Below are 57,671 nucleotides of genomic sequence, written 5' to 3'. Positions count from 1 at the left end.
GGACATCAATACATACGCCGTGTATGGCATCGGCAAACGGCCCGAGACGTTGAACCTCAGCGGCACCAAGCCGCTGGAAATCACGCCGAAGGAAACCTTGAAGTCGGCGGAGATCGGTGTGAAGGCGCGCCTGCTCGACGGTCGCCTGATCGGAGATGCCTCGATGTTCCACTACGACTACGAGAACTTCCAGACGCTGGGCTACGTCAACGGCTTGATGTCCACTGTGAACGCCGGCAGTGCCGACGCCAATGGTTTCGAGACGCAGCTGTCGTGGAACGCCGTGCGCGGTCTGACCGTCTTCGGCAGCTATGGATATAACAAGGCACGTTTCCAATCTCAGGCCTACAAGGGCAACCGCTTCCGAAACAGCCCGGATCACAAGTTCGCGGTCGGCGCGAACTTCGAGTATGAGCTGCTGGGCGGCACGATGGCGCTCGCCCCCGTGTACAGCTGGCAATCGAAAATGTTCTTCTTCGACGATAACGATCGACTCGACCTGCAGCAGCGCACGCCGGCCGCCTATTCCGATCGCGTTGTCGACGAGTTCCAGGACGGTTTCGGCCTGCTGAACGCGCGCTTGTCTTATAAGCCGTTCGCGGGCCACTGGTCGGTGGCGGTGATTGGAGATAATCTCGCCGACGAGAAATACATCGTCGATGCCGGCAATACCGGCGACAGTTTCGGCATTCCCACGTTCATCGCCGGCACGCGTCGCACGTATCGCGCCGAGTTCTCCGTCAACTTCTAATCGGGTCGACTAATGAAACGTTCCATTGCTTCGCTCGTAAGCGCCCTGGTGCTGGCAACTTCGCTGGCGCAGGCGGCCGATCCGCACAGCTTCACCATCGCGGTGTTGCCGGATACGCAGAACTACATGGACTACACGCATCAGAAGGCGGAGAACTTCGCATTCGATGCGAGCGAGCTGTTCCTCGGCCAGATGAAGTTCGTTGCCGAGAATTTGCAGAGTCAGGGCGGCGACATCGCATTCGTGACATCGCTCGGCGACGTGTGGCAGCACCAGTCGTTGAAGATCGATCCGGAGCATGAAGCGCGCGGTTTCAAGGCGGTGCCGAATGCGGTGCTGGACGCGCATTTCGCGCCTACTCCGAAGGTACGCTCGGTCGAGATGCCGATGGCCAAGCGCGGTTTCGAGATGATTGCCGGCAAGGTGCCGTTCTCCGTAGTGCCGGGCAATCATGACTATGACGCGATGTGGACGCACTCGGTGCCGGAGGGCGGGGCGCGCTTCGATCCCAAGGACATGACCAAGCTCGGCATGCTTCATCCCGGCGGGCTCAACAATTTCCGTTCGGTGTTCGGCGATCAGACGCCGTTCTTCAAGGATCAGTCCTGGTACGTCGCTTCACACGATGGTGGGGCGGACAGTGCGCAGATCTTCACCGCCGGCGGTTATCGTTTCCTGCACATCGGTCTGCAATTCGATCCGCCGAACGCGTCGCTCGAATGGGCGGCGTCGGTGCTCAAACGTTACGCCGGTCTGCCGACGATCATTTCCACGCACGACTATATGGATAATGCCGGCCAACGCCTGCCCAATCCCATCATCGATGCGTCCGCCGCCGACCCGCAGGACAACAGCCCGCAGATGGTGTGGGACAAGTTGATCAGCCAGCACGACCAGATCTTCCTGGTGTTGTGCGGTCACGAGCATGGCCAGGCGTTCCGCACCGATAACAACAAGTTCGGTCATCCGGTGTATCAGGTGCTGGCCGACTACCAGGATCGCGGCCAGACTGCGAAAGACGCCGCCGTGAAGTCCGCTTATCCGGTCGGCATCGGCGACGGCTGGCTGCGGCTGATGACTTTCGAGCTGGGCGGCGCAAAGCCGGGCATCCAGGTGCGTACGTATTCGACGCATTATAAGAAGCACAGCACCGAGGCCGAGAGCTATGCGCAATGGTACAAGGCGCAGGAAAAACCCAAGCTGAGCGACGCCGAGTTCCTGCGCCAGGACGAGTTTCGTATCGAGCTGAGCGACTTCCAGGCGCGTTTCGGCAAGCCGGCGGCCGTGACAGCACGCTGACTTTCGAGCAGACTGGCGCCCACGAACGTGGCGCCAGTGCTAGTGATGTCCAGCCCTCGGTGCCTATCCAAACCGAGGCTGATCATGAAGTGCACGCACTGGCGGCAAGCGGCGCGCGGTCTTGTGCTGTTACTGGCGACTTGTCTGAGCCCTCTCGCGCATGCAGAGGGCGAGCGCATCGGCCTCGTGCTCGGCGGCGGCGGGGCACGAGGCGCAGCTCACATCGGCGTGTTGAAAGTGCTGGAGCGTGAGCGCATCCCGATTCACGCGATCACCGGCACCAGCGTCGGGTCCATTGTCGGCGGTTTGTATGCCGCCGGTTACTCGCCCGACGAGATCGAGCACGCCATCGGCTCCATCGACTGGATCGATATCTTCCACGACGACACCGCGCGCCGCGAACGGCCGATGCGCCAGAAGGAAACCGACATCGGCATCGTGGCCAACCTCGAGGTCGGCCTCGATAACGGCAACCTGCGATTCCCGACGACGCTGGTGCGTGGGCAGAAACTTGGGCTGTGGCTGCGCCGGATGTTTCTAGGTCGCGGCAAGGTCGAGAGCTTCGACGACCTGCCGATTCCGTTTCGCTGTGTGGCCACCGATATCGGCCAGGTGAAGCCGGTCGTGTTTCAGTCCGGCGATCTGGCGCTGGCGGTGCGGGCGAGCATGGCGGTGCCGGGCGCGTTCGCGCCGGTGAAGCACGAAGGGCGCGTGCTCGTGGATGGCGGCATCGTCAATAACATTCCCATCGATGTGGCTCGTGAGATGGGTGTCGACCGCGTGATCGTCGTCGATGTGGGGCAGCCGCTGGCGCCGGCGGAGTCGGTGCAGAGCGGCGTGCAGGTGCTGGTGCAGATGGTCAGCGGCATGATGCGCGATCGCACTCAGCAGAGTCTGAGCAAGATGAGCAGCCGCGACGTGCTGATCCGTCCGGACCTGGGCCCACTGACGAGCGCCAGTTTTCAAGAGGCCATCGAAGGCGTCGATGCGGGCGAAAAAGGGGCGCTCGCGGCGGTCGAGCAGTTGCGCGAGCTGTCCGTCTCCGAAGCCGAATATCAGGCCTGGCAGAGCAAGCAACGCGAGCCGTACTCGCCGCCGGAGCGGGTGGCGTTCGTCGATGTGGAGACGTCACAGAGCAAGACGTCGGAGTTCGTGCGCGACCGGCTCGACACGAAGTCGGGCCATCGGCTGGACCTGAAGAAGCTGGAGGACGACATCACCGGCACGTTCGGTCGCGGCACCTATGAATCCATCTCCTATCATCTGGATACCGACGCGCAGGGCAGGGAAGGTTTGCGGGTCGTGCCGGTGGATGCCGCCATCGGCCGCACCTTGTTTCGCGCCGGTCTGCAGATCGACGATGACTTCGCTGGCAACAGCGACTATCAATTGAATGTGGAAGGTCGGGTCACGGGATTGACCGAGAAGGGCGGCGAGTGGCGCACGTTGGTCGGCCTCGGGCGCGTGCTGTCGGTGGGGACCGATTTATATCTGCCATTCGCCGAGCGCGGCAACTGGTTCGTCTCGCCGTCGCTGGAGTACAGCGCACTCAATCAGCCGCTGGTCGAGGAAAGCAATACGGTCGCTCAATACCGCCTCACGACGTACGGTGGCGCTTTCAAAATCGGTCGGGACATCGGCGACCGATTGCAGCTGTCGACCTCTCTGGTCCGCAGTCGCGCACGCGCCGACTTGAAAGTGGGCTTACCCGAGTTTGGCGAGCTCAACTCCGAGGATGTCGGCGGCGTGGAGCTCGGCGTTCTTTGGGACAGCCTGGACAACGTGCGCTTCCCTCGTCACGGCATGCGCACCGAGATTGCCTATACGATGTTCGATACGTCGCTCGGCTCTGATGAGGACGGCGATCTGTTACGCGTGTCCTTCGACAAGGCCTATAGCTTCGGTCGCAATACGGTGATGATCGGTGGCCGCGCTTCGCTGTCGGGTGATGAGACAGGCGCTTTGCAGACGCTCTCGACGTTGGGCGGACTGACGTTTCTTTCGGGCTTGAGCGAGCGCGAATTGATCGGCACTCAGATGGTGTTCTTCCGGGGCATCTACTATCGACGCCTGACCCGGCAAAGCCTGCTCTTCGACTTGCCCGTATACCTGGCAGGCAGTCTGGAAGCCGGCAACGCGTGGCTCGACGAGCACGATGTGTCGACCGGCGATCTGATCAAAGCGGGCAGCATCTTCCTCGGGCTCGATTTGCCGATCGGTCCGCTGCAGCTCGGCTACGGCCGTACGTTCGATGGGCGAGATGCGGTGTATCTCAGCTTCGGCTCGCTGGTCCTACCCAACTATCGCTAAGATCCGCCCATGCAAGCTCATGAGATTTTCTGGCGCGGCTTCGCGGCGAGTTTTATCGCTGGCATGGGCACGGTGGTCGGCGCGGTCTGGGTGTTCTTCTTTCGACGCCCCTCGCCGAAGGCTCAAGATGCACTGTTGAGTGGCGCGGCGGGCGTCATGCTGGCGGCAACTTTCTTTTCGCTGTTACAGCCCGCGCTCGATCATGCCGAAGGGTACATTGCCTCCAAGCCGCTGGCTGTGTTGATTGTGATCTTCGGCCTGCTCGGCGGCGCAATCGGCTTGTACTGGATCCATTCGCGCGTGCCCCACGAGCACTTCGTGCTCGGCAAGGAAGGGCCGGATAGTCTGCGCATGCAGCGGTTGTGGCTGTTCATCATCGCCATCACTCTGCACAACTTCCCCGAAGGCATGGCGGTCGGCGTCGGTTTCGCCGGCGGCGATCTGGGCAAGGCGATGCCGCTCGCCGTTGGCATCGGTTTGCAGAATATCCCGGAAGGATTGGCGGTTGCCGCGGCCATGCTGGCCATCGACTATCCGAAGTCACAAGCCTTCCTGGTCGCGTCGCTGACCGGGCTGGTCGAGCCGCTCGGCGGTGCGCTCGGAGCCTCCGCAGTGTGGATTGCAGGGCCGATGATGCCCATCGTGCTCGGTATGGCGGCTGGCGCGATGCTGTTCATCATCAGCGATGAAATCATTCCCGAGACTCATCGCAACGGTTACGAAGACATCGCGACGTTCTCATTGCTCGGCGGGTTCGCGGTAATGATGTTCCTGGACGCGGTGTTCGCTTGAGCGTCAGTGATGGCCGAAGGGCGACGACGTGCCCGGCAGCCATGGGTCGTGCGTTTCCTTCTGGAACTTCGTCATTTCGGCGCGCATACGCTGCACGATTTCTTTATGAGCCGGGTCGTTCGCTAGATTCCGTACCTCGTTCGGATCTTTACTCAAGTCATACAGCTCCTCGGCGGGTCGATGCAGGAAGGCATCGAGCGAGCGCGATCCCAGTCCCAACGACGGCTTGGCTTCGATGGCGTGCCACGTTGCCGATGAGGCGATGTCGCCGGCGACGGGAAATGGCAACGGCGACGCCAGGTTCGCGATGTATTTGTATTGTCTGGTGCGTAGTGCGCGCATCGGGTAGTACTGGTTGATCTCGTGAAAGCCGTGTGACGCGAACACGCGATCCCAACCTGTGGGCTGGCTCTGCTCGAGAATAGCGAGCAACGATCGCCCTTGAAGCTTGTATTCCTTCGGCGCGGGCACGCCGGCCCAGTCGAGGATGGTCGGCGTGATATCGACCCAGCTCACCATGGCTTCGTTCTTCACGGCACGCTTGGTTTGTGTCGGTGAGGCGACGATCAGCGGCAAGTGGATGCCTTCGTCGTAAAGTGTCGTCTTCGCGCCAGGGAAGGGGCGGCCGTTGTCGCTCAGGAAGATGACGAGTGTGTCGGCGGCACGTCCCGATTTCTGCAACCCGTCGAGGAGCAGGCCGATGCCGCTGTCGAGACGGCTGATGGATTCGTAGTAGTCGGCCAGGTCTTTGCGGACTTCAGGGACATCGGGGAGATGCGCGGGCAGCGGGATTTTCTTCGGGTCGTATGTGACTTTCTTGATCGAAGGCCAGTCCTGCGTGTTGCCGAAATTCTCCGCCGCGCGATGCGGATCGCTGAAGCCGACGATCATCAGGAAGGGCTTGCCGGCGCTCGCTGAGATGAACTTGCGTGCTTCGTCCGCCATGAATGCGACGTCGCGAATGCCGGGTTTCTCTGGCGCCAATTCCGCATCGAACGGGAGCGCTGACTCGGGAAGGATGTGTTTCTTGCCGACCAGCGCCGTCGTGTAGCCGGCCGCTTTGAGCATCTGAGGCAGCGTGCGAACCCAGGGCAGGTAATGCTGGTTGTGAACGTCGTGCGCGAGCCCATACATGCCATTGCTGTGCGAGTACAGGCCGCTGTAGATCACAGATCGGCTTGGGCTACAGGAGGAAACAGTAGCGAACGCGTTCGTGAACAGCGTGCCGCGAGCAGCGAGGCCGTCGAGGATTGGCGTGCGCAGGACGGTGTTTCCGTAAGCGCCGAGGTCAAGGCCCTGGTCGTCGGAGATGATCAGCAGGACGCTGCGGGGCGCCGCGGTCCCAACTGCGCTGAAGAGCGCGAGCAACAGGAGAACCCATCGAGAGTGACGCACAGCTGGCCCGCCGAGTGACCTACGACGGGCCAAGCGTAACCGACGCGAATGGCCGCCAGAATAGGGCGCTTGCGTACGCCGGGCCGGGCTCATAGCTCCCTCGGGTCGGCATCCGCTCTCCCGCCATTCGAAGCGGGGCGATGGCTGAGTTACTTATCCAGGTCGATATGCATCGAGTAGACGAAGCGATCGGCGGGGTGATAGCTCGAGGAAATCTCGAACAGCCGGTCGTTGGCGCCCATGTAACACCGCAGGATGTGCAGGCAAGGCGTCTTGCGCGGAATGCCGAGCTCGGCCGCCACTTGATTACTGACCGCCACCGCTTTGATGTTCTGAGTCACGTGCGTCATCTTCACCCGCGCCAGCTTTTCGAGCTGAGCGAAGATCGCCAGGCCGTTCGGCTTGATCTTGTCGACGACGCTTTGGAAGTCGGGATGGATGTATGCGTCTGTCAGCGCGATCGGCTCCGGTTGGCCGGGGCGAGTACGCAGGCCGCGAAAATGAAACCAACGCTCCTCGGACGGCGCGCCGACATTCGCCGCGATCTCTTTCGGCAGTGTCGTTATGCCCATCGGTGTGAACGCCGATTTGGTATCACGGGCGTATTGCAGAATTTCGCGAACGCTAGACAGTTCATACAACGAGCCGCTACGAGCCGTTGCGGGCTGAATCGTAGTGCCCGAACCGCGCGTGCGCTCGATCAAGCCCTCCAGCTGCAGGGAACGCAACGCTTCGCGCACCGTGTAACGGCTGACACCGTAGCGCTTGCAAAGCACGTTTTCGGTAGGGAATTGATCGAGGTCGCGGTAATCACCGCGCAAAATGCCTTCGCGCAGCTCGGCCGCCATCTGCTGATATTTCGGCTTGCGAACCGCGCTACGCGTCGATCTCTTGATCTTTGCTGCCAAGCCAACGCCTCCATTCGGCGAACGTGGGTGGAGTGCCACCTGCAATGAATAGTAGCAAGCTTAGCGAAACCGAGCGCCTCGCGGAGCGACTTCTGCGGCGCCACCGATGGAGTGAGGTGGGCTGGCCAGCGCACCCGCGCAGTTCGAGCGCATGGTGCGCGGCCAGCATCTCGGCAAAGCTTTGGTCCGCATCGGGCCGGACCAAGCTTAGTCAGCGTTTCACTGCGCGGCTTGCTTGTTACAAGTCACCAGCTTGTTCCAGTCGGAGAAGTAACCGTCCGGGTTACGCTCCCACGCCCACACGTGCAGCTCGTAGAAGGCAGGCAGGCCGTAGCGATTGGGCTCGCCCACGTAGTGCATCAGGTGACCGTCGACGTTCGGCGCAGTGCCCGGATGTTTGCTGGCCCAGTCGGCGGCGATCACCAGAAACTCCACGCCCACCAGCCGCATCGCGCCGTTCGGCAGCGGCTCGTAGATCAACGCTTCCGGCTCGTCGCCATCCACCTGGCCGTCGCCGACCCGTGCTGGCAATACGAAGTGCACGCCCATCGCGCCGGCGGTCGGGCCGCTGACGCACGGGGTCGCCGCGACCCAGCCCTCGTTTTGCGCCGTGCTGATGTTCTTGAAATGCGCGGTGGCCCGTTTCACTTTCTCCACGAGCGGCGCCAGGCCCTTGCCGGTCATGGGACGGTCTGAATCGTCATTACCTTGATCGTGGGCCGCGACCAGCAGCGGCAGACTCAGGATGGCAGCGGCCAGCAAAGGACGTTGGAACGAATGCATGGGGGACTCCTATTTGTGGAGACACGACGATAGGGTCCCGGGGTGCCAGTCTTATAGGGCAGACCTGCCTATATTGCGTTGGGTGCGAAGCGAGGGTGCCTACCTGACTTTGGTCGGTTGTTTCGCGGCCCGAGGGTTGGTATCCCGAGGGTCGGTTTCATTTCAGTCCGCGTTGTTGAACTTGCCAGTCGGGGTTGATGCATAGCCTGCAGCGCTCGCCCACGAACATTCCTTTGCTGACGGAGTCGTCACCTAGCAATTGCCACTTGATCCACGCGACGGCGACTTCGCCGAACGGGCCGCCGTTGTCTTCGGAGTAGGTGCCGAAATGGCCAATTGACGGGCGCACGGCGTGGAAGACCGGGATTGAGGCGGGCAGGGTTTCGAAATCGCGCAGGCCGTTGGGATGGGCGACATCCTGTGGGCCGCCGGTGACGATGAGCGCGGAGCTGTGGAGCGCGTTGAAGATCGCGGCGTTGGGCTCGAGCAGGCCGCTGTTCCAGATGCCAATGGTTGTGACTCGTTTGTCGCTGGAGGCGCCATAGGTCATGAGGCCGCCGCAGGACATGCCCATGACCGCGACTTTGCTCATGTCGATGCGGTTGAAGAAGCGATTGCCTTGTTCTTGATTGCGAGCTTCGATCCAGTCGAGCGCGGCGATTTGCGGCGTACCGTCGAGTTTGAGCGAGCTTGGCGTCGGTCGAGGCAGCGGTTCACGACGCTGTTCGGATGGCGTGCGTTTCTCGGGAATCGGCGGGCCGTCCGCGATGATCACCACGCCATGCGAGGCGATCTCCGCAAGGAACTCAGCGAAGAGCAATCCGGATTTCTTACAGGCGCCGTTGGCCCAGGTCATCACCGGGTGTTTGATTGCGCCCAGCTTCGCCGGGCGGTAGATCGTGTGGGTTGTCAGCGAGGAGTCATGCTCAACGACGACGCCGTACTGACCGGACGGCGGCTTGCCGATCAAGTCAGCCTCGACGGTGTTAACGCTTGCCGCGGCGGTCGCGGAGAGGAGCAAGCACGACAGCAACAGATGTTGGATTTTCATGTTGCTCACCAAGCCTTCCGCACACTGACAGCAAACAACCTTCCGAGCGGGCTGGCCGTCTGCGGGTCATACCCGCCGCTGATATTCACGAACGGTGGATCCTCATCCGCAACGTTCTGCACATCCAGCGCGACTGTCAGCCCCTCTGACAACTGGTCGAGCTCATAACCAAAGTGCAGATCAATCGTCTTATACGCATCGATGCCCCGTGGCACAGCGACGCCAACCTGCTCATACGAGCTCACGTAATTAACAAACGCCACCGCGCTGAACACATTCCGGCGCCAACCCAATTCCGCGCGGCCGCGGAAGCGTTGGGGGAAGTTCAAGGTGTTGAGCACGTCGACCTGCGGGGCGCCGGGGGCTTGGGACGTCGTGAGTTTGGTGAAGTAGGAGCCGTTGAAGCCGGCGCTCAGTTGGCCGCCGGCTAAATCCCAGTCGTAATTGATTGCTGCATCGAGACCTTTCGCGATCGTCTCGCCCAAGTTCTGACGCCGCCCATCTTGAATGTAAGTGACAGTCGCCGGATTGATGGCGCTGTTGATAGGCAAGCCCGATCCAAGCAGCGCAGCCACTTGCTCAGCAGTTGGATTGAGAATGCGATACGGCGCATAGATCGAATTCGTCAGCAGCCCGGCCGTGCCGCGAAGGCCGACGATTTGATTTTCATAGTCGATGCTGAAATAAGTGAGCGACGCCCGCAGGTTGGGTAGCGCTTGCGGCGTGAGCTCCAAGCCCGCGGACCATGTCGTTGCCTCTTCGGGTTTCACATCTGGATTACCGCCGGCAATGCCGATGCCTTGGCAGGTTGTGGCGGGCGGGCGGTGCGTGCAGGGCAGAGTGTCACCATACAAACCGTAACCGCCGGAGCGGGGATCGTTTTCGGCGAGGCCGGGGGCGCGAAAGGAGGTGCCCCAGCTGCCGCGAAGAGTGAGGTCGGCGAACGGGCGCCAGGTCACGCCGATCTTTGGATTGAAGGTGTCGCCGAAATCGCTGTATTCCTCGTAGCGGCCGGCGAGCGACACGCCGAGTTCTTGTCCGCTCGCAGAGTTCTTCCCGCCGATAATGGGCACGTACGCCTCTGCAAACGCGGCGCTCACGTCGCGAGAAATATTGCTCGGGACGTACACAGGCGCGACAGTGGAGCCTTGTGTAAGAAGCCCGCCAAGGCCTTCGTCACGATACTCGGCGCCAACGGCCAGGCGCACATCGCCACCGGGCAACGACCACACAGGACCATCGGCTTGTACCGCGGCGACAGTCATGTCGGTGTCGCCTTGAATGATGAACATGCCATTGCGGATTGCGGCCACGGTTGCGGGATTGGAGATGCCGCCGCCACCGAAGGGATTGAAGGCCGTCGCAGGATTAGTGCTTGCAAGCGCGGCGTTGATGCCGCCCGTCGTGGTGTTCAGATTCTGAGTACGACGCACGAAGTCTTCGCTCTTGCCATGCGCGACGTAAGTTTCCGCCTGCCAGGTAGCGGAGAGATTGAAGCGAGCGCCCAAGATCGCTTGCCACGATTCGGCTTCACCGGGGTTTTCGGGAATGCCGCCGTCGTTGGCGAAGTCATATTGAACGGTGATCGGCCCCGTGCCGCCAGTCGGGTTGACGTAGTAAGGGTTCGCGCTCGTGACCGTGAGATTCGACACGACTTGTGAATCTTTCAGGGAGAACGAGCGTTGTGAGAAGTAACCTTCGGCGAACAACGTCACTGCGTCGCCGAGATCCTGAGTGACCGAGACGAATGCGCTGGTGCGTCTCAAGTCGGGAATGATGTCGCCGCGTTTCAGGTTGTCGCACAGATTTCGAGTGTTGGCAGTGAATGACGCGGGCGTCAGGCCGGTGCCGGTCGAGTTGGCAGGAATGGCATAGGGAACGCCGCCGACCAGAATGGTGCCGGGCGCGCACTGTTGCGAGCGCAGATCGTCGCCACCGAATGGCCGCAGATCCGACGTGTAGAAATGCCGATCCTTGCCCTGGAGCGCGCTGTGATACGTGTGCTCGATCGCCGCCATCGCATGGCCGGTGCTCCAGCCGAAGCCGCCGATCTGCGCGACCGACCAATCGTAGTAGTCATCGGCGATGCCGTAGCGCGCCGACGTTTCCGCGCCGTTGAAATCGCGCCTCGGTACCAGATTCACTACGCCGGTCACTGCGTCGGAGCCATAGATCGCAGAGCCGCCGTCCGCCACCACTTCGAGACGTTCGATGGCGATGGAGGGAATGACCGATGCGTCGGTGAATTGACCTTGCGTCCCGGCCGGCGGCATGCGGCGGCCGCCGAGCAGAAGTAACGTTGCGTTCGAGCCGATGCCGCGCAAGTTCACAGCGACACCGCGTGTCGCATTCGCGGCGCCGTTCTGCGCGCCGGACGCTGTTTCGGAGGCACCGAGGCCGACGATCTGCGGCAGCTTTCTGATCAGATCGCTCGTGGTGGGGGCGCCGGTTTCGACGATGACATCGCGATCCAGTGCAATGACCGCGGACCCGGTCGGTTCCACACCGCGAATGCGGCTGCCTGTGACGACGACTTCACTCAGGCTCTCAGCAGTCGGTGTCTCGCTTTGCGCGAACACTGCTGGAGTGCCGAGCGAAGCGGCGGTGAATGCCAGCCCGAGTGCGTGATGAAGTGCGCGACGCGATGAAGCGCCGCCAGCGTGGCTCGCCATAAAATCCCCCGAGGCATCGTTGTGTGTTCGTATCGAGCGCGCAAAGTAATAACACAGAATTTATTGGCGTCGTATCGCGAAAAAAATAATTTTGTGATTTTGTATTGACGCCACGGAGGCTGAAGAAAACAATCGTCGCCGCTTCAGGGGCTCTCGCTGTCGAGCCATATGAAGTGCTTATGAAGCCATCTCCATTTGCTTATGGAGCGGCGTAAGAAATGTTTGCTGGGGGACGGTATGAAAGAATCGGTCGCGGCGTTGCTGATCTCCCTGGTCACAGCGAGTGGTGTGCACGCGGCGGATCGATCCTGCACGGCCTTGCAGGCGTTGGCATTGAAGGATATGAAGCTCACGGCGACGTTCATCGAGCCGGCGCCCCATTGGAGTGTGGAGAACGACACGCTCACTCGCGGTTCCGTTTCTGTCAGCGAGCCGTTTTGTCGCGTGCAAGGACGCATCGAGACGGAAATCGAGTTCGAGGTGTGGTTGCCGCGGCCGTCACGCTGGAACGGCAAGCATTTGGGCGTCGGTAATGGCGGCTATGCGGGCTTCATCAACTACAGCTCGCTCGCGCACGGTCTCAAGCGCGGCTACGCGACAGCGTCGACGGACACCGGTCACAAAGGCGGGCCGATGGATGCTTCGTGGGCTCTCGGTCACCCGCAACGAATCGAAGACTACGGTGGACGCGCTCAGCATCTGACGTCGGCTGCGACCAAGCAGATTCTCAAGGCGTACTACACGCGGCCCGCGCGCCATTCGTATTTCATGGGATGTTCGAATGGCGGTCAGCAGGGGCTGACCGCGGCACAGAGATATCCGGACGACTACGACGGTATCGTCTCCGGCGCGCCGGGCACGAGCTTTCCAGATATGTCCACGTACGTGATGCTCAGCGGCCGCGCGAATCGCGGTGTCGATGCGGGTCGATTGACACAGTCAGACATGGAGTTCGCGGTCGCGCGCATGGTGGCCGCTTGCGACAAGAACGATGGTGTCGAGGACGCGCTCATTGAGCACCCGCCGTCCTGCAAGTTCGATTTTGCATCGCTGACTTGCCGCGGCGCCGAGCAGGGTCAGTGTTTGAGCAAGGATCAAGTGGAGACTCTGCGCGGATTGTTCTCGCCGTTGCGGGATGCGAAGGGCAAGGAGATTTATCCGCCTCCCGCCGTTGGCACGTTGCTGCCGGTGTCCGAGCTGGAACGGCGGGGCAAGCTCGGTGCCGACATGTATCGATACGCGGTGTTTCAGGATAAGGCCTGGGACCCGGCATCGTTCGTTCTCGAGCGCGATCTGCCCATTGCACGTGAACGGTTGAAGGCGCTGATCTCCGATGATGTCGATTTGAGTCCGTTCGCCAGGAGCGACGCGCGTTTGATTTTGTATCACGGCTGGGATGACTCTGGGCCGTCGCCTTACAACAGCATCAACTACTACGAAGCCGTCAAACGAACGGTCGGCGAGCAGAAGACGGACAGTTTCTTCCGCCTGTTCATGGTGCCAGGCATGTATCACTGCCGCGGCGGACCGGGTCCGAACAGTTTCGGCAACGCCGGCGATCCGCCCGTGCTCGATGCTCAGCACGACGTGTTGATGGCGCTGGAGCAGTGGGTGGAGCGGGGCGTCGCGCCGGAACGAATCATTGCGAGCAATGTGATCGCCGGCCGGGTGGAGCGCTCGCGACCGCTGTGTCCGTATCCGAAAGTGGCTCGCTACAAAGGCACGGGCAGTATCGACGAGGCTGGGAACTTTGCATGCGTAGCGCCATGAGCCATCCCGATGACGTGCTGATCTATGCTGTCGGTGACATTGGTCCCAGCCGGCCCGATCCGGATACGTTGTTCGACTACGTGCGGCCAACGTTGCAGAAGGCGGACGTGGCATTCATGCAGTTGGAGCTGCCGGTTTCCGAGCGCGGCACGCGTTTACCTCAGGTTCGCCATACGGACCGCAGTCCGAAAGCGGCGGCGCCGGCGTTGCGACGAGCGGGCTTCACCGTTGCGTCGATGGCCGGCAATCACTGCATGGATTGGGGCGCGGACGCGATGTTCGACACCGTTCATGCGTTACGAGAGAGCGGGCTCAGCGTGGTCGGTGTCGGTGCGAATATCGCCGAGGCTCGCCGGCCGGTTATTTGTGAGGTGAAAGGAAGGCGGGTCGCGTTTCTCGCATACAGCTCTATTTTGCCTATGGGATTTTGGGCGGAGGAGAATCGCGCGGGCTGCGCGCCGATGCGGGCGTGGACCCTCTACGAGCAGGTCGAACATGACCAGCCCGGGACGCCTGCTCGGGTCCACACGTTTCCCAATCGAGAGGATCTGCAGGCACTCACCGACGACATTCGGAAGATTCGCAAGGAGGTGGACTTCGTTGCCGTGTCGTTGCACTGGGGTATTCATTTCATTCCCGGCGTGATCGCCGATTACCAGCGCGATGTCGGCCGCGCGGCCATCGATGCTGGTGCCGATGTGATTCTTGGGCACCATGCGCACATCTTGAAAGGCGTCGACGTTTACAAGGGCAAACCGATTTTTTACAGCCTGTGTAATTTTGCGATGGACTTGCACATGGATGAGAAGCACGCGCGCAGCAAGGGCTTTCGCGAGATTCAGAAGTTGCATCCGGAGTGGGAGCCGAACTTCGGCATCACCTACAACTTCCCTCCGGATTCCCGGCACAGCGCGATCGTGAAGTGCGTACTCACGCAGGGCGCGCCGGCGCGCATCAGCTTGCTGCCGGTGTTCATCGGGCCGATGTCGCAGCCGGAGATTTTGACAGCCAGCGACTCGCGATTCGAAGAGGTTCGCGCTTATTTGGAGCGGCACACCGCCAGCCAGGGTTTGAACGCGCGATATGTTGTCGCGGGCAACGAATTATTGCTTGAGGCGGTCGAATGACAGCGCGCACAGCGGCTGCAGTTCTGGTCTGCTTCGGGCGAATGACATCGCGCACGGCAGCGACAGTTCTGCTCTGCTTCGGGCGGATGGCGTCGCGCATGGCAGCTGCAGTTCCGTTCTGCGTCGGGCGGAGGACATCGCGAACGGCAGCTGCAGTTTCGTTCTGCTTCGGGCGGAGGACATCGCGCACAGCAGCCGCAGTTCTGGTCTGCTTCGGGCGGACGACATCGCGAACGGCAGCTGTGGTTCCGTTCTGCGTCGGGCGGAGGACATCGCGAACGGCAGCTGGAGTTCTGTTCTGCGTCGGGCGGAGGACATCGCGAACGGCAGCTGGAGTTCTGTTCTGCGTCGGGCGGAGGACATCGCGAACGGCAGCTGCAGTTCCGTTCTGCGTCGGGCGGGGGACATCGCACATGGCAGCTGTAGTTCTGTTCCGCGTCGGTGGCGGACATCGCGCATGGCAGCTGTAGTTCTGTTCCGCGTCGGGTGGCGGACATCGCGCATGGCAGCTGCAGTTCCGTTCTACGTCGGGCGGAGGACGTCGCGAACGGCAGCTGCAGTTCTGTTCTGCTTCGGGCGGACGACATTGCGAACGGCAGCTGTGGTTCCCAGAGTTCGGCCCATCGTCGGCGCATTGTCATCGTTTGGGCGGGGGATGCTGTGCGTCCTGAGCGCGATGTTCGCGCTGGCGGGGCAGGCGCGTGCTGAGTTGGTGATGCTCGAGGTGAGATCCACCGAGAGGGCATTTGCTGGTCGCGAGTTTGGAGCGGTCGGGCCGTACGAGCTGATTCGCGCGGTGGCGCACTATCGAGTCGATCCGGCGGCGCGAGTTAACGCGGGGTTGGTGAATATTCAGAAGGCGCCGCGTGACGCGCAGGGGCGCGTGGCGTTCGATGCGGACGTGATGATTTTGAGGCCGGTCGATCTATCGAAGGGCAATGGCCGCATGGTGTACGAGATGGTCAATCGGGGCCGTCCGTTAAGTCTCGGGCTGTTGAATCGCGCAGCCGGGCGAGGCAACTTCAGCGCCGCGACCGACGCCGGAGACGGCTTCTTGATGAACGCGGGTTTCAGCGTCGTGATGAGCGGCTGGCAGGCGGAGTATCCAGTACTCGACGCGCCGCCGATGGCAGTGGCGCTGGGCAGTCGTTTGCCGCGTCCGCCAAACTCGACCGCGCTCAGTGCTCGCTTGCCGATCGCCGAGGGTGTCGTCGCGATGACGCGCGAACAGTTCTTCGATGTTGGCGCAGACAAGACGTTCATCGGTTATCTCTCCTATCCAGCCGCCGATGTGAACGAGAAGGGAACGCTGACGATGCGCGAGCGCGACGCGGACCCGGCCGTGTCGCCGTCGGCACTCTCGTGGCGATATCTCGATCCCTGGCGCATTGAAGTGACCAAACCCGCCGGCACCAGTGCTGGCGCCTTGTACGAATTCGTCTATCGCGCCAAGGAGCCGGTAGTGTACGGACTGGCATTGGCATCGATGCGGGATCTTGTCTCTTATCTAAGATATAGCGACGCAGAACAAAATCCGTTTCGCTCGAGCATCAAAAAGGTCATCGGGTTAGGCGCATCGCAGACCGGTCGCACGCTGAAAGAGCTGGTGTCCGAGTTCAACGAAGACGAGTCAGGTCGCATCGTGCTCGACGGTGCCAACGTCGTGATCTCCGGCGCCGGCCGGAACTCGGTGAACTCAGCGTTCGCGCGACCCGGGCTCAAGGACGCGCAGCACACGAGTTGGGGATTGCGTGGCGATGAGTTTCCTTTCAGCTATCCGGTGACGCGCGATGACTTGAGCGGTCGCACCGACGGCGTGATCCGCCGTTGCTCGGCCACAAGCACCTGTCCTCGCATCATTCATATCGATTCAGAGAACGAGCTGTGGCACGGCGGCACGCTCACGTATGTGGACACGAACGGTCGCGATCTCACGATGCCAGACAACGTGCGCGTGTTCGTCTTCGCTGGCACGGAGCACACGGCGACACCTCGGCCCGGCATGAGTCCGCCGTTCTGCGCAGCCCCGGCGCCGGCGATGATCGATTGGAGTGTCTTTGCCAGAGCACTGTTCACCGCGCTCGATCGCTGGGTGACGAACGACGAAGCGCCGCCAGCGAGTCGCTATCCGACCGTGGCGCGTGGCGAGCTCGTGACCAAGGAGGCTTACAAGTTTCCGAAGTTGGCTCAGGCCACGTACGTCGGCGCGTTCTCGGCGAAGCACTATTACGACTTCAGCCAAGAGCCACCGAAGCGCATGGGCTCTTATCCACTGCTGGTACCGCAGGCTAATGAAGATGGGTTGATGATAGGCGGCGTTCGTCATCCCTTCGTGAGCGTGCCGCTGGCGACCAACGCGGGTTGGAACGTCCGCAAGCCGGGCTTCGGCGAAGGCGACCTGTGCATGGCCACGGGCTCGAGCGTGCCATTCGCTACAACTCGTCAGGATCGGATATCACATCGAGATCCACGCCTTTCAGTCGAAGAGCGCTATGCGTCCCAGGACGCGTACGTGCAAGCGGTGAAACAAGCGGCGCAAGCGCTGGTGAAGGATCGCCTGCTATTGCCCGCGGATGCGGACGCCATCGTTGCCGAAGCGGGCGACCTGTACCAGAAGGCGCTCGCGCGTCGTTGAGGATCGAGGAGAGCGGCGGTGGACATTCAGAAGCGCGTCGAACGAAAGCTGATGCTGCACGTCGCGAGCATCGTGTTCCTGCTGTATTTCTTCTTTGCGATCGATCGCGGCAACATCGGCTTCGCAGCGCTGCAGATGAACGACGCGCTCGGCCTGAGCGCCGAAGTGTTCGGCTGGGGCTCGGGCCTGTTCACGCTGGCGTATCTGTTGTTTCAGGCACCTAATGCCGAACTGCTTCGGCGTCTGGGTGCCAGTCGCGGTTTCGCAATCATCGCGTGCGCATGGGGCGTCGTGTCGACGTCCACTGCGTTCGTGCCAGATCAGTTCTGGTTTCTGGTGAACCGCTTCGCGCTGGGCATGGCGGAGGCCGGCTTTCACGCCTTCATGATTTATTACATCAGTCGCATCTTTCCCAAGCGCGTGCGCGGTTACGCGGTGGGCGTGAGCTTCGTCGCCGTGCCGTGTTCGATGATCGTCGCGTCGCCGCTGTCGGGGGCATTGCTGGATGTCGATTGGGCCAACTTCCATGGCTGGCAGTCGCTGTTCATTCTCGAGGGCGTGCCATCGGTGCTGATGGGCGTGCTGTGCCTGAAGCTGATTCCGGATACGCCGGCGGACGCGAAGTTTCTCACTGACGAGGAGCGCACCTGGCTCGCCGATGAACTGAGCGAGGTCGCCGATCCATCGGAGCATTCCAGCGCTCTGCGGAACATTCGCGAGGCCGCATTCAATCCTATGGTCTGGGCACTGGGCTTCGTGCTGTTCACGATGGTGCTGGCCATCAATGTGATGACAATCTGGATGCCGCTGATGATTCGGCAGGTGTCGGGCGCCGGCAATCTCGCCGTTGGCGCGCTCAACAGTTTGCCTTGGATCGCTTTCAGCATCGGCTGTCTGATCGCGGGTCGCAGCTCGGACAAAGTGCAGGATCGAGCCACGCCGCTGCGAATCTCGGTCGCCATCGCCACCTTCGGATTCTTCTGCTCGGCGGCCTTGCAGGAGTCGAGCACGATGTTGGCGTTCGTGGCGTTTCTGCTGGCGTGTCTGGGGGCAGGCGGAGCGCAAGGTGTGTTCTGGGCATTGGCCATGCAATTGCTCGAAGGGCGGGCCGCAGCGGCAGCGTTCGCGATGATCACGGTCGTCGGTAGTGGCTCGGGCGTGGTCGCGCATCCATTGATCGGCAACTTGCATGATTCCACCGGTTCATTCGGCGGGTTGGTGTGGACGCTGGCGGGCTTCTACATCGCGGCACTCGCGACGCTGCATTGGATCTCGCGCGCGAAGACGCCGAACAATCCAAACGACGCGTCGAATAGCCTGCAGCCCGACACGGCCAAGTAACGATGACAGATTCAATTTCACAAGCGCTCGCTGACTTCGTAGCGAGCACGGGCTACGAACAGATTCCTCAGCGCACCCGCGAGATGGCGAAGCGATGTTTGCTCGACGGACTGGGCGTCTCACTCGCTGCGACCGGGCTCGCTCCCGTGTGTCGACCGTTCATCGAGTACGCCGTAGAGCAGGGCGGTCGTGCGGAGAGCACTGTATTCGCAAGCGGCACGAGAGTGCCCGCTGCGCTGGCAGCCTTCGCCAACGGCGCTTTGGCGCATGCATTGGATTTCGAAGACGCGCATGATCGCGCGCTCCTCCATCCAAACGCACCGACCATTCCCGCCGTGCTGGCGGTGTGCGAAGCCTTCGGCCCCATCGATGGCAGGGAGTTGATCGCAGCGCTGGCAATCGGTTGCGATGTCGCTTGCCGAATCGGGCTCGCGCTCAGAGTGCCGTTGGACGAATACGGTTGGTATCCGCCGCCGATCATCGCAGCGTTCGGAACCACAGCTGCCGTTGGCCGATTACTCAAGCTGAGCGCGTCGCAACTGGTCGACGCGTTTTCGCTCACGCTCTGCCAGGCCACTTGCAGTGCCGAGCTGAAATTCAGCCCGCACTCCGATATTCGCGCGGTTCGCGATGCGTTCCCGGCACAGACCGGTGTGACTTCGGCGTTGCTCGCGCGGAAGGGTGTGCGAGGTTTCAATCGCCCGCTCGAAGGGCGGGCCGGCTTCTTCGCTTTATATGCGCGCGGCGCTTACGAACCCGAGGTCGTCACGCAGTCATTGGGCGAGCGCTTCGAAATCGATGAGATCGCTTTCAAGCCGTGGCCGTCGTGTCGCGGCACGCATGTTTATATCGAAGCGGCGGCGCAGCTCGTACGGGAACACCGTATCGATCCCGTTGACATCGCCAGCGCACGCCTCGTCGGCAGTCGCCTCAATCTGATGCTGGCGGAGCCTGTGGATCAGAAGCGCCGGCCCGCAACGGCAATCGACGCAAAATTCAGCCTGCCATTCACGGTGGCGACGGCGATCCATCGAGGGACGGTGACGCTCGATGATTTCACGGCGAGCTCGTTGAGCGACCCCGCCGTACTCGATCTCGCCGGTCGGGTGCAATATGCGGCCGAGCCCTCGCGTCCTGCCTCTGGCCCGGATGTATTGCGTGGCTCGGTGGAACTCGAGCTGCGCGGCGGTAATCCAGTGAAGCTCGAAATCGATGAACCGTCCGGCAGCCCGGGCCGACCTGCATCGGACGCGGCGCTCATCGCCAAGTTCCGCGATTGTTGTCAACGGGCGCGATCGCATCCCAGCGCTGTCGCCATCGACGCCTGGGTCGAGCGAATCATGACATTGGAAACTTCCCTGGACGCGGGCGAGCTCGCGCGTTCCCTCTGAGGGGAGCCCACAACCGTATTTCTACCCATGTAGCGTCGTGCTGCTCGGCGATAGTGTCGACCGTCGGGGGACGGATAACCAAGAGCCGATGAGCGTACGCGACGGGCAACTCGAACAATCCCGTTCCGGATGGCTGTTTCCAGGCGCAGTTGCGCTGGCCATTCTGGGATTGGGAGCCGCCGTGACGGCAGCCTTCGCGCTATCCATGGAGCGGGCGGCCCGCGCCTTGACTCAAAGCACCCTGGAAGAGCGCGCTTCTCATAGCGAGCATGCCGTCGAAGATCGAATGATGGCTTGCGAAGCGGTGCTGCGCGCCGGCGCCGGTTTCATCGACAACGCCTGGCCGGTCGCCGAGGAACAATGGCGACGTTTCGTCGCGCCCTTGAATCTGGGCGAAGTGCTGGTCGGCGTGCAGGGTTATGGATTCACCGCGGTCGTCGACAAGTTGAGCCCGGCCCAGCTCGGCGCTTTGCCGGCCGGGTTGTGGAGCAATCCGGCGGGCCGGGAAGAGCATCCGCAGACCGCGATCATTTTCCTGGAGCCGCACGACCTGCGGAACAAACAAGCGCTCGGCTTCGACATGGCTAGCGAGACCGTGCGTCGTGCCGCCATGGAGCGGGCGCGCGATGAGCGGACGGCGGCGGTGTCCGGCAAAGTCACATTGGTGCAGGAGATCGATTCGAAGCCGCAGCCGGGCTTTCTGATGTATGTGCCGGTCTATCAGCGCGACTTGCCCACGGCCACGGTGCAAGAGCGTCGCGACGCGTTGATCGGTTACGTGTACAGCCCGTTTCGAGCGGGCGATTTCATGGAGCGCGTCTTCGAAGGCGACCCGCGCGACGTGGAGCTCGAGGTTTATGACGATGGGCAAGTGCGCCCCGGCGAGCTGCTGTATCGACGCGCCGGTAAAGATGCACACGTCGTCGAATCCGTGTTCATTCTTCGGCAGGTCGTCGTGGGCGGCCATGCCTGGACGCTGCGTCTCGCCGCCACGGCGTCGATGATCAAGAACAATCAGCTCGTGCCGGTGTGGGTCGTGTGGATGGTCGGCGCGTGCGGCTCGGTGTTGTTGAGCTGCCTGGCATTCGCAATGGCCCGCAGCCGGCACGTCCTCCGGGAGCGCGTGCTCGCCGATGAGCGGTTGCTCGAACAAGAGCGGGACGCGGCGACCATTCTGGAAAACTCGCTGGAAGTGTTCATCGTCATCGACGGGCAGGACCGCATTCTGGAATGGAACAAACAAGCGGTGCAGACCTTCGGCTGGACCAAGGACGAAGTGCTCGGACGCCAGCTCGCCGAAATCATCGTGCCCGAGAGCTTGCGCGAGGCGCACATCAACGCGATCAGGAACTTTCACATTCGCAAGCACACGGTGCTCGGCAAGCGCGTCGAGATGCCGGCAGTACGGCGCGATGGCACCGGCATCATTGTGGCCATCTCGATTGCTTCCACCTTGCGGCGGGGCCAGACCGTGTTCTTTGCATCGTTGCGCGATATCACCGCCCGGCGACAGCAAGAGGAGCAGGTCAAGCTGCTCACCGCCACGCTCGAACATCGTGTCGGCGAGCGCACGCAGGAGCTGGAAACAGCGAACCGGCGATTGGAAGCCGCGTATCGGGATCTCGAAGCGTTCACTCGCAGCGTGTCGCATGACTTGCGCGCCCCGCTGCGTGCGATCAAAGGGTATTCGTCGATGCTGGCGGAGGACCTTGGCAAGTCGATCACGCCGCAGGTTCAGCGCGACCTGGACGCGATTGCGGCCACGACCGGGCGCATGGACGCGATCATCGACAATCTGCTCAAGCTCGCGTCGGTCAGTCAGCGCGAACTGCAGACCCAGGAGCTGGAGCTCGGCGATCTGATGCGGCAAGTGGTGTCGGAGGTGAATCCGCAACCGCCGGCGGAAGTGCACATCGCCCTGCGGCCGTCCGAATGCGTGCGCGCCGATGCGGGCCTGTTGACGCTGGCATTGCGAAATTTAATTGCCAACGCGGTGAAGTTCTCGCAGACGCGCGCGACTCCGGAGATCTGGGTGGGCGCGACCGATGTGGAGGGCGGCGATCGTGCTTACTTCGTCCGCGACAACGGGGTTGGATTCGACCCCAAATATGCGCCTCGTCTGTTCGGCGCATTCCAGCGCCTGCACTCGGAGCGCGAATTCGAAGGAACGGGCCTGGGCCTCACCATCGTAAAGTCCGTGATCGAAAAGCACGGCGGACGAGTGTGGGCCGAGTCGCAGCCCGGCGCGGGGGCGACGTTCTATTTCATCTTGCCGGAGTGCCCGCCGGTCGCGGCCTGATCGCGCGGGTCGCGGAACTGGTAAAACAGCCAGGGTCGCCGCGGAGCACATATCGAACTATGATCGCGCCTACGAAGTTGGGAGGGCGGTCGCGGCGAAATGACGGTTGGTTCACGGCGAGGGCAGGCAACGGAATCCCTGCGGCAACTCACGGAAGCGGTCCGGACGGAATCCAGCGACGGTGCCAGGCTGGTCGCAAATATCGCGGACAATCCCATTTGCCGGGTCACGGTGGACACCGGCATTCCCTGCGTCGTGCTGGCCTGGGGCAGCTATGCCACCAGCGCGCAGCTACGTTTCGTGCACGAGTGCGCGCTCGATCTGCTGCGACGACATGCTTTACACAAGATCCTGGGCGACGACAGTGCGCTCGCGGTGATTCCGGTCGACGATCAAGGCTGGCTGCGCGAGGACTGGTTTCCCCGGGCGCTCGAGGCGGGCCTGAAGGCCGCCGCGAGCAAGTGTCCGAATGGATTTTTCGGTAAACAGTCCGTGGCGAATGTCATGTCCGGCGCGCCGGTCGGCATCACGGTGCGATCCTTCGAGCAGTTGGATGAGGCCAAAGCGTGGCTGCAGACCGTCAAGATTTGAGTCAGTTATCGCCCGCCTTGCTGACCAAGGCGATGCTTCGCGCCGTGGATCAGCTCAATCTCAAAGCGGAATTGCCGTCGCTGCTCCAGCTGCCTGCCGATGAAACGGCCCGGTTGCAGGCGGGCGAGCGCGTGCTCGATCCGCAGCGGCCAGAATGGCAGGGCGCACTTCAGCTCGTTGGCCTGTTCCGCACGATCGTCGAAGTGCTGGGATCGGTCGAGCGTGCGAAGGACTGGCTCGGCACATCGAACGAAACGCTGGGCGGTCGGCCCGTCGATCTGCTGGGCACACCGGGCGCCGAGCGCGTGCATCGCTATCTGAGCGCCGTGCGCAAACATGAGCTGCGCATGCCGCCTGCGAGCCGGCGCGAGCACTGAGATCTCTAGGGCATCGTGAAGCGATAGCCCACGCCGTAGATGGATTCGATCAACTCGTCGCCGGGATTGGCCAGTTGCAGCTTGCGACGCAGGTTCTTCACATGACTGTCGACGGTGCGATCGGTCACCACGCGATGATCCTCGTACAACGTATTTAACAGTTGCTGACGCGAGAACACGCGACCCGGCGAGGCTGACAAGGCCTTGAGCAAGCGAAATTCCACGGGTGTGAGATCCAGCAGCTGGCCGTTAAGTGTCGCTTTGAACTGGGCTTCGTCGATGCTCAGCCTGGAATCGACCTGCGCTTTCACCTGCTGCGGGCTTCTGCGAAGAATCGCTTTGACTCGTGCGACCACTTCGCGCGGGCTGAAGGGCTTGCAGATGTAGTCATCCGCGCCGAGCTCCAGTCCCAGCAGCCGATCGATCTCTTCGACGCGCGCCGTCACCATCACAATCGGAATATTGCTGAACGCGCGCACCTCTTTGCAGACCTCCAGGCCGTCGCGACCGGGCAGCATCAAATCCAGCAGCATCAGATCGAAATGCGAGGCCTTGAGGGCGGGCGCGACTTCGCGACCGTCGCCGACCATCTGCGCGTGATAACCGGCTGATGTGAGATAGTCCGCGAGCAGCTGCGCCAGCTTGGGCTCGTCCTCGACGATCAGAATTCGGGTTTGCGGGGCGCCGTCGCTCATATCACACCTTCAACGTCCGCAGGCGCGGCAGGCGGATGCTGACCAGCAATCCTCCCAGCGGCGCCGCGCTGGCCGTGATCGTACCGCCATGGGCCTGAACGATGTTGGCACAGATGGCCAGTCCCAGCCCCGCGCCGCCATGCGAGCGGTTTCGTGAAGCTTCCGCACGCACGAACCTTTCGAAGATGCGCGGCAGGATGTCGGCGGGAACGCCGGGCCCGGAGTCCTCAATCTCAATGAGCACATCGTCGTTTGTGTTCCGGCAACCGACTCGCACGGTGCCGTCGGCTTGCGTGTAACGCGCGCAGTTCTCGAGCAGGTTGGTGAACAACTGCTGCAGTCGGCCTTCGTCACCGTTCACTGCGATCTGCGAATCGATTTGTGTTTCCACTTTGAGCCCGCGCTCGGCCAGCCGTTGCTGGAAGACCCCGAGCGTGGCGTGGAGCACGTCGCCGATATCCACCTCGGCCATGCGATAGCTCAGCGCGCCGATATCGGAGAGCGACAGATCGTAAAGATCGCTGACCAGCTTGCTGAGGGTCGCCACTTCCGATTGCAACGACGCCAGGGTCTCGGGCGTCATGGTCCGCACGCCGTCTTCGATGGCTTCGAGCTCACCTTTCAACACGGACAGCGGTGTGCGCAATTCATGTGAGACGTCCGCCATGAACGAGCGACGCAATTGTTCGTTGTGTGCGAGCGCCTGGGCGAGGCGGTTGAAGTCTTCCGACAATCCACCGATCTCATCTTTCGACGCCACTGGAATACGCACGCTGTAGTCGCCGCTCGCGAGATTGTGTGTGGCCTTTGCGATTCGTGTGAGCGGTGTCACGAGCAAGCGCGATAACCACCATGCGGCCAGTGCCGCGAGCAGCACAGTGCCGAGACCAATCAGCCAGTTTTGTGTGAGCTGACGTTTTTGAAAGCGCACGTCGGCGGCGGCCGTGGCTTGCTGGAAAGGCACGAGCACCAGCCAGCCCACTGTCTTTCCATCGACTTCGATCGGTCGCCTCGGCGTATCGCGGGAGAACTCGCGATTGCCGATGACGATGTCCTTGTCCGCGTCCAGCAACGTCAACCGCAGCTGCGTGGCCGTGAAGTCGATTTCTGAGAATTGCGGCGGGCCGTCGCGACGGCCACGAGTGTCGAGCAGGCGGAACCAACCTCGGTTGTTGCGATGAAGAAAGTCCCAGCCGCCCTCGGATTTGTACGCCTCGGCCAATCGGGGAATGACTGATTCGACATAGGCGGTGCTCTGGTCGTTGAGATAGCCGATGAACCCGCGCGTGAAGCTGATGCGCGCGGACAGGCCCATAGCCGCCACGGCCGCGATGCTGATGGCAACCAGGACCAGGAACAGCTTGGTCGAAATACTCCATTTCATGGCTGCCATTAACGCCCGCCAGGCGCCCCGGGGGCAAGGCTCGGGCGTCGACTCCATAAAGTCTTCAATTTTCCTCCACGTTTGCTGGCCATGCTGATTCCCATGAACAAATTGTCTGGAACTGGCAGCACTGGCGGAGGCTCGAACATGCAACAAGCCCGAAAACTCAGCTCCTGGCAGAAACTGGGGCTGCCTGCGGCACTGGTCGCCGCGCTGGTGGCGGGGGCGTGTCATTACATCGGCGGCAACGACGACGCCGGCCTCAAGACGGTGACCGTGACCCGGGGCGACCTGCAAAAGAGCATCACCGCCGTGGGCTCGATCGAGCCCACGGATTATGTCGACGTCGGCACCCAGGTGGGCGGCCGCGTCATGAAAATCCATGTGGAGATCGGCGACCGGGTGACCAAGGGCGACCTGCTCGCCGAAATCGACCCGACTGTGTACGAGTCAACAGTCCGTAAAGATCGCGCCACGCTCGAGAATCTGAAGGCTCAGCTGGATCAGCAATTGGCCGAGTCCGTGCTCGCGGACACCGAGTTGAAGCGCAATCAGGAAATGCGGGCCGCCGATGCCATCAGCCAGACCACCGTGGATCAGGCTGACGCGCAGGCCAAGGTTGCCGCCGCGACCGTCGCGGCGACTCGCGCTCAGATCAAGGCCGCAGAAGCAACGCTTGCCGGTGATCTCGCGAATCTCGGCTACACGAAAATCTATGCGCCGCTCGACGGCACCGTCGCGTCTCAGACGACGCTCGAAGGTCAGACCGTGAATGCCTCGCAGTCCGCGCCGGTCATCGTGCAGGTCGCGAATATGGATGTGATGACTGTGTGGGCGCAGGTGGCCGAGGCCGATGTGAGTCGCATCGCTGTCGACATGCCTGCGACTTTCACGACGCTCGGCATGCCGGAGAAGAAGTGGCGCGGCAAGGTGCGGGCTGTGTATCCAACGCCGGTCGTCGAGAACGACGTGGTGCTCTACAACGTGCTCATCGACGTGGACAACCGTGAAGGGCAGCTGTTGCCGCAGATGACGGTGCAAGTGTTCTTCACATTGGGTGAAGCGAAGGATGTGCCGCTCGCGCCCATCAATGCTTTGCAGGCGCAGCGTGAAGCGGGTGTCGATGCCTACAAAGCTAAGGTGCTGACCGATAACGGCGTGGTCGAGCGCGATGTGAAGGTGGGTCTCACCAATCGTTCGATGGCACAGATCGTTTCCGGCCTGTTGCCCGGCGATCAGTTGGTCGTTGCCGCTGTGGTTCCGCCGGCGGGCGGCGCGGCGCAGGGTGGCCCCGGCCGACAGATGGGCCCGCGTCTCTAAGCCAGCCGCATGACACATCGGGAGAACACAATGAACGCCACTGCACCGTTGATCCGAGTCGTCGACGCGAGTCGCGTCTATGTCAGCGGCGATTCCGAGATCCGCGCGCTCGATCACGCGTCGCTGGAAATCCGACGCGGCGAGTTCGTGGCCATCATGGGCCAGTCGGGCTCCGGCAAGTCGACCTTGATGAATATCCTCGGCTGCTTGGACCGTCCCAGCGAAGGTCGTTACGAGGTGAATGGCGTCGACGTGGGCAGCTTGAATCCCGATGAGCTGGCGGCCTTGCGTCGTGACACGTTCGGTTTCGTGTTTCAGCGTTACAACTTGCTCGCAACGGTGACGGCGGCGGAGAACGTCGAGCTGCCGGCGATCTATGCCGGCATGGCGCAGGATGCACGCCGCCAGCGTGCGAAGAGCTTGCTGGCCAAGCTTGGGCTGGGTGAGCGCACGGATCATCGACCGAATCAGCTGTCCGGCGGTCAACAGCAGCGCGTCTCGATTGCACGCGCGCTCATGAATGACGCGGAAGTCATTCTCGCGGACGAACCGACTGGCGCGCTCGATAGTCGCAGCGGTGCGGAAGTCATGGCGCTTTTGAAGCAGCTGCACTCCGAAGGTCGCACGATCATTTTGATTACGCACGACGCGTCGGTTGCCGAGCATGCGGAACGCATCGTGCACATCAAGGATGGGCGGATCGTCGATGACTCGGGCGTGAAGCGGGCCGTCGCTGGTTCGAATCAACGCACTTCGCATGCAGCGCAAGCGAACTGGCTCGACGATCTGGAAGAGGCCGTGAAGATGGCCCTGCGCTCGCTTCGGGCCAACAAGTTTCGTAGCGCGTTGACGCTGCTCGGCGTAATGATCGGCGTCGCGGCCGTTGTGACCATGCTTGCCATCGGCAACGGCAGTAAAGAAGCCGTGATGAAACAAATCTCGGCGATGGGCAGCAACTTGTTGCTGGTGTTTCCGGGCGCGCCCGGTTCGCGTCCCTCGGGCGATATCGCTACGTTGGTGCCGGCGGATGCACAGGCGATTTCTGAGATGGGGAACGTCGTCGCTGTCTCGCCGGAGCGGAAGACGCGCGCCACGCTGCGCATGGGCTCGATCGACTATCAGAGCAATATCACGGGCGTGTGGCCGGCGTATCAGGTGACGCAGAACTGGCCGATGGCGAGCGGCACGTTCGTCACTGAAGACGATGTTCGTAGCTATGCCACGGTGATCGTGCTCGGCAAGACGGTCGCGAAGAATCTGTTTCCGAACGATGAAGATCCGGTGGGTCAGTTCGTGCTGGTCGGCAATACGCCGTTCGAAGTCATTGGGGTGCTGTCGACCAAGGGGGCGAACTCGTTTGGCTCCGATATGGACGACGCGGCGTTCGTGCCGCTGTCCACCGGCTTCAATCGGCTGTTTGGTCAGCAATACCTCGGCTCGGTCAATGTGAAATTGGCGTCGGATGAGAAGACTGCGGAGACGCAGGAGGAAATCCGTCAGTTGCTGATGTCCCGCCATCATCTCGAGGACTTCCAGATTCGCAGCACCAGCTCGTTCATGGCGGCGGCCGCGTCGACTCAGAACACGCTGACGTTGCTGCTCGGTTGTGTCGCGGCGATCTCGCTGATCGTCGGCGGTATCGGCGTGATGAACATCATGCTGGTCAGCGTGACGGAGCGGACGCGTGAGATTGGTGTGCGGATGGCGACGGGCGCTCGGGCCAGCAACATCCTGCTGCAATTCAATACGGAAGCGTTGGTGGTTTGCGGTATCGGTGGATTGATTGGTGTGGCGCTCGGATTTACGACGGGATTTATCGCCAGGGCATTGGGAACGAATGTGGCCTTCACGCCGACGCCTGCCTTGTTGGCGCTTGGGTCGGCATTGCTGACGGGTGTGCTGTTCGGATATCTGCCGGCGCGTAAGGCGGCTTACATGGACCCGGTGGTTGCGCTGGCCTCGGAGTAATGAACATGACTTACATGAAGCGAGTGGTGGCGGTTGCGGTGTTGGGCGTGCTGGCGGGCTGTAGCCTGACGCCGCAGTACGACCGGCCGAAGTCCGATCTGCCGGAGTCGTGGTCGGCGCAGAAGGTTGCCGCTACTAGTAACGCGCCTTCTGAATGGAACGATCTGTTCAAGGATGCGGAGCTGGAGCAGTTGATGGCTGAAGCGCTCGCTGCGAATCACGATCTCGCGGCGGCGACGATCCGCATCGAGCAGGCGAAGGCGACGGCGAAGATGGCGAGCAGTCGGTTGGTGCCGTATGCGTCGATGTCGGTTGGTGGCTCGCGCACGAAGGAGTTGAATGGCGCGCGGTCGCTGTCGTCGTCGGATGATTCGCAGCTGTCGGTGAGTTACGAGCTGGATCTCTGGGGCGGGAACCGGGCGAATGTGCAGGCTGCGGCGGCTCGGGTTGCGGCTCGTGAATTCGACATGCAGACGACGCGGTTGGTGTTGCAGGCGGACGTTGCTTCCTATTACTTCCAGACGCTGGCGTTGAAGGATCGGTTGACTATTGCGCAAAAGAATCTCGAGGCGGCGCGGTCGCTGATGTCGCTGGTCGAGGTTCGTTATAACAAGGGCGCGGCCAGTGGCTTGGATGTGGCTCAACAGCGCACGGCGTTGTTGAGTATTGAAGCTGAAGTGCCGGAGTTGCAGCAGAGTTTGACTGAGACGCAGAGTGCGCTGGCATTACTGCTTGGGCGCGTGCCGCAGGACTTCACTATTCGAACGGAAACGCTGGCTGATTTGCAGCCGCCGTCCATCGCGGCGAGGCAGCCAGGCGATCTGTTGCAGCGTCGACCGGATGTTCGCGCCGCCGAGGCGGACTTGGTTGCTGCCAATGCTGATGTTGGAGTTGCGCGGGCTGCGCTGTATCCGAGCATGGAGTTGAGTGCGACGGGTGTTGTGACGAACTGGATCACCGGCGGCTCATCCAGCGTCGCGGCGCTGGCTGCGTCGCTGTCGCAGGTTCTGTTCGATGGCGGTGAGTTGCGTGGGCAAGTACAGTTGGCCGATGCGTCCCGGCGCGAGTTGGTCGAGACTTATTTGCAAACGGTGCTGACGAGCGTCAAGGAAGTGAACGATAGTTTGAGTGCGGTCTCAACCGCTGAGCGTCGCACGTCGCTGCTCACGCAGACGGTTGAACAAGCGCAGCTGGCGCTGCGGCTTGCGACTACGCGGTATCAGGCGGGCTCCGATGATCTGCTGACGGTGCTGGAGAGTCAGACGTCGCAGCTCAATGCTGAAGACTCGCTGGTGCAGGCCAAGCTGGCTCGGGTGAATGCGTCCATCACCTTGTTCAAGGCGCTGGGTGGCGGGTGGGAGGCGATCTAGGATACTGCACCGATTTGTAAAGGATTACTCGTCTTGCCGCCAATCCTCACGGCCATGGCGAACGCGGATGATGAAGATGTCCTGGTCCGCATCGACTGTGTAGATGACGACGTGAGATTCGATCGGGTGAATGCGCACCGGAGGCCGGATTTCTGAGCGCTCACGAGCGGCTTCGGGTTCTCCGCCAGGAATTGGAACGTATTCCCCAGCAGGTCGTGATAGCGCTCTGCTTGCTGGAGGCCGAACTCCGCTACGCCCTATATAAATATGGCAATGATGTCTTCTTCGGCCTTGCGGCTTGGAGAGTAGCGTCTCACCGCGAAGGTTTGGTCGACGCGCGAGATTGGCGGCGGGCGGCTGCCTTCAGATCGATCGTCGGCCGACGCCGCTTTCGATACCTTCGGTCACCAGCGCCTGGATATGCGCGATCTTCGCCGCCCGTTCCTGATCCAACCGGATCAGGTGGCGCACATAATCACTAGCGTTGGCGTAGCGGCCCGAGTCCGCTTGCTGTTCGACCCACAGCTTCATGCTGTCGGGAATGGACACATTCATCGTGCTCATGGCGATACCTCTGAGGCTTACGGTCCTACCATTGGCAATCTTTGTCAATTCTCGGCCCAGCCCGACATCGAGGGTCGCTTCCGCGCTCCGCGGCTAACGCCCCGCGATCTTCGCCGCGATCTCCGCGACGTACTTGCCTTGATAACGCGCACCCTCTAACTCAACTTTCGATGGCTGCCGGCTACCATCCGTGCCCGCGATGGTCGATGCGCCGTACGGTGAATTGCCCATCACTTCACTCGTGCCCATCTGTCCCTGAAACGCATACGGCAGGCCGACGATGATGAAGCCCAGGTGCAATAGCACCGGATGAAAAGTCAGGATGGTGGACTCCTGTCCGCCGTGTTGAGTATTCGACGATGAGAACACCGACCCCACCTTGCCCACCAGCGCGCCTTTCATCCAGAGCGCTCCGGTCTGGTCGATGAAAGTTTTCATCTGCGCCGTCATGTTGCCGTAGCGGGTGCCCGTGCCGAAGATGATCGCGTCGTATTGGGGCAGCTCGTCGACGGTGGCGATCGGTGCCGGTTGGTCCAGCTTGAAGCCGGACTTGCGTGCCACATCTTCTGGCACAGTCTCGGGGACGCGTTTGACTGCCACCTGCGCGCCAGCGGAGCGAGCGCCTTCGGCGACTGCGTTCGCCATCTGTTCGATGTGACCATACGAGGAATAGTAGAGAACCAGAACTTTTGCCATGACACTCTCCGAGCGAGCCGACGCGAGACCCGTGGAACGCCAGGGCCGCGCTTAGGTTCCCAGTGTTGCCTGCCTCACGTATCGATTTCATGGATGCGCGTGCGCATCGTTGCGCCCCCTCCCATAGCGAAATGCAATCGCGCGAGCCTTGATCGGCTGTCGGTCGTTGCCTCTAATCCCGTCCTCGCTGCTGCCGTGAAGCGGGTGGAACGGTGGCACCAACCATAACAATCGGGTTCGCTGTGACCGACAAGCACGACGTGATCATCCTGGGCGGCGGATTGGCGGGTCTGACGCTGGCAATCCAGTTACGGCAACAGTTCGCAACGATGCGCATCCTGGTCATCGAGCGACGCAAGCACCCGGTGCCGGAGGCGGCGCATAAGGTCGGCGAGTCATCGGTGGAGATCGGCGCGCACTATTTCGATACGGTGCTGGGCCTCAAGGAGCATCTGGACAAACATCAGCTACGCAAGTTTGGCCTGCGCTTCTTCATCTACTCCTCCGTCCGCGAAGACATCGAAGGCGTCACCGAGATGGGCGCCAGTCGTTTCCTGCCCACGCCGAGTTATCAGCTGGACCGCGGCATCTTCGAGAACTATCTGACCGAGCACGGGCGCGCGTTGGGCATCGAGATCGTCGATGGCGCGGTGGTGAGACAGATCGATCTCGGCAAGGAGGGCGCCGAGCACTCAGTGCGTTTCGAGGTGGACAAGCAGAGCGTGCAGGCAACGGGGCGTTGGGTCGTGGACGCGTCGGGGCGCGCTGGATTGATCAAGCGTAAGCTCGGCCTCGCCGAAGACAACGCGCACGATGCCAACGCTGTGTGGTTTCGCATCGGTACCAAGATCGACATCGATGAGTGGTCCACCGATCGCCAGTGGCTCACCCGGTGCGATCCGCCGTTGCGTTGGCTATCCACCAATCATTTGATGGGCGAAGGCTACTGGGCGTGGTTGATTCCGCTCGCGTCGGGCTCGCACTCAGTCGGCATCGTCTGCGATGCCAGGATCCATCCGCTCGAGACCATGAATAGCTTCGAGAAGTCGATGGACTGGTTCCGCAAGCATCAGCCGCGGCTGGCGCGGGAACTTGAGGGCAAGCAGCACCTGCTGCAGGATTTCTGCTTCCTGCGCAATTTCTCGCACGGTTGCAAACAAGTGTTCTCAGGGGCCGATCGCTGGGCACTGACGGGCGAGGCCGGCGTGTTTCTCGATCCGTTCTATTCGCCGGGCAGCGACTTCATCGCCATGAGCAACAGCTATATCGCCGATCTCATCGCGCGCGATCGTGGCGGCGAGCACGTGGGCGGTCGTTCCAAGGTGTATCAGCAGCTGTACTTCTCGTTCTACGAAAGCACACTTGCGCTCTACACCGATCAGTATCGCATCATGGGCGATCCGCAAGTGATGCCGGTCAAGGTGATCTGGGACTACGCTTATTACTGGGGCATCTTGTGCCAGTTGTTCTTCCAGAACCGACTGACCGATCTGGCCAGCATCAGTGCGCTGTCAGTCGAGATGTCGCACAGCAAGGCGCTGAACTTCGCCATGCAGGATTTCATGCGCGAGTGGTCCAAGGTGAGTCGTAGGCGTGACGTGGCGGTGATGCTCGATCAGGCTCGGCTAGCGTGGTTCGCGGATTTGAACGGCAGCCTGCTCGACAGTATCGACGAGCTGACGTTCCGCAGGCGCATCCGGGAGAACACCGGCTTGCTCGATACGCTGGCGCGCGAGATTGTTGAACGCGCTCATGCGTCCTGCCCGGAAGTCGACGCGTCCGCGGTGCTGAAGCTGCTACCGGATGCGGACTCTGTTAGCGCGGGCCGCTTGCTGTTCGCGGAAGCGGCTTGACCAACTATGGCGGCGCTCCGTTACATCGAGCGCCGCCGGTCGTTGTGAGATACAGCTGTTAAGCGACCGCCTGGAAGTCCACCAGCGGCACGCCTTCCTTCACTTGATCGCCGGCATTGCAAAGATAGCTCACCAGCTTGCCCTTGCTCGGAGCAAACACAGTCAACTCCATCTTCATCGCTTCCATCACCAGCAACGGTGCGCCCTTGGCGACTTCGGCGCCGGGCTCGGAGAGCAGGGCGATGATCTTGCCGGGCATCGGAGCGGTCAGTCCGCCCTGAGTTTCTTCGGTCTCGCCCGCATGCACGAGCGGATCGACGTAGGTCAGTACGTGCTGCTGACCGCGAAGGAACACATGCATCTGCTCGCCGGATTTCACAACGGCCGTGTTGATGTGACGTTGATCGATCGTGATGCGCAGATCCGAATCCGATGTACGAACCACGCGTGCCGGCTCGTCGTCGATGAGATAACCCGTCGACGTGTATTGCACCGACACCGTCGCAGTCTGCTCGCCAGCGGAGAACTGCAACGTACGAGTCTGCGTGCCATTGATGCGCCAGCCATCCGCAATGCTCCACGGAGAGCTCGATTGCGCAGCCTGCTCACGCTCGGCAGCGAGCTGAGCCAGTGCGGCGACCTCGAAGATTTCTTTCGGAAGCTCGGTGGCGGCGGGCAGCAGCATGGCGCGCTCACGTTCGATCAGGCCAGTATCGACGCGGCCTTCGCGGAACGCGGGATGACCGACGAGGCGCGACAGGAAGTTCACGTTGTGACCGACACCAACGATGCGCGTCTCAGCCAGCGCGCCGAGCATGCGCTCGATGGCAGCTTCACGAGTGCGATCCCAAACGATCAGCTTGGCGATCATGGGATCGTAGTGAGGTGTGATCTCGTCCCCTTGTTCGACGCCGGTATCGAGCCGCACATGCGCGGAAGGCGCGGGTGTCTTGAAATACGCGAGCCGGCCAACCGAAGGCAGGAAGCCTTTCTCCGGCTCTTCGGCGTAGATGCGAACTTCGATCGAGTGCCCGTTCAGCGGCACTTGCTCTTGGGCCAGAGGCAGATCTTCGCCAGCGGCAACGCGCAGCTGCCATTCGACGAGATCGAGCCCCGTGATCATTTCAGTGACCGGATGCTCCACCTGCAGGCGCGTATTCATTTCCATGAAATAGAAATTGCCCTGCGAATCGGCGATGAACTCAACCGTGCCGGCGCCGACATAACCAACGGCGCGAGCAGCGTCGCAAGCCGCTTTGCCCATCGCTGCACGCTGTTCCGGCTTCACGCTGGGCGCGGGCGCTTCTTCGACGACCTTTTGATGTCGACGCTGCGCCGAGCAGTCGCGCTCGTTGAGGCTGATGGTGTGGCCCGCCTTGTCGGCGAACACCTGGATCTCGATGTGGCGCGGCTGCTGGAGATATTTTTCGATGAGGACGTTGTCATCGCCGAAGGACGTGCGGGCTTCGCGCTGACATGAAGCAAGCGCTGCGGGGAATTCACTGGTCGCGTTGACGACGCGCATGCCCTTGCCGCCGCCACCGGCGGATGCCTTGATCAGCACTGGATAGCCGATGCGATCGGCTTCACGCTGAAGCAACGCCGGATCTTGATCGGCGCCGTGATAGCCGGGGACCAGTGGCACCTTGGCCTGTTGCATGAGTGCCTTGGCGGCCGACTTCAAGCCCATGGCGCGGATACTCTTCACCGGCGGACCGATGAACACGATGCCATTCTCTTCGCACGCATGCGCGAAGCTCTCGTTCTCGGACAGGAAGCCGTAACCCGGATGCACGGCCTGTGCACCGGACTGTTTGCAAACTTCGATGATGCGATCGACGCGCAAATAGCTCTCACGCGACGCGGCCGGGCCAACACAGTAGGCCTCGTCAGCGAGGCGCACATGACGCGCGCCGGCGTCGGCTTCGGAATACACCGCGACGGTGCGAATGCCGAGCTTGCGACAAGTGGCGATGACCCGGCATGCGATTTCGCCGCGATTGGCGATCAGGATTTTTTTGAACATGTCTTTCTAATCCTTGCTTACATGCGGAACACGCCGAAGCGTGTGTCGCCGACCGGTGCGTTCGCCGCGGCCGCGAGGCCGAGCCCCAAGGTGCGCCGGGTCTGAGCCGGATCGATGATGCCGTCATCCCAGAGGCGCGCGGTGGCGTAGTAAGCACTGCCTTGCGTCTCGAACTGCGCTTTGGTCGGCGCCTTGAAGGCTTCTTCCTCGGCGGCGCTCCATTGCTTGCCTTGAGCTTCGAGCGCATCACGACGCACGGTCGCGAGCACGTTCGCGGCCTGCTCGCCGCCCATCACTGAGATCTTGGAGTTCGGCCAGGTCCACAAGAAGCGGGGCGAGTAGGCGCGACCACACATACCGTAGTTGCCAGCGCCGTAGGAACCGCCGATCAACACAGTGAACTTCGGCACTTGGGCCGTCGCGACCGCGGTCACCATCTTCGCGCCGTGGCGAGCGATGCCTTCGTTCTCATATTTACGGCCGACCATGAAGCCCGTGATGTTCTGCAAGAACACCAGCGGGATGCGGCGCTGACTGCACAGCTCGATGAAGTGCGCGGCCTTCTGCGCCGACTCGGAGAACAGCACGCCGTTGTTGGCGATGATGCCGACGGGGTAGCCGTACACGTGCGAGAAGCCCGTCACGAGCGTGTTGCCGAAACGAGCCTTGAATTCGTCGAAGCGCGAGCCGTCGACGATGCGGGCGATGACTTCGCGCACGTCGAAGGGCTTGCGAGTATCGGCCGGGATGACGCCGTACAGTTCCTCGGGGTCGTACAGCGGATCTTCCACCGCTTGCGGCTGAAACAAGGTTTCGCGAGGGCCGAGGTTGCCGACGATGCGGCGAACGATGGCCAGCGCGTGATGATCGTTCTCAGCGAGATGGTCCGCGACGCCAGAGATACGCGTGTGCACGTCGCCGCCGCCGAGATCTTCAGCGCTGACGACTTCACCGGTCGCGGCCTTCACCAGCGGCGGGCCGCCGAGGAAGATCGTGCCTTGATTGCGAACGATCACGGCTTCGTCGCTCATCGCGGGCACGTACGCGCCGCCAGCGGTGCACGAGCCCATCACGCATGCGATCTGCGGAATGCCGAGCGCCGACATGTTTGCTTGATTGAAGAAGATGCGGCCGAAATGTTCCTTGTCCGGAAACACTTCGTCCTGCATGGGCAGGAACGCGCCGCCGGAGTCCACCAGATACACGCAGGGCAGGCGGTTCTCGCGGGCGATCTCCTGGGCGCGCAAATGTTTCTTGATGGTGATGGGGTAGTAGGTGCCGCCTTTGACGGTCGCATCGTTGCCGACGATGACGCACTCACGACCGTTGATCCGACCGACGCCGGCGACAGCGCCCGAGCTCGCGACTTCACCGCCATACATTCCGAAGGCGGCGAGGGCGGAGAACTCGAGAAATGGCGTGCCGGGATCGAGCAGCAGATCGATACGATCGCGCACCAGCAGCTTGCCGCGCGAAGTATGTTTTTGCCGGGCGCTTTCGGAGCCGCCCAATGCGGCGGTGGCAGTCCGACCCCGTAACTCATCGACGAGCGCGCGGAGGGCGGCGCTGTTGGCGCGGTATTCGTCGCTGCCGGTTCGCAGCTTGGAAGTAATGACGTTCATGAAACCCCTGTTAGCCGCGGATCCGCTCGGCCCGACGGCATTGTAGGAGGGGCAGGCCAAGAAGTGAATGGCGATTCACAAAAAAAACTGGGATTCACTTCATGCTAGGATCAGGGCATGAGCTACAAGCGATCCTTCCTGATGGAGGAGCGGCTGGCCGATAACCGCCAGCGCATCCTCAAGGCGGCGCGGGCCCTGGTCGCCGAGGGCGGGTTCAATCACGCCTCGATTGCGGCCGTGGCCGCCAATGCCGGGTTGTCCGCCGGGGCCATCTATCGTTACTTTCCCTCCAAGTCGGCGCTATTCGTCGAAGTGCTGACCAGCGCGATCGATCACGAGATTGCGATCCTGCAGGAGATCGTAAAGGGTGAAGGCGATGTGACCGCACGGCTGCGGGCCTGCGTGGAATCGTTTGCGAATCGCGCGCTGGAAGGGCCGTATCTGGCCTATGCGTTCATCGCCGAGCCGGCCGAACAGGAGGTCGATGAGGCGCGGTTGCTGGGTCGTATCCGCTTCGGGGAAGTGTTCAAGTCGCTGCTGATCGAGGGCATCGATAAAGGCGAATTCCCGGCGCAATCCATCGATATCGGCGCGGCTTGTATCGTCGGCGCGTTCACTGAAGCATTGATCCGGCCGATCACGCCTCGAAGCAAGCGGGATGCGCGCACGGAACTGGTCGAGGGCATCGTGGCGTTCTGTTTACGAGCCGTCGGTGCAAAGATTTCCTAATTCGATGCGTCAGTTCACTCATATTCTCTCGATTCGCACGACCCGGCGCGGTCTGGTGGATGTCACGCGCGAGGTTCGTAGCTGGGTGGCTGCTCAACAGGTCGCCACCGGCTTGCTCACGATCTTTTGTAAGCACACGTCGGCGTCGTTGTTGATCCAGGAGAATGCGGCCCCGGAGGTGCGCAGCGATCTGGAAGCTTTTTTCGAGCAGATCGCGCCTGAAGATCCGGGCCGTTAGGAGCACGACGACGAAGGTCCCGACGACATGCCGGCCCATCTGCGCACGGCATTGACCCAAGTGCAATTGTCCATCCCCGTGCTCGACGGCGAGCCGGTGCTCGGCACCTGGCAGGCCATCTACCTGTTCGAGCACCGCCAGCGGCCCCATCAGCGCGAACTCGTCCTGCATTTGTTGGCCGATTGAGGGTTGTCCGTTTCGCGACGAAAGGTGTCGAACTTGTTAGGGACGCCGCGACACGGACTCCTTACACTGTGAGCCGACCCGCCCTCCTGTTGGAGCATCCGTTTGAACTCTTCGGCCGAGGCTCGCGATCCTGCCAGTTGGCGGGACGAGACCGCTTTCCCCATCATTATTGCCATCAGTTTCTGCCATCTGTTGAACGACACGATGCAGTCGCTGCTGCAAGGCTCCTATCCCGCGCTCAAGGCGAGCCATCACCTGACGTTCGCGGAGCTGGGCTGGATTTCGCTGGCGTATCAGCTGACCGCGTCGATGCTTCAACCCGTCGTCGGTTACGTCGCCGACCGTCGGCCCATGCCGTTTTCGTTGCCGATGGGCACGTTGTTCACGGCGTTGGGCCTGTTGGTGATCTCACTGGCCGGTAATTTCGAGTGGCTGCTGGCCGGCGCGGCGATGCTTGGCATGGGCTCTTCGGTGTTTCATCCGGAAGCGTCGCGCGTGGCGCGGATGGCGGCGGGCGGTCGGCATTCGCTCGCGCAATCGTTGTTTCAATTGGGCGGCAACGCGGGTCAAGCGATCGGTCCGTTGCTGGCGGCGCTGGTCGTCGTGCAGTGGGGGCAGTCGGGCCTGGGAGCGTTCGCGCTGCTGACGCTGGTGTCGACGGCCATCCTTTGGAACGTGGGCGTCTGGTACAAACATCATGGCTTGCCCCGCTTGAAGCGAGCGCACAGCACGCGCCGGCAGGAATCGGCGATTCCGCGCAAGACGGTCGTGCGAGGCATGACCATCCTGCTGCTGCTGATCTTTTCCAAGTACGCCTACATGGCGAGCCTGACCAACTACTACACGTTCTATCTGATCGAGCGCTTCAACATGAGCGTGGTCGAGGCGCAGGTGCATCTGTTCCTGTTCCTGGGCTCGATCGCCGTCGGCACGCTGCTCGGCGGCTATTTCGGCGATCGTTTCAGTCGCAGGGCGATGATCCAGTTCTCCGTGCTGGGCGCGTTGCCGTTTACGCTCCTGTTGCCGTTCGTGAGTCTGGCGTGGACCGAAGCGCTCACAGTGGTCATCGGGCTCACAATTGCGTCCGCGTTCCCCGCGATCGTCGTGTATGCGCAGGAACTGATGCCGACCCGTGTCGGCATGGTCTCGGGACTGATGTTCGGCTTCTCGTTCGGCATCGGCGGATTGGCCGCCGCGTCGTTCGGACACCTGGCGGACGTCTACGGAATTGCGTTTGTTTATAAGCTCGGCGCGTTCCTGCCGGTGCTCGGTGCGCTGGCGATCTGGCTGCCTGATCTGAAGCGGATCAAAGCCGCCGCGTAGCGATGAGCACGGGCATCGAAGGTTCGGCGTTAGCGCTGGTTCGAAAGCTGGAAGAGAGCCCCGAGGCGATCGTCGCGTTCTCGCGTGACTATCCCGCCGGCTATTTGATCGCGCGTCATCAGCATGACCGCGCGCAGCTCATCCATGCGTCGTCGGGCATCATGCGCGTCGATACGCCAAACGGCATCTGGGTCGTGCCGCCGATGCGTGCGATCTGGGTGCCGCCGCAAGTGCCTCACGAAATCCGTGCGAACAGCGCGGTGAAGATGCGCACGTTGTTCCTGCGGCCCGATGCGAGATCGGGCTTGCCGGCGGAGTGCTGTGTCATCGAAGTCACATCGCTGCTTCGTGAGCTGATCTTGCGCATGGTGGCGCTCGCTGAAGCCGAGCCGCGCGTGGCGCCTTCGGTTCATCTGACCGAGCTGATCCTCAGCGAGATTCGTGAGATCGGCACCTTGCCGTTGCACATCCCGATGCCGGCAGATACTCGCGTACGGCGTATTTGCCAGGCGATTCTGCAGGATCCGTCGGATTGCAGGACCAGCGCGGAGTGGGGCGAGACCGTGGGCGCGAGCTCACGCACGCTCGAGCGTTTGTTTCACAAAGAGACGGGGATTACGTTTGGGTCGTGGCGTCGACAAGCGCGCTTGCTTGCGGCGATGACTCAGCTTGCGGCCGGTCGCCCGGTTGCGAATGTGGCGGGCGATCTTGGCTATGACAGCCCGAGCGCGTTCACTGCGATGTTCAAGCGGGTGTTGGGCCACCCGCCGAGTCAGTTCTGTCCGTCACTCACGCAACGTGAGTTGCCCACAGGTCGTTGAGGTAGCCGAAGCTCCAGTTCTCGGGCGGCTCGCGCGCCACGATCTTGTCGGTGACGTGCGATTCCATCAGATCCACCAGCTTGGGCTCGAACGGCATGCCCGACTTGGTGGAGAAGAACAGTTTCACTTTCGGGGCGGTGAGCTTGGCGGGATTCTGCTCCACGACCACGCCCAGCTTGCCGGACGCCATGCGCACCAGCGAGCCGACCGGGTAGATACCGATGGTCTTGATGAATGTTTGCAACACCATCGAATCGAAGTGACCTTCCCACGAGGCCATGCGCGCGACCGACTCGGCCGGATCCCAGCCTGATTTGTAGGGCCGGTCTGAAGTGACGGCGTCGTAAACGTCGCAGACTGCGCTCATGCGCGCGATCAAAGAGATTTTGTCGGCCGTCAGTGCGTCGGGATAGCCCTTGCCGTCGATGCGCTCGTGATGATGGCGCGCCACATCGAGCACGCGCTCGTTGCTGACGCCGCTTTCCAGCAGCATCTCGTGTCCGCGCACCGGATGCGATTTGATGATGGTGAATTCGTCGTCGGTGAGCTTGCCTGGCTTGTTGATGATGTCCTGAGGCATCACTGCCTTGCCCAGGTCGTGCAGCAGTCCGGCCATGCCAGCATCGCGCAACGTCGGCTCATCGAGGCCGAGTTGTTTGCCGAGCGAAACCATCAACGCGCACACCGATACGGAGTGCATGTAGGTGTATTCGTCCGCGGTCTTCAACCGACACAGGCTGATCAGCGCGTGCGAGTTGCTATCGACGGAGTCGACGATGTCATTGACCAGCGGCGCGCACTCGCTCGTGTTGACGGCGTTGCCCATGCGCGCTTCAGCGAATAAAGAATTGACCGCCTGCTTGGAGCGCTTCAACACATTGGCTGCGTTGTGCAGCTCATCGCCCATTGATCGGCGAACTTTGGGTTTCGACGCTGGCGGCGGCGTCGGCACGATTTCGATGACCGGAGTCTCGGTCTTGGGTCGTGCGACGTCCAGGCCCTTGGATGTATCGATCCAGCATTCCTTCAGGCCCGACGCTTTCAGCCGGGCATGCGACTCCGCATCCACCAGGAAGCGGGTCTTCCAGAAGGAGTGTTGTAGCCACGGTCCCTCGACCGAAGCCACGAACATCCCGGTTCGAACTTCAGATATGGCGATTTTTTTCAGCATGGCGTTCGACTGGCAGCCAACGGGCCGCGCGTAATCCGTCGTCTGTTGACCTGCATCGGCAGGCGCGGACCAAAAATTACGGTGACCCCGTAGTGGATTATGAGAGGTCCGTCGCAAAGCGGATGCGGGGCAGGGGGAGGGAAAGCGCGGCGCGCGGCGGCATTCAGGGGTTTCCCTCACGACGCGGTGCGGCTGAGTACCATCTCACTCGTTATGGAAATTCGTTCTTGGCGGCGGAGCAGAAATCCATGCGTGTCCTCATCACCGGAGCTTCCGGATCCGGTACTTCCACGCTGGCCCGTGCGCTGGCGGCTGAGCTTGGGACGAGGGCGTTCGATCTGGATGATTATTTCTGGGTGCCGACGTCGCCGCCGTTCAAGGTCAAGCGCGATGCGGAGGAAAGATTGTCGATGCTGGTCCGCGACCTCGAGCAGGTGAAGATCGCGTTGATCTCCGGCTCGATCGTCACGTGGGGCCGAGAGTTGGCGGATTCCATGTCGATCATTGTTTTCTTGACCGTGCCCACCGAGATTCGGGTCGAACGGCTGCGTCGGCGTGAGCAAGAGCAGTTGGGCTACATCGATCCGGCGTTCATCGAGTGGGCCGCGCAATACGATGAGGGTCGCTTGCCGGGGCGCAATCGACAGAAGCACGAGCAGTGGCTGGCGGAGCGGAATGTTCCGATCGTTCGTATCGATGGCGAAGTTTCATTGGAGCACTCGCGGTCGGTCGTGCTGGCCGCGATGAAACAGCTGGCGTGAACGCAGCTTGACTCTCATCGCTCGCAGCAGGTAACGTCGCGCTCGCTAGGGGAGTCCCTATAGGGGCTGAGAGGTCATTGGCGCTCATGCGCGATATGGCGACCCTTACACCTGATCCAGGTCATGCTGGCGTAGGAAAGTCGTAAGCGCGGAGCGATAGTGTCTTTGATGACGTCGCACGCGCGCGTGCTACTCACGGCGGTTCTGGATCTCCAACTGGAGAATCAGATGAATGCCAAATCGGTCCCCGTCAGCACGGCCGCGCTGCCTTCCTCCCGAAAAGTCTACGAATCCGGCATCTTATATCCGCACATCAAGGTGCCGATGCGGGCCATTCAGCTGCATCCGTCGGCCAACGAGCCCGATGTGTGGGTCTACGATTCCTCCGGTCCGTACACCGATCCGCGAGCAAACATTCAAATCGAACGGGGTCTGACACGCATTCGCGAGCCGTGGATTCTGGCTCGTCAGGATGTTGAGCGTCAGGAAACTCAGCAGCAAGCGATCAACCAGTCGCCGTTGCGCGCGAAATCGAACGCGGGCGTAACTCAGCTCGCCTACGCACGTGCCGGAATCATCACGCCCGAGATGGAATTCGTGGCGATTCGCGAGAATGTCGGCCGCGCCAAGCTCAAAGCAGCGAATGGCCGGGATGGCAATTCATGGGGCGCCAACGTGCCCGAGTACGTGACACCCGAGTTTGTCCGCGCGGAGATCGCGGCGGGTCGCGCGATCATCCCGGCGAACATCAATCATCCCGAGTCCGAGCCGATGATCATCGGCCGCAACTTCCTGGTGAAGATCAACGCCAACATCGGCAATTCCGCGGTGAGCTCGAGCATGGCGGAAGAGGTCGACAAGATGGTGTGGGCCATTCGCTGGGGCGCGGACACCGTCATGGATCTGTCCACGGGCAAGAACATTCACAACATCCGCGAATGGATTCTGCGCAACTCGCCTGTGCCCATCGGCACCGTGCCCATCTATCAAGCGCTGGAGAAAGTGGATGGCGTCGCCGAAGCGCTCACATGGGAGATTTTCCGCGACACGCTCATCGAACAAGCGGAGCAGGGCGTCGATTACTTCACGATTCATGCGGGCGTGCGGCTCGCTTACATCCCGCTGACGGCGAATCGGGTCACCGGCATCGTGTCCCGGGGTGGCTCCATCATGGCGAAGTGGTGTCTCGCGCATCATCGCGAGAGTTTCCTGTACGAGCACTTCGAGGAAATCTGCGAGATCTGCCGCGCCTACGATGTGAGTTTCTCGCTCGGCGACGGCTTGCGTCCGGGCTCCATCGCGGACGCAAACGATGCCGCGCAGTTCGCGGAGCTCAGAACGCTCGGCGAGCTGACTCGCATCGCCTGGAGGCACGATTGCCAGGTGATGATCGAAGGGCCGGGCCACGTGCCGATGCATAAGATCAAAGAGAACATGGACGAGCAGCTGAAGCACTGCGCCGAAGCGCCGTTCTACACGCTCGGGCCGCTGACCACGGACATTGCGCCTGGCTACGATCACATCACGTCGGCGATCGGTGCGGCCATGATTGGCTGGTTCGGCACGGCGATGCTGTGCTACGTGACGCCTAAGGAACATTTGGGCCTGCCCAATCGCGACGACGTCAAAACCGGCGTCATTACGTACAAGATCGCGGCGCATGCGGCGGATCTCGCCAAAGGCCATCCCGGTGCACGAGATCGTGACGATGCGATTTCACGGGCGCGCTTCGACTTCCGTTGGGAGGATCAATTCAACCTTTCGCTCGATCCAGACACGGCCTGCGCATTCCACGACGAGACCATGCCGCGCGAGGCGCACAAGCTTGCGCACTTCTGCTCGATGTGCGGCCCGAAGTTCTGCTCCATGCGTATCTCGCACGAGGTGCAAGCGGCGGCGCGTGAATCGGGCATGAGCGAAATGGCGCTGAAGTTTCGAGAGCAGGGCGAAATCTACATTCGTTCAGAGCTGGGCTGAGCAACGTGCGTGTGTCGATCGTTGGGGCCGGCGTGGCGGGCATGACTTGCGCGGTCGAGTTCGCCGAGCGTGGCATTCCTACCGAAGTATTCGAGCAGGCAGCCAACTTCGGCCCGCACAGCTGCTCGTGGTACGCCGGCGGCATGCTTGCGCCCTGGTGCGAGTGTGATCATTCCGCCGATCTGGTCGCAACGTTCGGCGAGCAGAGTGTCGAATGGTGGAAGCAGCGAGTGCCGACCCTGGTACAACAGGGAAGCCTCGTGGTTGCGCACGGCCGCCACTTCTCTGAACTGGTCGCATTGAGTCGTCGGACGAGTCGTTATGAATGGCTGGATGCGGGCGGCATCAGCGAGTTGGAGCCGTCGCTCGCGAATCGCTTTCCGAAAGGCTTGTTCTTCAAAGACGAGGCGCACATCGACCCGCGTGAGGCGCTGCGGTGCCTGGCCGATCGATTTATCTCTCACGGCGGGCGAATTCACTTCGGCGTGACCAGCACCGCCCGGTCTGACGGCGATCATCTGGTCGTGGATTGCACCGGCCGGGCCGCGAGGGAGGCTCTACCGGAGCTTCGCGGGGTCAAAGGGGAAATGCTGGTGCTGCGGTCGAGGGAGATCTCGCTCAATCGCCCGGTGCGATTGCTCGACCCCCGCGTTCCGGCCTACATCGTGCCGCGTCCGAACGGCGTGTTCATGGTAGGTGCCACCATGATCGAGAGCGATGAGCTGAGCCGAGTGACTGCGCGCTCCGTGCTGGAGTTGCTGAGTGCGGCGTGTTCGTTACATCCGGCGTTCGCGGAAGCGGAGATTTTGGAGATGGGCTCGCAGGTGCGGCCCGCGTTTCCGGACAACATGCCGCGCATCGCCTGGCGCAGCGATCGTATTTATATCAACGGATTTTTCCGGCATGGATTTTTGCTCGCGCCAGCTTTCGCGCAAATGGCAGCGGACGCCGTGTTGACCGGCGAACCTTGTGCTCAGGTGGCGTATGAAAATCACGCTTAACGGAGTCGAGCGAGAGATCGCGGAGAGCCGCCTGGACCAGGCGCTCCAGGAGCTGGGCTATCGCGATGGCACGATTGCGACCGCTGTGAACGGACTGTTCATTCCCAAGACCCAGCGCCTGGAGATCGTTCTGAGCGAAGGCGATCGCGTCGAGGTCGTGGCGCCGATGCAAGGAGGATGACGTGCGCGTATACGACACGCTGCTGACATCCAGGCTGCTGCTCGGAACATCGAGATATCCCTCGCCGGCCGTGTTGACCGAGGCCGTCAAGGCGTCGGGCACTGAAGTCGTGACTGTTTCTCTGCGGCGCGAGTCGAGTGGCGAACGTTCCGGGCAGGGCTTCTTTTCGATCATTCGGTCGCTTGGCGTGCGTGTGTTGCCGAACACGGCGGGCTGTCATTCGGTGAAAGAAGCGGTCACGACGGCGCACATGGCGCGCGAAGTGTTCGACACGAGCTGGATCAAGCTCGAAGTCATCGGCGATCGCGCGACATTGCAGCCTGAAGTGTTCGGCTTGGTGGAGGCGGCGAAGATTCTGTGCGACGACGGCTTCCAGGTCTTTCCTTATACAACCGAAGATCTAGTAGTTGCGGACAAGCTGCTGGATGCGGGCTGTCGGGTGTTGATGCCGTGGGGCGCGCCGATCGGATCGGGGCAGGGCTTGAACAACGTGCTCGGTCTGCGAGCGATGCGGGCTCGATTTCCAGAGGTGCCGTTGATTGTGGATGCTGGCATCGGCGTGCCGTCGCACGCGGCGCGAGCTTTGGAATTGGGCATGGATGCTGTGCTGATCAACACGGCGGTGGCACGCGCGGGCGATCCTGTTGGAATGGCTCGAGCGTTTGCCGATGCCGTCAAGGCGGGGCATGCGGCCTTTGTCGCGCAGCCCATGATGCCGAGTGACGTTGCGATTCCATCGACGCCCGAGATTGGGTTGGCGCATCTGATATGAAACTCGATCCGTTTTATTTGATCGTCGACGATGTGGCCTGGCTGCGCAGGTTGCTGCCGGTGGGTGTGAAGCTGGTCCAGTTGCGCGTCAAAGATCGACCGGATGAAGAGATTCGCGAGCAGGTCGTCACTGCGAAAGCGCTGTGCGCTCGGGCGGGCGCATGTTTGATCGTTAATGACTATTGGCGGATGGCGCTCGATGAAGGCTGCGATTTCGTGCACCTCGGGCAGTCGGATCTGGATGAGGCGGATGTGCCGGCGTTGAAAAGGGCGGGCGTGCGGATTGGTATCAGCACGCATAGTCATGAGGAGCTGGAGCGGGCGCTGACATTCGGTCCTGACTACGTGGCGCTCGGGCCGATCTATCCGACGACGTTGAAGGTGATGCCTTGGGCGCCGCAGGGCCTGGCGCGCATTTCGGAATGGAAGGCGCGAGTTGCACCGATCCCGTTGGTGGCTATTGGCGGGCTGACGATTGAGCGCCTGCCTGGCGTGTTCAACGCTGGCGCCGATAGCGCAGCCGTTGTGTCGGATGTGCTTCGGCATGCGACGCCCGAGCTCAGAGCGCGCGAATGGATCGACGCATCGCGTGAGGCGAGGCCAGCGGCTCTGCCGCCGGTCAGATAGCGCATGTCAGGCGCGGCGCATGTCCTGGTCATCGGCGGCACCGACTCGAGCGGCGGCGCGGGCTTGGTGCGAGACATTCAAGTCATCACCGAACTCGGCGCTCGCGCATCATGCGTCGTCACTGCAGTCACGGCGCAATCGAATAGCGAGGTCGTGACATCACACGTCCTGGCACCCGAGTTAGTGAGGCAGCAGTTGCGTGCCGCGCTCCGCTCAAACGACGTTCGTGCCATCAAGATCGGCATGCTCGGCACCGGCGCGATTGTGCAAGCAGTGCTCGACGAACTGCCTGATCGAAGCCGCATCCCGATCATTGTCGATCCCGTCCTGTGCTCGTCGTCCGGCGCGCCCTTGCTCAATCCAGAAGGCCTGCATCTGTTGCGAGATCACCTCTTGTCTCGATGCACGCTGGTGACGCCAAACTTGATCGAGGCCAGCGCGCTGCTCGGCGAGCCCATTGCAAAGGATGACGCCAGGCAGTCATCGCAGGCAGAGGCGCTGCTTCGCTTCTGCTCGACAGGAGTTCTTCTCAAAGGTGGGCACGGGACTAAGGGCAATTCCGTGGACATACTCGCGACGCGAGCCGGGCCGCCGGTCTCCTTCAGAGCCAAGCGCCTCGACGTCACGATGCGGGGCACGGGCTGCGCGCTAAGTTCGGCCATCGCGGCTTCGATGGCGTCGGGCGTGCCGATGGAAGTCGCGTGTCAGCAGGCCAAGACCTACGTCTATGACAAGCTGCGGGCCCTGAGGCCATCTGGCTGAAGCAATACATCGGCTATAGTTCGCCGATGACTGCTCCTTCCTTCGACGCACCGGCGGGCCGGATCATCGGCTGGCGCGATGGGCGAGTGATTCGTGCGACGGGCCTCCGTTACGCGCGAGCCCTGCGTTTTCAGCCGCCGACGCCGGAGCCTGCAGCGTCGACCGACCTCCCTGCCACCGAGTGGTCCCCTGCTTGTGCCCAGGCCGATCATCCCTTCGGCATGGGGCTGATGAAATCGTCGGTGCGAACGCTCGCGTCGACGGAAGATTGTCTGCGGTTGTCGGTCACCGCGCCGGATGACATTGCACCGGTCGATAAGCGACCCGTGATGGTGTGGATTCATGGCGGGTCCTATGTGTTCGGCGCGGGCGACGCGGCGATCTACGATGCACGCGCGTTGGTGGAAGAGCAGGGCGTCATCGTTGTTTCGGTGACCTATCGGTTGGGGTTGCTCGGATTCCTCGGCGGCGCCGGTGGGCGAGCCGCGAATCTGGGATTGCTCGACATCATCGAAGCGCTGCGTTGGGTGAAGAAAAACATCGCGGCGTTCGGTGGCGACGCGGACAACATCACGCTGTTCGGTCAGTCGGCGGGCGGCGATGCGATCGCGCACTTGATGATTGCGGAAGGCGCGCAGGATCTGTTCCGGCGGGCCATCATTCAAAGCGCACCGCTCGGCATCAGTCTGGGTCGTCGCAAGATGAGCGAAGCGATGATGAAAATCGCCGCTCGCGTGACTCACGATGCGCCTACCGAAGAGGTCATCGGTGCGCAGGCTTCCGTTGTGTCCGCCTCGCAAGGATTCGGGTGGCCGGCCGCCATGCCATTCGGCACTCAATACGGACATCATCCCTTGCCGCCCGAGGAGGACGTGGACTCAGCGTGGTCGCGATGTGCGAGTCGCTTCGATGTGCTGATCGGCTCGGCGGCCGAAGAAGGTTCCTTCTTCATCCCCATCATGGAGCCTCTGCGTAAACTTTCAGCGCTGCCGTTGCTCGGCGACATGGTCCGTCACGTTGTTGTCAGAACGATCACGCGCAAGGTCTACGCCGTGGCGGCCGATCGTTTCGCGAGTCGTCACGCGCGAGCGGGCGGCCGCGCCTATACCTATAAGATTCATTGGGGATCGAAGACGAACCGGCTGGGCGCAACCCACGCCATCGATCTGCCGCTGCTGTTCGGCGACGAGTCGACCTGGCGGGACGCCGATCTGGTCGCCGGTCTGAGCTGGGCTGACGTGCATACCAGCGCCCAAAAAGTCAGAGCGCTATGGTCGACGTTTGCGCGGACCGGTCGCCTGGAGCCGGGCCTGATCGAGCCGGCGCTGGTGAGTTACCGCCGGGCGTAGGCACACCTCAAATCTATCGCCGCGGGCACGAATCCAATACTCGCTCGCCGCGGTCCGATGCAAGAATCGGCGAATGAACCGAAGACAACTGACGATGGGTATCGCGGCGGCGATCCTTTCCATCCAGATGGGCCTGCCTGCCACGGCCGCAGCCGACGTTGCGAAAAAGGGCGTCATGCTGATGAATCGCATCGGACCGAGCTCGTCCGAGCTCTACGTCGCCAACGCTGACGGCACCGGCGAGCGCAAGCTGCTCCAGAGCTCGGTGTTCGACTATCACCCCTCGTATTCCGCGGACGGCCAGTGGATCGTCTTCACTTCCGAGCGCGGCGGGCTCGGCCAGGCGGACATCTATCGCGTGCGTGCCGACGGTACGGGCATCGAGCAGTTGACCGAAGATCCTGCCGTCGATGATCAAGCAACGCTGTCGCCCGACGGCTCACGGGTCGCTTTCATGTCGACGCGCGGCAGTCTGAAAGCAAACATCTGGACGCTCGATATCAAATCGGGCCAGCTTCGTAATCTCACTGCGACGGCCCGGACCGCGCAGGATTCGGGCAAGCCGGATGGTTTCTTCCGGCCTGCGTGGTCGCCCGATGGCAAGTGGATCGCGTTCTCGTCGGATCGCGGCACCGAGTGGCGCGGTCACGATGCGCCTCATGGGTGGGAGCACACTCAAGAGTTGAGCATTTACTTGATCGGCGCAGATGGCAAAGGCCTGCGCAAGCTCGCAACCAAGCCCGGCTATTGCCTCGGCTCGCCGAAATGGTCCCCCGATAGCAAGCGCGTGGTGTTCTATGAAACGACCACCGAGGAAACCTGGGGCGCGCGTCGGCCGGAAGGGATCGCGAAGGTGTCGTCGCAGATCGTGTCGGTCGATATCAAGACGGGCGAGCGCATCGAGCACACTTCGGGCCCGGGCTTCAAAGTCGCGCCGCAGTTCGTGAATGGCAAGGACGTCGCTTATCACATCAAGGGCGGTCCGCTGGAAGGCCTGTACAACTCGTCGGGCTCGGCCACGGTGAAAGCGCAGCTGCGCTCGCCGGTGTGGTCGGCGAATGGCTCGCAGATTGTTTATGAGAAGGTGGACTTCAAGCCGCGTGCGCAGAACCTGCCGCTCTACAGCTGGGATCCGGAATGGGACTATCAGTACACCGATGTGTTCCCGGCGCTGTCCAGCGACGGCAAGCTGGTGTACAGCGAGAAACATCGCAACTCGTCGATTGTGATCAGCGATCCGGACGGCTCCAATCGCAAGGTCGTGTATGAGGTTGCGACCAGCGGCCTGGATTCGACCCAAGCTTCGCGCGGCCTGGCCGGTGCATTTCAGCCGGCGTGGTCGCCGGATGGGCAGTGGATCGTGTTCGGTCTCGGGCAGTGGTTCCAGGAGCGTCGTCATGGCACGGCGAAGATCATGCGCGTTCGTCGCGATGGCACGGGTCTCGAAGAGTTGACCGACGGCACGGTTCACTCCGGCTTTCCGAGTTACTCCGCCGATGGCAAGCAGGTCGTGTTCCGCGTGTACAGCGAGAAGGAAAAGGGCCTGCGCATTCTCGATCTGGAGTCTCGCAAGGTTCGCGTGTTGACAAATGAGCCCGACAATCTGCCGGGCTGGTCGCCGGACGGCAGTGCCATTGTGTTTACGCGTCGCGTCGACGCGGTGAACTTCGATGTCTTCACCATTCGCCCGGATGGTACGGAGCTGAAGCGGTTGACCACGTCCGGAGCGAACGATGGGCACGCGGTGTGGACGGCGGATGGCAAGCAGATCCTTTGGAACACCGGCGAATATGGCTTCCGGGACGAAGCCTCGCTGTACGACCGGACCTTCCAACCGTACGGCCAGAATTGGGCGATGAATGCGGACGGCACCGGCAAGCGCATGCTCACCGATAGCCCGTGGGAGGACTCGATGCCGCTGTACATCCCCGCCAAATTCCTGCGGTGAAAAGAAAGCATGTAACAACTATTCGGCGATGAGCCAAAACTGGGGGGCCAAGATGAAGACGTCGATGGCGATGCTGGCGGGCACGATGCTCGTGACCGCGCTGGTGCAGGCACAGGAAACATCGATTCCAGAGGGCGGTCTGGAGGAAGTGATCGTCACCGCGCAGAAGCGCGAAGAGAACGCACAGGATGTGCCCATTGCCATTACCGCGCTCAGCGCGGATGACCTCGCCACCGCGGGGACCGCGAGCACGATGGATCTGAAGGCGGTCGTTCCGTCGCTCAACATCACGACCGGTGTCGCTGGCTTCGGCATGCCTCGTCTGCGAGGCATCGGTGCTTCGGGCCAGGGCCCAGGCATCGAGAACCCGGTGGCGGTGTATATCGACGATGTTTACTACGGCGCGACTTTCGGCAACATCCAATCTTTGTTCGACACTGCGCAGGTCGTCGTTTCCAAGGGGCCGCAGGGCACGCTGTACGGCCGGAACACCACCGGCGGTCTGATCCAGATCCGCACACGCGATCCCGAATTCGATCTGGCCGGCAAAGCACAGATCGGCTATGGCAATTACGACACCGCCAACGGCGGTTTCTTCCTGACCGGCGGCTTGAGCGATTCGGTTGCGATGAGCGTCTCGGCTCAATATGACAATCGCGACGAGGGTTACGGCGTCAATCGGTTCACCGGCAACGAGGTGATGACGTCGGAGAGCTGGGCGGGGCGCGTCAAGCTGCTGTGGAAGATCGGCGAGAACACCGATCTGCGCGTCTCGGTCGATACCAACGGTCGCGACGGCGCCGATCCGAGCTTCCGCAATTTCGAGCTCAACGCGCTGGGGCAGAACGTCAACACGCTCATCCGGGATGCGGGCGGCGATCCTGACTACGATATCTACAGCGACGTCGATCCCGAGCTGCGCGCTCGTCAGACTGGCGGCAGTGTGATCTTCGAACATGAGTTCGATGCCTTCACCTTCAAGAGCGTCACGGCCTATCGCGACACCAGCCTGAGCACCTATTTCGATCCCGACGGCACGACCCAGGCCCGGCTCCGCATCTTCAACGACAACTACGATGAGCAGTTCACCCAGGAGATCGATCTGATCTCCGCCGGCGACGGTGCGTTGAAATGGACTGTCGGCGCCTTTTATATGTGGAACTCGGCGGGGCAGGAGCCGGGCCGAACCACGGGCCTGACGACGTTCGGCGGCAATGGCTATAGCGACACCATGACCGATGTCGAGCTCAACTCGATCTCCGGCTTCGCCGAAGGGACGTATGCGCTGACCGATGCAACCAACGTGACGGCGGGCATTCGCTACACCAACGACAAGCGCGAGTTCGAGGCGAAGACGGTCACGTACAACGGCAACCTCAACGTCACGACCGTCAGCCCGACGATCCAGGACGAGCGCACGTTCAGCGATCCGAGCTGGAAGCTGTCCATCGACCATCGTTTCTCGCCTGAGTTGATGGTCTATGCAAGCTACAACCGCGGTTTCCGCAGCGGCACGTTCGTGCCTCAAGCGACGCCGGTCATCGCGCTCGAGCCCGAGCAGATCGATGGCTATGAGCTGGGATTCAAATCCGATCTGTTCGATCAACACCTGCGCTTGAACGTCGCCGGCTATTACTACGACCAGACCAACGTGCAGGTCCAGCAGGTCATTGCCGGCGTGAACAACGTTTACAACGCCGATGGCGCGGAGATTTACGGTGCCGATGCGGACTTCATTCTGCAGGTCAGCGATGGTTTCCGTTTGTTCGGCGGCGTCGGCTGGACGGATGCCACTTACACCGATTTCACCAATGCCATCATTTCGGTTCCGTACCCGCTGCCGGCGGGGTTCGTGATTCCCGCGGGGCAGACCTGTCTCGGCACGTTTGGCAGCCCGTTCACTCAACTCGGCGGCAACTGCCTGATCCGCGGCGAGGGCTCGGGCAACAAGCTGCAAAACACGCCGGAGATGACCGGCAGCTTCGGCGGTAGCCTGGAGATTCCAACCGGCATCGGCACGTTTACCTTGGCCGCGAACTACTATTACAACGACGGCTTCGTCGCCACCGCCGACGAACGCGTCGTCCAGGACAGCTACAGCCTCGTCGACGCATCCATCACGTGGCGCGACACCGGCGAACGGATGTATGTCCGATTGTGGGGAAACAATCTCACCGAGGAGTACTACCGGACGCAGCTCAGCGCGACCAATTCGGGCGACAACGGCACACCCGGCGCGCCGCGGACCTATGGGTTAACGTTGGGCGTGGAGTTCTGATCGTCATTGTGCGGGCGGCGATGGGCTGCCCGCATTAATCGGGACCAGGTGTCGGATTTCGCAGGGCTGGTCCGTCCTTGGGGCGACAGGTAGGCTCAACTCGATCCACCGAAGGAGACCCGACGATGGCCAAGAATGTAATTTGTATTTGGTATGACAACGCAGCGGAGCAAGCCGCTGAGTTCTACGCCCGGACTTTTCCGGACAGCAAGGTGACCGCGGTCCATCGGGCGCCCGGCGATTTTCCGGGCGGCAAGGAAGGGCAGATCCTGACGGTCGAGTTCACGGTGGTGGGCGTCCCCTGCGTCGGGCTGAATGGCGGCCCGATCTTCAAGCAGAGCGAAGCGTTTTCGTTTCAGATTCTCACCGAGGACCAGGCGGAGACCGATCGCTATTGGAATGCCATCGTCGGCAACGGCGGCGCCGAGAGCGCCTGCGGGTGGTGCAAGGACAAGTGGGGCCTGAACTGGCAGATCACTCCTCGCATTCTGATCCAAGCGACCACCGATCCAGACCGCGAGGCCGCGAAGCGCGCGTTCGCAGCGATGATGGAGATGAGAAAGATCGACATCGCTACCATCGAAGCCGCCTGGCGGGGAAAGTCTCGCTAGCCTGAAAGCTCGCGGGCGCCGGGGCGATCCGCCCCGGCGAAGCGTTTCCGCAGAAACGTCGAATGCAAATTCCGGGCATGGACCTCAGGCCGGGCCGGCGGTGCCGTGTAGACTTGGGCGCTCCCTCGTCAACAAGGAACGTCCGGAATGGACCGGCCCAAGGGCTCCGTCGAGCTCGCGCGTATCCATCGTGTCCCGGTGTATCTCCACTGGTCATTTCCGGTCGGGGCGCTCTTCCCGATAGGCTTGGCCAGGTTCGATCCCGTTCCGTCGATCTATCTCCTCGTGGGTTATGTGCTGCTGGTCTTGTGGCACGAGCTGGGTCATCTCGTCGCCGCTCGTCTGGTCAAACACCAGGTGGTCTCGATCGAGATCTCCGGGACCGGCGGGCTTTGCAGGACCGAGCTGCCGAGAGATACCCGATCGGCCGTCTTCATCTACTCGGGAGGGTTGATTGCCCAGCTGATTCTGTTGCTGATCGCGGTGCCGGGATTCTGGCTCCTGGACGAGCTGAATTCCGAAGCGTTCAGTTATTTTCTGATTGTGGCCGTCGTCATGAATGCCGCGATGTTCATTCTCAATGTGATTCCCGGCAGAGGGATCAACGGGCCGACGGATGGCTTCGTGCTATGGGCGATACTCAAGTACTACGTGAAGCGGATGCGAAGAGAGTGACGCGAGGAACAGGCGATGAGCCACGGAGCCGCCGATGACCAGGACTTCCCGGCGATCTTTCATCGCACATACCGCGGGCGTTGCCGCCGCCCTCGCCGTGCCGGCGTCGAGCTTCGCGAGTCGCGAGACCGCGTGGGTCGATGCGAGCGGCGAGATAAAGCTATGGATCGACGAGGCGCGAGAACAGATTCGTGCGGCGATGATCAAGGAGCGCATCCCAGGCGCTGCGATCTGCCTGGTCAACGATCGTCGACCCGTGTGGATCGAAGCGTTCGGAACGATCGACGACAAATCCAGGCGGCCCGTCGATCTGGACACGATCTTCAGCATTCAATCCACGTCCAAGAACATGACCACCACCGCGATCATGCTAGCGGTGCAGCGGGGCCTGCTCGACCTCGATAAGCCCATTGTCGCTTACCTGCCCGAATTCACCGTGAACAGCCGCTTCGATAAGCAGCCGCAAGCGAAGATGACATTGCGACATCTGCTGTCGCACCGTGCCGGCTTCACTCATGAGGCACCCATCGGGAATGACGACGACCTGAGTTTTCCCAGCTTCGAAGCGCATGTGCAAAGTATCTCCGACACCTGGCTGCGGTTCCCCATGGGCGATCGGTTTCGCTATTCGAATCTCGGGGTCGACCTGGCGGGATTCATCCTGCAGACGGCGATGAGAAAGCCGTTCGCCGCGTGCTTGAAGGAGCTGCTGTTCGATCCATTGAACATGCGTAGTACCACCGCGGAGACGAGTGACTACATGAAGCGAGCCAATCGGGCGCTCGGTCATGTGGACGGTCATGAAACTCGCCCACGAGCGTTGCCATTCATCCCGGCGGGTGGGATCTATGCGAGTGCGCGGGACATGGTGGCCTATCTGAAGTTTCACATCGACAAAGGTCGAAGCGGAGGGCAAGCGCTCTTGCAGGAACCGCTCTGGAACGAGATGCACAGCTTCCCGTTTGGCGGTGCGTATAGCCTCGGAGTGGCGGGATGGAAGCTGCGATTCGGCGCAACGAATCTGCCGACATTTCATCACAACGGTGGCGGGTGTGGATTCGGATCCGTGTTTCGCTTCTACCCCGAACAGGGTGTCGGGCTGGCGGTGTTGTTCAATCGCGGCGTGGGTCTCGCCTATGGTTGGGGTGGGGCGCTCGTCGACAAGATCCTCACTCGTATGTATGGGGCGCCACAGCCCAGTGTCCGGATCGAAGATTTCCCCGCGGCTGTAGTCTCGACCGAGACGCTCGGCAAATATGTCGGCAACTGGATAGGCCGCGAAACCTCCGGCGACTTCAGAATCAAAGAAGGCGGCCTGTTTCTCAAGCTGGGCCGTGAAGAGCCTCGTACCAGAGTGCTCTCATCTTCAGAGATCGCCATGTCTGCCGGGCCCAACGGCAACGCGACCCACATGACTTACTTTCCAGCGACAGAGGGAAGTACCGCGCACATCGAAACGGCATTCAGCTTTACGCATCTGGACTATAACGATGGGCCCAACGATGCGCCGGGGCCGAACAAGGCGGAGTGGCGCGCCTACGAAGGCAAATACTGGCTGCATTTCTGGGGCAAGCCCGCTTACGAGGTAATCGCCCATCGGCAGAACGGATATCTGTATTTGAACGGCGTGCGTCTGGTGGACGAGTTGCAACCGGGTTTGTTTTTCAGCTCGGATGGCGAGGCCGTCGATTTCAGGAGCGATCGACCCACCTGGCGTAGTGTGCCGCTGAGGCGCGCCTGACGTCGGCCGCCCAGCTCGTGCCGGGGCCGAGTAAATCTGCAATGGCTGCCCTCGATCGAGTGTTTGCGTGATGGGTCGCCGCCATAACAGCGGCGTTATGCACATATCAGGCAATTGTCATTGCCTCTATCCCCTGAGGCTCGCACCCTAGTTCTCGCCCGAGTTGCGAGAACCAGCCGGGTGTTGCGCTCAAAAAAACAAGCGTCGCAGCCATGGCTGAATGACAGGGGGATCGATGAGCATCGAACGAAAAGGTTTCAGAGACCGGCAGAATGTTTGTGCCAGTGCCCTGGCCGCCATTTGTGTCACTGCGTTCTGGCAACCCGCCTCGGCGCAGAGTACCGCGCCGCCGGCGCCCGAATCGAACGGCGAAGTTGCAACTCCCGCGCCAACGGACGCTGCGCTCACCACCGTCACCGTCACGGCTACCCGAATTACCCGAGATGGCTATTCCGCGCCAACGCCGCTGACGGTCTTCGGCGAAGAAGATCTCACGCGTGCGGGCCAGATCAATGCGTTCCAAGCGGCCAATCAGCTGCCGTCGCTCGCGGGCAGCAATTCAACGTCCACGTTCGGCACCACGCAGAGCACGGGTACCGGCGGACTCAGCACGTTGAACCTGCGAGGCCTGGGCACTAATCGCACATTGACCCTGCTCGACAATCAGCGCGTGGTCGGCGCGTTGAACATCGGTGTCACAGACGCCGGCGCGTTTCCGCAGGCTTTGGTGAAGAGAGTCGAGATCGTGACCGGCGGCGCCTCGGCATCGTGGGGCTCCGATGCGGTGGCGGGTGTCGTCAACTACGTACTCGATCATGAGTTCACCGGCGTGAAGGGCACCGTCAGCGGCGGTGTCACCACCTATGGCGACGACGAGCAATATCTGGTTTCGTTGACGGCGGGCACCAAGTTCGCCGACGGCCGTGGACACTTCATCATCAGCGGCGAATATCAGAACAACGACGGTATTCCGCGCGGTATCGGCGACCGCGATTGGTACGACGGCACTCGCATTCTCCAGCGCACCATCGCCGGGACGCCGGCGGGTGAGCCCCAGTACATCGTTGCGCCCAACACGGTCGACATGCGGCTGGCACCCGGCGGCTTGATTACGGCGGGTCCGTTGATGGGCACGGCCTTTGGGCCCGGTGGCGTGCCGTACACGTTCCAATATGGCTCGTTGATCGCGAGCCCGAACATGTCGGGCGGCGATCAGAGCGGCGACGTCGGTAACAACTCCAATCTGGATTCGACCCTCGAGCGCGACACTGTCTACCTGCGGCTCGCGTACGATCTCACGTCGTCGATGAATGTTTATGCGACGTACAATCACGGCGGCGTCGAGACCACGGCGCATTCCTTCCCGGGCCAGTATCGCACCGGCAATCTCACCATTCGCTGCGACAACGCATACCTGCCGGCGCAGATCGCCGCCGGTTGCACTGGCGGCGGTTTTCAGTTCGGCAGTTACATCGCCGACCTGCCGGATAGCGTGGCCGTCAACGAGCGCACGATGGATCGTTTCACGGTC

45 protein-coding genes, 2 pseudogenes and 1 riboswitch (2 of these 48 only partly in view) are annotated in these 57,671 nt (G+C 61.8%); of the genes and pseudogenes, 34 read left to right on the top strand and 13 right to left on the bottom strand.

Annotated elements, in window-relative coordinates:
- From ACFPN2_RS27580 to ACFPN2_RS27565, 4 genes are all read left to right on the top strand, one after another.
- Positions 1 to 751, top strand: the 3' portion of a protein-coding gene (locus tag ACFPN2_RS27580; protein ID WP_380602643.1) for a TonB-dependent receptor. 1,574 nt of this gene lie to the left of the window's left edge; the window shows 751 of its 2,325 coding nt (coding positions 1,575–2,325); its start codon lies beyond the left edge, outside the window; its stop codon occupies positions 749 to 751.
- Between the two features lie 12 nt (positions 752 to 763).
- Entirely contained in the window at positions 764 to 2,050 is a 1,287-nt protein-coding gene (locus ACFPN2_RS27575; protein WP_380602642.1) for a metallophosphoesterase family protein, read from the top strand.
- Positions 2,051 to 2,134: 84 nt separating this feature from the next.
- Positions 2,135 to 4,360, top strand: a complete 2,226-nt coding sequence (locus ACFPN2_RS27570) for a patatin-like phospholipase family protein (protein WP_380602640.1) — start codon at positions 2,135 to 2,137, stop codon at positions 4,358 to 4,360.
- 9 nt (positions 4,361 to 4,369) lie between these two features.
- Positions 4,370 to 5,152 carry a ZIP family metal transporter gene (locus ACFPN2_RS27565; RefSeq protein ID WP_380602638.1) on the top strand — a complete coding sequence of 261 codons (783 nt, stop codon included), beginning with the start codon at positions 4,370 to 4,372 and terminating at the stop codon, positions 5,150 to 5,152.
- Positions 5,153 to 5,155: 3 nt separating this feature from the next.
- Here ACFPN2_RS27565 and ACFPN2_RS27560 read toward each other — a convergent pair whose 3' ends face one another.
- From ACFPN2_RS27560 to ACFPN2_RS27540, 5 genes are all read right to left on the bottom strand, one after another.
- A complete protein-coding gene (locus ACFPN2_RS27560) occupies positions 5,156 to 6,520 on the bottom strand; it encodes a sulfatase family protein (protein WP_380602636.1) in 1,365 nt (454 codons plus the stop codon).
- A 176-nt stretch (positions 6,521 to 6,696) separates the two neighbouring features.
- Positions 6,697 to 7,455, bottom strand: a complete 759-nt coding sequence (locus tag ACFPN2_RS27555; protein ID WP_380602634.1) for a GntR family transcriptional regulator — start codon at positions 7,453 to 7,455, stop codon at positions 6,697 to 6,699.
- A 219-nt stretch (positions 7,456 to 7,674) separates the two neighbouring features.
- Positions 7,675 to 8,238: a hypothetical protein gene (locus tag ACFPN2_RS27550; RefSeq protein WP_380602632.1), complete on the bottom strand. Its 564-nt coding sequence runs from the start codon at positions 8,236 to 8,238 to the stop codon at positions 7,675 to 7,677.
- A 157-nt stretch (positions 8,239 to 8,395) separates the two neighbouring features.
- Positions 8,396 to 9,289 (bottom strand): alpha/beta hydrolase, encoded by an 894-nt coding sequence (locus tag ACFPN2_RS27545; protein WP_380602630.1) that lies wholly within the window; start codon positions 9,287 to 9,289, stop codon positions 8,396 to 8,398.
- A 5-nt stretch (positions 9,290 to 9,294) separates the two neighbouring features.
- A complete protein-coding gene (locus ACFPN2_RS27540) occupies positions 9,295 to 11,961 on the bottom strand; it encodes a TonB-dependent receptor plug domain-containing protein (RefSeq protein ID WP_380602628.1) in 2,667 nt (888 codons plus the stop codon).
- A gap of 237 nt (positions 11,962 to 12,198) precedes the next feature.
- On the opposite strand from ACFPN2_RS27540, the gene ACFPN2_RS27535 reads away from it, so the two are divergent.
- The 8 genes from ACFPN2_RS27535 to ACFPN2_RS27500 all read left to right on the top strand — a co-directional run bounded on the left by ACFPN2_RS27535 (position 12,199) and on the right by ACFPN2_RS27500 (position 23,492).
- Positions 12,199 to 13,731, top strand: a complete 1,533-nt coding sequence (locus ACFPN2_RS27535) for a tannase/feruloyl esterase family alpha/beta hydrolase (RefSeq protein WP_380602626.1) — start codon at positions 12,199 to 12,201, stop codon at positions 13,729 to 13,731.
- Positions 13,716 to 14,858: a CapA family protein gene (locus tag ACFPN2_RS27530; RefSeq protein ID WP_380602624.1), complete on the top strand. Its 1,143-nt coding sequence runs from the start codon at positions 13,716 to 13,718 to the stop codon at positions 14,856 to 14,858. Before ACFPN2_RS27535 ends, ACFPN2_RS27530 begins: the two co-directional genes overlap by 16 nt.
- Before the next feature lie 655 nt (positions 14,859 to 15,513).
- Positions 15,514 to 17,493, top strand: a complete 1,980-nt coding sequence (locus ACFPN2_RS27525) for an alpha/beta hydrolase domain-containing protein (protein WP_380602622.1) — start codon at positions 15,514 to 15,516, stop codon at positions 17,491 to 17,493.
- Between the two features lie 18 nt (positions 17,494 to 17,511).
- Complete coding sequence (locus ACFPN2_RS27520) at positions 17,512 to 18,834, top strand: MFS transporter (RefSeq protein WP_380602620.1); 1,323 nt, start codon at positions 17,512 to 17,514, stop codon at positions 18,832 to 18,834.
- A 2-nt stretch (positions 18,835 to 18,836) separates the two neighbouring features.
- The gene (locus tag ACFPN2_RS27515; RefSeq protein ID WP_380602618.1) at positions 18,837 to 20,225 is read left to right on the top strand and encodes an MmgE/PrpD family protein; all 1,389 of its coding nucleotides are present in this window, start codon (positions 18,837 to 18,839) and stop codon (positions 20,223 to 20,225) included.
- An 88-nt stretch (positions 20,226 to 20,313) separates the two neighbouring features.
- Entirely contained in the window at positions 20,314 to 22,524 is a 2,211-nt protein-coding gene (locus tag ACFPN2_RS27510; protein WP_380602616.1) for a CHASE domain-containing protein, read from the top strand.
- 99 nt (positions 22,525 to 22,623) lie between these two features.
- Entirely contained in the window at positions 22,624 to 23,115 is a 492-nt protein-coding gene (locus ACFPN2_RS27505) for a hypothetical protein (RefSeq protein ID WP_380602614.1), read from the top strand.
- A complete protein-coding gene (locus ACFPN2_RS27500) occupies positions 23,091 to 23,492 on the top strand; it encodes an antitoxin Xre/MbcA/ParS toxin-binding domain-containing protein (RefSeq protein ID WP_380602612.1) in 402 nt (133 codons plus the stop codon). The genes ACFPN2_RS27505 and ACFPN2_RS27500 overlap by 25 nt, the downstream gene beginning before the upstream one ends.
- Positions 23,493 to 23,497: 5 nt before the next feature.
- Here ACFPN2_RS27500 and ACFPN2_RS27495 read toward each other — a convergent pair whose 3' ends face one another.
- Positions 23,498 to 24,187, bottom strand: a complete 690-nt coding sequence (locus ACFPN2_RS27495) for a response regulator (RefSeq protein ID WP_380602610.1) — start codon at positions 24,185 to 24,187, stop codon at positions 23,498 to 23,500.
- 1 nt (position 24,188) lies between these two features.
- Positions 24,189 to 25,571 (bottom strand): ATP-binding protein, encoded by a 1,383-nt coding sequence (locus tag ACFPN2_RS27490; RefSeq protein ID WP_380602868.1) that lies wholly within the window; start codon positions 25,569 to 25,571, stop codon positions 24,189 to 24,191.
- A gap of 147 nt (positions 25,572 to 25,718) precedes the next feature.
- On the opposite strand from ACFPN2_RS27490, the gene ACFPN2_RS27485 reads away from it, so the two are divergent.
- The 3 genes from ACFPN2_RS27485 to ACFPN2_RS27475 are packed head-to-tail and all read left to right on the top strand — an operon-like array spanning position 25,719 to position 30,229.
- The gene (locus ACFPN2_RS27485) at positions 25,719 to 26,891 is read left to right on the top strand and encodes an efflux RND transporter periplasmic adaptor subunit (RefSeq protein ID WP_380602608.1); all 1,173 of its coding nucleotides are present in this window, start codon (positions 25,719 to 25,721) and stop codon (positions 26,889 to 26,891) included.
- 30 nt (positions 26,892 to 26,921) lie between these two features.
- Positions 26,922 to 28,859 carry a MacB family efflux pump subunit gene (locus tag ACFPN2_RS27480; protein ID WP_380602606.1) on the top strand — a complete coding sequence of 646 codons (1,938 nt, stop codon included), beginning with the start codon at positions 26,922 to 26,924 and terminating at the stop codon, positions 28,857 to 28,859.
- Positions 28,860 to 28,864: 5 nt separating this feature from the next.
- Positions 28,865 to 30,229, top strand: a complete 1,365-nt coding sequence (locus ACFPN2_RS27475; protein WP_380602604.1) for an efflux transporter outer membrane subunit — start codon at positions 28,865 to 28,867, stop codon at positions 30,227 to 30,229.
- A 24-nt stretch (positions 30,230 to 30,253) separates the two neighbouring features.
- On the opposite strand, the pseudogene ACFPN2_RS27470 reads toward ACFPN2_RS27475, so the two are convergent.
- The 3 genes and pseudogenes from ACFPN2_RS27470 to wrbA all read right to left on the bottom strand — a co-directional run bounded on the left by ACFPN2_RS27470 (position 30,254) and on the right by wrbA (position 31,489).
- Positions 30,254 to 30,546 (bottom strand): annotated as a pseudogene (locus tag ACFPN2_RS27470) (type II toxin-antitoxin system RelE/ParE family toxin).
- Between the two features lie 46 nt (positions 30,547 to 30,592).
- Entirely contained in the window at positions 30,593 to 30,793 is a 201-nt protein-coding gene (locus ACFPN2_RS27465) for a type II toxin-antitoxin system ParD family antitoxin (RefSeq protein WP_380602602.1), read from the bottom strand.
- Between the two features lie 93 nt (positions 30,794 to 30,886).
- Complete coding sequence (wrbA, locus tag ACFPN2_RS27460) at positions 30,887 to 31,489, bottom strand: NAD(P)H:quinone oxidoreductase (protein ID WP_380602600.1); 603 nt, start codon at positions 31,487 to 31,489, stop codon at positions 30,887 to 30,889.
- 242 nt (positions 31,490 to 31,731) lie between these two features.
- On the opposite strand from wrbA, the gene ACFPN2_RS27455 reads away from it, so the two are divergent.
- Positions 31,732 to 33,342, top strand: coding sequence for an NAD(P)/FAD-dependent oxidoreductase (locus tag ACFPN2_RS27455; protein ID WP_380602598.1), 1,611 nt, complete (start codon positions 31,732 to 31,734; stop codon positions 33,340 to 33,342).
- A 58-nt stretch (positions 33,343 to 33,400) separates the two neighbouring features.
- Here the strand turns inward: ACFPN2_RS27455 and ACFPN2_RS27450 are convergent, their stop codons facing one another.
- The gene (locus ACFPN2_RS27450; protein WP_380602596.1) at positions 33,401 to 35,368 is read right to left on the bottom strand and encodes an acetyl/propionyl/methylcrotonyl-CoA carboxylase subunit alpha; all 1,968 of its coding nucleotides are present in this window, start codon (positions 35,366 to 35,368) and stop codon (positions 33,401 to 33,403) included.
- Between the two features lie 17 nt (positions 35,369 to 35,385).
- A complete protein-coding gene (locus tag ACFPN2_RS27445) occupies positions 35,386 to 36,990 on the bottom strand; it encodes a carboxyl transferase domain-containing protein (protein ID WP_380602594.1) in 1,605 nt (534 codons plus the stop codon).
- 117 nt (positions 36,991 to 37,107) lie between these two features.
- Here ACFPN2_RS27445 and ACFPN2_RS27440 point away from each other — a divergent pair, with 117 nt between their 5' ends.
- The 4 genes and pseudogenes from ACFPN2_RS27440 (at position 37,108) to ACFPN2_RS27425 (ending at position 40,287) form a co-directional block, all read left to right on the top strand.
- Complete coding sequence (locus ACFPN2_RS27440; protein WP_380602592.1) at positions 37,108 to 37,719, top strand: TetR/AcrR family transcriptional regulator; 612 nt, start codon at positions 37,108 to 37,110, stop codon at positions 37,717 to 37,719.
- A gap of 4 nt (positions 37,720 to 37,723) precedes the next feature.
- Positions 37,724 to 38,143 (top strand): annotated as a pseudogene (locus ACFPN2_RS27435) (secondary thiamine-phosphate synthase enzyme YjbQ).
- A 102-nt stretch (positions 38,144 to 38,245) separates the two neighbouring features.
- On the top strand, positions 38,246 to 39,466 hold the full coding sequence (locus tag ACFPN2_RS27430; RefSeq protein ID WP_380602590.1) for an MFS transporter: 1,221 nt from the start codon (positions 38,246 to 38,248) through the stop codon (positions 39,464 to 39,466).
- A gap of 2 nt (positions 39,467 to 39,468) precedes the next feature.
- Positions 39,469 to 40,287: an AraC family transcriptional regulator gene (locus tag ACFPN2_RS27425; protein WP_380602588.1), complete on the top strand. Its 819-nt coding sequence runs from the start codon at positions 39,469 to 39,471 to the stop codon at positions 40,285 to 40,287.
- Here the strand turns inward: ACFPN2_RS27425 and ACFPN2_RS27420 are convergent.
- A complete protein-coding gene (locus ACFPN2_RS27420) occupies positions 40,256 to 41,458 on the bottom strand; it encodes an HD-GYP domain-containing protein (RefSeq protein WP_380602586.1) in 1,203 nt (400 codons plus the stop codon). The two genes, ACFPN2_RS27425 and ACFPN2_RS27420, sit on opposite strands and share 32 nt — an antisense overlap.
- A gap of 248 nt (positions 41,459 to 41,706) precedes the next feature.
- Between ACFPN2_RS27420 and ACFPN2_RS27415 the strand changes: the two genes are divergently transcribed.
- From ACFPN2_RS27415 to ACFPN2_RS27350, 14 genes are all read left to right on the top strand, one after another.
- A complete protein-coding gene (locus ACFPN2_RS27415) occupies positions 41,707 to 42,219 on the top strand; it encodes an AAA family ATPase (RefSeq protein WP_380602584.1) in 513 nt (170 codons plus the stop codon).
- Between the two features lie 37 nt (positions 42,220 to 42,256).
- Positions 42,257 to 42,374: riboswitch (TPP riboswitch) on the top strand.
- 73 nt (positions 42,375 to 42,447) lie between these two features.
- Entirely contained in the window at positions 42,448 to 44,196 is a 1,749-nt protein-coding gene (gene thiC, locus ACFPN2_RS27410) for a phosphomethylpyrimidine synthase ThiC (protein ID WP_380602582.1), read from the top strand.
- A 5-nt stretch (positions 44,197 to 44,201) separates the two neighbouring features.
- Positions 44,202 to 45,197, top strand: coding sequence for a glycine oxidase ThiO (thiO, locus tag ACFPN2_RS27405; RefSeq protein WP_380602580.1), 996 nt, complete (start codon positions 44,202 to 44,204; stop codon positions 45,195 to 45,197).
- A complete protein-coding gene (thiS, locus tag ACFPN2_RS27400; protein ID WP_380602578.1) occupies positions 45,181 to 45,378 on the top strand; it encodes a sulfur carrier protein ThiS in 198 nt (65 codons plus the stop codon). Before thiO ends, thiS begins: the two co-directional genes overlap by 17 nt.
- A 1-nt stretch (position 45,379) precedes the next feature.
- On the top strand, positions 45,380 to 46,150 hold the full coding sequence (locus tag ACFPN2_RS27395) for a thiazole synthase (RefSeq protein WP_380602576.1): 771 nt from the start codon (positions 45,380 to 45,382) through the stop codon (positions 46,148 to 46,150).
- A complete protein-coding gene (locus tag ACFPN2_RS27390; RefSeq protein WP_380602574.1) occupies positions 46,147 to 46,776 on the top strand; it encodes a thiamine phosphate synthase in 630 nt (209 codons plus the stop codon). The genes ACFPN2_RS27395 and ACFPN2_RS27390 overlap by 4 nt, the downstream gene beginning before the upstream one ends.
- A gap of 3 nt (positions 46,777 to 46,779) precedes the next feature.
- Entirely contained in the window at positions 46,780 to 47,538 is a 759-nt protein-coding gene (locus tag ACFPN2_RS27385; RefSeq protein ID WP_380602573.1) for a hydroxymethylpyrimidine/phosphomethylpyrimidine kinase, read from the top strand.
- 26 nt (positions 47,539 to 47,564) lie between these two features.
- Positions 47,565 to 48,887 (top strand): carboxylesterase family protein, encoded by a 1,323-nt coding sequence (locus tag ACFPN2_RS27380; RefSeq protein ID WP_380602571.1) that lies wholly within the window; start codon positions 47,565 to 47,567, stop codon positions 48,885 to 48,887.
- A gap of 73 nt (positions 48,888 to 48,960) precedes the next feature.
- On the top strand, positions 48,961 to 50,835 hold the full coding sequence (locus tag ACFPN2_RS27375; RefSeq protein ID WP_380602569.1) for a hypothetical protein: 1,875 nt from the start codon (positions 48,961 to 48,963) through the stop codon (positions 50,833 to 50,835).
- Positions 50,836 to 50,887: 52 nt separating this feature from the next.
- On the top strand, positions 50,888 to 53,113 hold the full coding sequence (locus tag ACFPN2_RS27370; RefSeq protein ID WP_380602567.1) for a TonB-dependent receptor: 2,226 nt from the start codon (positions 50,888 to 50,890) through the stop codon (positions 53,111 to 53,113).
- 125 nt (positions 53,114 to 53,238) lie between these two features.
- Positions 53,239 to 53,724: a VOC family protein gene (locus ACFPN2_RS27365; RefSeq protein WP_380602565.1), complete on the top strand. Its 486-nt coding sequence runs from the start codon at positions 53,239 to 53,241 to the stop codon at positions 53,722 to 53,724.
- Positions 53,725 to 53,871: 147 nt separating this feature from the next.
- Entirely contained in the window at positions 53,872 to 54,399 is a 528-nt protein-coding gene (locus tag ACFPN2_RS27360) for a M50 family metallopeptidase (protein ID WP_380602563.1), read from the top strand.
- Between the two features lie 34 nt (positions 54,400 to 54,433).
- Entirely contained in the window at positions 54,434 to 56,140 is a 1,707-nt protein-coding gene (locus ACFPN2_RS27355; RefSeq protein WP_380602562.1) for a serine hydrolase domain-containing protein, read from the top strand.
- 235 nt (positions 56,141 to 56,375) lie between these two features.
- Positions 56,376 to 57,671: the 5' end (the start) of a TonB-dependent receptor plug domain-containing protein gene (locus ACFPN2_RS27350; RefSeq protein ID WP_380602560.1), read on the top strand. Its footprint extends 1,629 nt past the window's final position; only the first 1,296 of its 2,925 coding nucleotides appear in the window; it begins with the start codon at positions 56,376 to 56,378; the stop codon falls past the right edge of the window.

Origin of the sequence: Steroidobacter flavus, assembly GCF_042651805.1 — a bacterium.
Lineage (GTDB): Bacteria > Pseudomonadota > Gammaproteobacteria > Steroidobacterales > Steroidobacteraceae > Steroidobacter > Steroidobacter flavus.
The sequence above is the reverse complement of the archived record's forward strand: the minus strand, read 5'-3'. Positions and strand labels throughout refer to the sequence as shown.

What these genes read in the sequence shown, in the direction of transcription:
- ACFPN2_RS27360 (WP_380602563.1), top strand. Translation starts at nt 53,872, where the DNA reads ATGGACCGGCCCAAGGGCTCCGTCGAGCTCGCGCGTATCCATCGTGTC.
- ACFPN2_RS27385 (WP_380602573.1), top strand. Translation starts at nt 46,780, where the DNA reads ATGTCAGGCGCGGCGCATGTCCTGGTCATCGGCGGCACCGACTCGAGC.
- ACFPN2_RS27505 (WP_380602614.1), top strand. Translation starts at nt 22,624, where the DNA reads ATGACGGTTGGTTCACGGCGAGGGCAGGCAACGGAATCCCTGCGGCAA.
- ACFPN2_RS27550 (WP_380602632.1), bottom strand. Translation starts at nt 8,238, where the DNA reads ATGCATTCGTTCCAACGTCCTTTGCTGGCCGCTGCCATCCTGAGTCTG.
- ACFPN2_RS27485 (WP_380602608.1), top strand. Translation starts at nt 25,719, where the DNA reads ATGCAACAAGCCCGAAAACTCAGCTCCTGGCAGAAACTGGGGCTGCCT.
- ACFPN2_RS27475 (WP_380602604.1), top strand. Translation starts at nt 28,865, where the DNA reads ATGACTTACATGAAGCGAGTGGTGGCGGTTGCGGTGTTGGGCGTGCTG.
- ACFPN2_RS27490 (WP_380602868.1), bottom strand. Translation starts at nt 25,571, where the DNA reads ATGAAATGGAGTATTTCGACCAAGCTGTTCCTGGTCCTGGTTGCCATC.
- ACFPN2_RS27390 (WP_380602574.1), top strand. Translation starts at nt 46,147, where the DNA reads ATGAAACTCGATCCGTTTTATTTGATCGTCGACGATGTGGCCTGGCTG.
- ACFPN2_RS27415 (WP_380602584.1), top strand. Translation starts at nt 41,707, where the DNA reads ATGCGTGTCCTCATCACCGGAGCTTCCGGATCCGGTACTTCCACGCTG.
- ACFPN2_RS27570 (WP_380602640.1), top strand. Translation starts at nt 2,135, where the DNA reads ATGAAGTGCACGCACTGGCGGCAAGCGGCGCGCGGTCTTGTGCTGTTA.
- ACFPN2_RS27510 (WP_380602616.1), top strand. Translation starts at nt 20,314, where the DNA reads ATGAGCGTACGCGACGGGCAACTCGAACAATCCCGTTCCGGATGGCTG.
- ACFPN2_RS27530 (WP_380602624.1), top strand. Translation starts at nt 13,716, where the DNA reads ATGCGTAGCGCCATGAGCCATCCCGATGACGTGCTGATCTATGCTGTC.
- ACFPN2_RS27515 (WP_380602618.1), top strand. Translation starts at nt 18,837, where the DNA reads ATGACAGATTCAATTTCACAAGCGCTCGCTGACTTCGTAGCGAGCACG.
- thiC (WP_380602582.1), top strand. Translation starts at nt 42,448, where the DNA reads ATGAATGCCAAATCGGTCCCCGTCAGCACGGCCGCGCTGCCTTCCTCC.
- ACFPN2_RS27370 (WP_380602567.1), top strand. Translation starts at nt 50,888, where the DNA reads ATGAAGACGTCGATGGCGATGCTGGCGGGCACGATGCTCGTGACCGCG.
- thiS (WP_380602578.1), top strand. Translation starts at nt 45,181, where the DNA reads ATGAAAATCACGCTTAACGGAGTCGAGCGAGAGATCGCGGAGAGCCGC.
- ACFPN2_RS27440 (WP_380602592.1), top strand. Translation starts at nt 37,108, where the DNA reads ATGAGCTACAAGCGATCCTTCCTGATGGAGGAGCGGCTGGCCGATAAC.
- ACFPN2_RS27445 (WP_380602594.1), bottom strand. Translation starts at nt 36,990, where the DNA reads ATGAACGTCATTACTTCCAAGCTGCGAACCGGCAGCGACGAATACCGC.
- ACFPN2_RS27565 (WP_380602638.1), top strand. Translation starts at nt 4,370, where the DNA reads ATGCAAGCTCATGAGATTTTCTGGCGCGGCTTCGCGGCGAGTTTTATC.
- ACFPN2_RS27420 (WP_380602586.1), bottom strand. Translation starts at nt 41,458, where the DNA reads ATGCTGAAAAAAATCGCCATATCTGAAGTTCGAACCGGGATGTTCGTG.
- ACFPN2_RS27525 (WP_380602622.1), top strand. Translation starts at nt 15,514, where the DNA reads ATGCTGTGCGTCCTGAGCGCGATGTTCGCGCTGGCGGGGCAGGCGCGT.
- ACFPN2_RS27540 (WP_380602628.1), bottom strand. Translation starts at nt 11,961, where the DNA reads ATGGCGAGCCACGCTGGCGGCGCTTCATCGCGTCGCGCACTTCATCAC.
- ACFPN2_RS27450 (WP_380602596.1), bottom strand. Translation starts at nt 35,368, where the DNA reads ATGTTCAAAAAAATCCTGATCGCCAATCGCGGCGAAATCGCATGCCGG.
- ACFPN2_RS27355 (WP_380602562.1), top strand. Translation starts at nt 54,434, where the DNA reads ATGACCAGGACTTCCCGGCGATCTTTCATCGCACATACCGCGGGCGTT.
- wrbA (WP_380602600.1), bottom strand. Translation starts at nt 31,489, where the DNA reads ATGGCAAAAGTTCTGGTTCTCTACTATTCCTCGTATGGTCACATCGAA.
- ACFPN2_RS27365 (WP_380602565.1), top strand. Translation starts at nt 53,239, where the DNA reads ATGGCCAAGAATGTAATTTGTATTTGGTATGACAACGCAGCGGAGCAA.
- ACFPN2_RS27380 (WP_380602571.1), top strand. Translation starts at nt 47,565, where the DNA reads ATGACTGCTCCTTCCTTCGACGCACCGGCGGGCCGGATCATCGGCTGG.
- ACFPN2_RS27425 (WP_380602588.1), top strand. Translation starts at nt 39,469, where the DNA reads ATGAGCACGGGCATCGAAGGTTCGGCGTTAGCGCTGGTTCGAAAGCTG.
- ACFPN2_RS27545 (WP_380602630.1), bottom strand. Translation starts at nt 9,289, where the DNA reads ATGAAAATCCAACATCTGTTGCTGTCGTGCTTGCTCCTCTCCGCGACC.
- ACFPN2_RS27465 (WP_380602602.1), bottom strand. Translation starts at nt 30,793, where the DNA reads ATGAGCACGATGAATGTGTCCATTCCCGACAGCATGAAGCTGTGGGTC.
- ACFPN2_RS27495 (WP_380602610.1), bottom strand. Translation starts at nt 24,187, where the DNA reads ATGAGCGACGGCGCCCCGCAAACCCGAATTCTGATCGTCGAGGACGAG.
- ACFPN2_RS27575 (WP_380602642.1), top strand. Translation starts at nt 764, where the DNA reads ATGAAACGTTCCATTGCTTCGCTCGTAAGCGCCCTGGTGCTGGCAACT.
- ACFPN2_RS27480 (WP_380602606.1), top strand. Translation starts at nt 26,922, where the DNA reads ATGAACGCCACTGCACCGTTGATCCGAGTCGTCGACGCGAGTCGCGTC.
- ACFPN2_RS27535 (WP_380602626.1), top strand. Translation starts at nt 12,199, where the DNA reads ATGAAAGAATCGGTCGCGGCGTTGCTGATCTCCCTGGTCACAGCGAGT.
- ACFPN2_RS27375 (WP_380602569.1), top strand. Translation starts at nt 48,961, where the DNA reads ATGAACCGAAGACAACTGACGATGGGTATCGCGGCGGCGATCCTTTCC.